The organism is Azohydromonas aeria, assembly GCF_009760915.1.
GTDB classification, from domain to species: Bacteria; Pseudomonadota; Gammaproteobacteria; order Burkholderiales; family Burkholderiaceae_C; genus Azohydromonas; species Azohydromonas aeria.
The window spans coordinates 111,397-160,423 of sequence record NZ_VIDQ01000004.1 but is presented as its reverse complement, the minus strand read 5'-3'; the positions used below and the strand labels follow the sequence as shown (position 1 = coordinate 160,423).

General features: G+C 70.3%; 41 protein-coding genes and 2 riboswitches (1 of these 43 cut by a window edge). Of the genes, 22 read left to right on the top strand and 19 right to left on the bottom strand.

Features of this window, described 5'->3' with window-relative positions; translation table 11 throughout:
• The coding region (locus FJ694_RS04695) for a biotin/lipoyl-containing protein (RefSeq protein WP_310735031.1) at positions 1-275 on the bottom strand (275 nt) is incomplete at its 3' end.
• 39 nt (positions 276-314) lie between these two features.
• Positions 315-3,023 (bottom strand): pyruvate dehydrogenase (acetyl-transferring), homodimeric type, encoded by a 2,709-nt coding sequence (gene aceE / locus FJ694_RS04690; RefSeq protein WP_157264701.1) that lies wholly within the window; start codon positions 3,021-3,023, stop codon positions 315-317.
• Positions 3,024-3,191: 168 nt separating this feature from the next.
• Here aceE and FJ694_RS04685 point away from each other — a divergent pair, with 168 nt between their 5' ends.
• From FJ694_RS04685 to FJ694_RS04670, 4 genes are all read left to right on the top strand, one after another.
• Positions 3,192-5,738 (top strand): PAS domain-containing sensor histidine kinase, encoded by a 2,547-nt coding sequence (locus FJ694_RS04685; protein ID WP_157264699.1) that lies wholly within the window; start codon positions 3,192-3,194, stop codon positions 5,736-5,738.
• Positions 5,735-6,358: a response regulator transcription factor gene (locus FJ694_RS04680; protein WP_157264697.1), complete on the top strand. Its 624-nt coding sequence runs from the start codon at positions 5,735-5,737 to the stop codon at positions 6,356-6,358. The genes FJ694_RS04685 and FJ694_RS04680 overlap by 4 nt, the downstream gene beginning before the upstream one ends.
• A gap of 69 nt (positions 6,359-6,427) precedes the next feature.
• Positions 6,428-7,285, top strand: coding sequence for a bifunctional methylenetetrahydrofolate dehydrogenase/methenyltetrahydrofolate cyclohydrolase FolD (gene folD / locus FJ694_RS04675; protein ID WP_157264695.1), 858 nt, complete (start codon positions 6,428-6,430; stop codon positions 7,283-7,285).
• A gap of 115 nt (positions 7,286-7,400) precedes the next feature.
• Positions 7,401-9,428 (top strand): M3 family metallopeptidase, encoded by a 2,028-nt coding sequence (locus FJ694_RS04670; RefSeq protein ID WP_157264693.1) that lies wholly within the window; start codon positions 7,401-7,403, stop codon positions 9,426-9,428.
• Between the two features lie 304 nt (positions 9,429-9,732).
• On the opposite strand, the gene FJ694_RS04665 is transcribed toward FJ694_RS04670, so the two are convergent.
• From FJ694_RS04665 to FJ694_RS04650, 4 genes are all read right to left on the bottom strand, one after another.
• Entirely contained in the window at positions 9,733-10,722 is a 990-nt protein-coding gene (locus FJ694_RS04665; protein ID WP_157264691.1) for a Bug family tripartite tricarboxylate transporter substrate binding protein, read from the bottom strand.
• Between the two features lie 109 nt (positions 10,723-10,831).
• Positions 10,832-11,818: a 2-hydroxyacid dehydrogenase gene (locus tag FJ694_RS04660; protein WP_157264689.1), complete on the bottom strand. Its 987-nt coding sequence runs from the start codon at positions 11,816-11,818 to the stop codon at positions 10,832-10,834.
• Between the two features lie 53 nt (positions 11,819-11,871).
• Positions 11,872-13,287 carry a sodium:proton antiporter gene (locus FJ694_RS04655; RefSeq protein ID WP_157264687.1) on the bottom strand — a complete coding sequence of 472 codons (1,416 nt, stop codon included), beginning with the start codon at positions 13,285-13,287 and terminating at the stop codon, positions 11,872-11,874.
• Positions 13,288-13,393: 106 nt separating this feature from the next.
• The gene (locus FJ694_RS04650; protein ID WP_157264685.1) at positions 13,394-14,359 is read right to left on the bottom strand and encodes a histone deacetylase family protein; all 966 of its coding nucleotides are present in this window, start codon (positions 14,357-14,359) and stop codon (positions 13,394-13,396) included.
• 197 nt (positions 14,360-14,556) lie between these two features.
• Between FJ694_RS04650 and FJ694_RS04645 the strand changes: the two genes are divergently transcribed.
• A complete protein-coding gene (locus FJ694_RS04645; RefSeq protein WP_157264682.1) occupies positions 14,557-15,111 on the top strand; it encodes a phasin family protein in 555 nt (184 codons plus the stop codon).
• Between the two features lie 188 nt (positions 15,112-15,299).
• On the opposite strand, the gene FJ694_RS04640 is transcribed toward FJ694_RS04645, so the two are convergent.
• A complete protein-coding gene (locus tag FJ694_RS04640) occupies positions 15,300-16,235 on the bottom strand; it encodes a patatin-like phospholipase family protein (protein ID WP_157264680.1) in 936 nt (311 codons plus the stop codon).
• Between the two features lie 374 nt (positions 16,236-16,609).
• On the opposite strand from FJ694_RS04640, the gene FJ694_RS04635 reads away from it, so the two are divergent.
• The 7 genes from FJ694_RS04635 (at position 16,610) to FJ694_RS04605 (ending at position 24,441) form a co-directional block, all read left to right on the top strand.
• The gene (locus tag FJ694_RS04635) at positions 16,610-18,322 is read left to right on the top strand and encodes a nitrite/sulfite reductase (protein ID WP_157264677.1); all 1,713 of its coding nucleotides are present in this window, start codon (positions 16,610-16,612) and stop codon (positions 18,320-18,322) included.
• A 39-nt stretch (positions 18,323-18,361) separates the two neighbouring features.
• Positions 18,362-18,871, top strand: coding sequence for a DUF934 domain-containing protein (locus FJ694_RS04630; RefSeq protein ID WP_157264674.1), 510 nt, complete (start codon positions 18,362-18,364; stop codon positions 18,869-18,871).
• Positions 18,872-18,878: 7 nt separating this feature from the next.
• Positions 18,879-19,607 (top strand): phosphoadenylyl-sulfate reductase, encoded by a 729-nt coding sequence (locus FJ694_RS04625; protein WP_157264671.1) that lies wholly within the window; start codon positions 18,879-18,881, stop codon positions 19,605-19,607.
• Positions 19,608-19,629: 22 nt separating this feature from the next.
• On the top strand, positions 19,630-20,391 hold the full coding sequence (gene cobA, locus FJ694_RS04620) for a uroporphyrinogen-III C-methyltransferase (RefSeq protein WP_157264668.1): 762 nt from the start codon (positions 19,630-19,632) through the stop codon (positions 20,389-20,391).
• A gap of 139 nt (positions 20,392-20,530) precedes the next feature.
• Positions 20,531-20,854 (top strand): ferredoxin FdxA, encoded by a 324-nt coding sequence (gene fdxA, locus FJ694_RS04615; RefSeq protein WP_157264665.1) that lies wholly within the window; start codon positions 20,531-20,533, stop codon positions 20,852-20,854.
• A 13-nt stretch (positions 20,855-20,867) separates the two neighbouring features.
• Positions 20,868-21,974, top strand: coding sequence for an NAD(P)/FAD-dependent oxidoreductase (locus FJ694_RS04610; protein WP_157264662.1), 1,107 nt, complete (start codon positions 20,868-20,870; stop codon positions 21,972-21,974).
• Between the two features lie 307 nt (positions 21,975-22,281).
• The gene (locus FJ694_RS04605; protein WP_157264659.1) at positions 22,282-24,441 is read left to right on the top strand and encodes a TonB-dependent siderophore receptor; all 2,160 of its coding nucleotides are present in this window, start codon (positions 22,282-22,284) and stop codon (positions 24,439-24,441) included.
• Between the two features lie 27 nt (positions 24,442-24,468).
• Here the strand turns inward: FJ694_RS04605 and FJ694_RS04600 are convergent, their stop codons facing one another.
• From FJ694_RS04600 to uvrC, 4 genes are all read right to left on the bottom strand, one after another.
• Positions 24,469-25,317, bottom strand: coding sequence for a DMT family transporter (locus FJ694_RS04600; protein WP_157264721.1), 849 nt, complete (start codon positions 25,315-25,317; stop codon positions 24,469-24,471).
• A 56-nt stretch (positions 25,318-25,373) separates the two neighbouring features.
• Entirely contained in the window at positions 25,374-25,940 is a 567-nt protein-coding gene (gene pgsA / locus FJ694_RS04595) for a CDP-diacylglycerol--glycerol-3-phosphate 3-phosphatidyltransferase (RefSeq protein WP_157264656.1), read from the bottom strand.
• 83 nt (positions 25,941-26,023) lie between these two features.
• The gene (locus tag FJ694_RS04590) at positions 26,024-26,542 is read right to left on the bottom strand and encodes a hypothetical protein (RefSeq protein ID WP_232539893.1); all 519 of its coding nucleotides are present in this window, start codon (positions 26,540-26,542) and stop codon (positions 26,024-26,026) included.
• Positions 26,529-28,586 (bottom strand): excinuclease ABC subunit UvrC, encoded by a 2,058-nt coding sequence (gene uvrC / locus FJ694_RS04585; protein WP_157264653.1) that lies wholly within the window; start codon positions 28,584-28,586, stop codon positions 26,529-26,531. Before uvrC ends, FJ694_RS04590 begins: the two co-directional genes overlap by 14 nt.
• 36 nt (positions 28,587-28,622) lie before the next feature.
• Here uvrC and earP point away from each other — a divergent pair, with 36 nt between their 5' ends.
• The 3 genes from earP (at position 28,623) to mnmC (ending at position 32,384) form a co-directional block, all read left to right on the top strand.
• Positions 28,623-29,660, top strand: a complete 1,038-nt coding sequence (gene earP, locus FJ694_RS04580; RefSeq protein ID WP_157264650.1) for an elongation factor P maturation arginine rhamnosyltransferase EarP — start codon at positions 28,623-28,625, stop codon at positions 29,658-29,660.
• 108 nt (positions 29,661-29,768) lie between these two features.
• A complete protein-coding gene (efp, locus tag FJ694_RS04575) occupies positions 29,769-30,323 on the top strand; it encodes an elongation factor P (RefSeq protein ID WP_157264647.1) in 555 nt (184 codons plus the stop codon).
• A gap of 96 nt (positions 30,324-30,419) precedes the next feature.
• Positions 30,420-32,384 carry a bifunctional tRNA (5-methylaminomethyl-2-thiouridine)(34)-methyltransferase MnmC2/FAD-dependent 5-carboxymethylaminomethyl-2-thiouridine(34) oxidoreductase MnmC1 gene (gene mnmC / locus FJ694_RS04570; protein WP_157264644.1) on the top strand — a complete coding sequence of 655 codons (1,965 nt, stop codon included), beginning with the start codon at positions 30,420-30,422 and terminating at the stop codon, positions 32,382-32,384.
• A 63-nt stretch (positions 32,385-32,447) separates the two neighbouring features.
• Here the strand turns inward: mnmC and rpiA are convergent, their stop codons facing one another.
• The gene (gene rpiA / locus FJ694_RS04565; RefSeq protein ID WP_157264640.1) at positions 32,448-33,107 is read right to left on the bottom strand and encodes a ribose-5-phosphate isomerase RpiA; all 660 of its coding nucleotides are present in this window, start codon (positions 33,105-33,107) and stop codon (positions 32,448-32,450) included.
• Between the two features lie 41 nt (positions 33,108-33,148).
• Here rpiA and FJ694_RS04560 point away from each other — a divergent pair, with 41 nt between their 5' ends.
• On the top strand, positions 33,149-34,186 hold the full coding sequence (locus tag FJ694_RS04560) for a quinone-dependent dihydroorotate dehydrogenase (protein ID WP_157264637.1): 1,038 nt from the start codon (positions 33,149-33,151) through the stop codon (positions 34,184-34,186).
• On the opposite strand, the gene FJ694_RS04555 is transcribed toward FJ694_RS04560, so the two are convergent.
• Together FJ694_RS04555 and FJ694_RS04550 are read right to left on the bottom strand one after the other, a co-directional pair.
• Positions 34,135-35,901: a glycosyltransferase family protein gene (locus tag FJ694_RS04555; protein ID WP_157264634.1), complete on the bottom strand. Its 1,767-nt coding sequence runs from the start codon at positions 35,899-35,901 to the stop codon at positions 34,135-34,137. The two genes, FJ694_RS04560 and FJ694_RS04555, sit on opposite strands and share 52 nt — an antisense overlap.
• A 456-nt stretch (positions 35,902-36,357) precedes the next feature.
• A complete protein-coding gene (locus FJ694_RS04550; protein WP_232539892.1) occupies positions 36,358-38,223 on the bottom strand; it encodes a gamma-glutamyltransferase family protein in 1,866 nt (621 codons plus the stop codon).
• A 75-nt stretch (positions 38,224-38,298) separates the two neighbouring features.
• Here FJ694_RS04550 and FJ694_RS04545 point away from each other — a divergent pair, with 75 nt between their 5' ends.
• Positions 38,299-39,741: a phospholipase D-like domain-containing protein gene (locus FJ694_RS04545; protein WP_157264631.1), complete on the top strand. Its 1,443-nt coding sequence runs from the start codon at positions 38,299-38,301 to the stop codon at positions 39,739-39,741.
• Positions 39,742-39,809: 68 nt separating this feature from the next.
• Here FJ694_RS04545 and FJ694_RS04540 read toward each other — a convergent pair whose 3' ends face one another.
• Positions 39,810-40,448: a 3-oxoacid CoA-transferase subunit B gene (locus tag FJ694_RS04540; protein ID WP_157264628.1), complete on the bottom strand. Its 639-nt coding sequence runs from the start codon at positions 40,446-40,448 to the stop codon at positions 39,810-39,812.
• Between the two features lie 12 nt (positions 40,449-40,460).
• Positions 40,461-41,162: a CoA transferase subunit A gene (locus FJ694_RS04535; RefSeq protein ID WP_157264625.1), complete on the bottom strand. Its 702-nt coding sequence runs from the start codon at positions 41,160-41,162 to the stop codon at positions 40,461-40,463.
• Between the two features lie 98 nt (positions 41,163-41,260).
• Here FJ694_RS04535 and FJ694_RS04530 point away from each other — a divergent pair, with 98 nt between their 5' ends.
• The gene (locus FJ694_RS04530; protein ID WP_198320720.1) at positions 41,261-41,848 is read left to right on the top strand and encodes a LuxR C-terminal-related transcriptional regulator; all 588 of its coding nucleotides are present in this window, start codon (positions 41,261-41,263) and stop codon (positions 41,846-41,848) included.
• Positions 41,849-41,873: 25 nt separating this feature from the next.
• Here FJ694_RS04530 and FJ694_RS04525 read toward each other — a convergent pair whose 3' ends face one another.
• Genes FJ694_RS04525 through FJ694_RS04515 form a run of 3 tightly spaced genes read right to left on the bottom strand, consistent with a single transcriptional unit; the run spans position 41,874 to position 43,765 of the window.
• A complete protein-coding gene (locus tag FJ694_RS04525; RefSeq protein WP_157264622.1) occupies positions 41,874-42,293 on the bottom strand; it encodes an acyl-CoA thioesterase in 420 nt (139 codons plus the stop codon).
• 27 nt (positions 42,294-42,320) lie between these two features.
• On the bottom strand, positions 42,321-42,980 hold the full coding sequence (locus FJ694_RS04520; RefSeq protein WP_198320719.1) for a YceH family protein: 660 nt from the start codon (positions 42,978-42,980) through the stop codon (positions 42,321-42,323).
• Positions 42,980-43,765: an SDR family oxidoreductase gene (locus tag FJ694_RS04515; protein WP_157264620.1), complete on the bottom strand. Its 786-nt coding sequence runs from the start codon at positions 43,763-43,765 to the stop codon at positions 42,980-42,982. The genes FJ694_RS04520 and FJ694_RS04515 overlap by 1 nt, the downstream gene beginning before the upstream one ends.
• Positions 43,766-43,943: 178 nt before the next feature.
• On the opposite strand from FJ694_RS04515, the gene FJ694_RS04510 reads away from it, so the two are divergent.
• The 4 genes from FJ694_RS04510 to gcvP form a co-directional block, all read left to right on the top strand.
• On the top strand, positions 43,944-45,629 hold the full coding sequence (locus FJ694_RS04510) for an electron transfer flavoprotein-ubiquinone oxidoreductase (protein WP_157264617.1): 1,686 nt from the start codon (positions 43,944-43,946) through the stop codon (positions 45,627-45,629).
• Positions 45,630-45,765: 136 nt separating this feature from the next.
• Positions 45,766-45,855: riboswitch (glycine riboswitch) on the top strand.
• 17 nt (positions 45,856-45,872) lie between these two features.
• A riboswitch (glycine riboswitch) is annotated at positions 45,873-45,999 on the top strand.
• 47 nt (positions 46,000-46,046) lie between these two features.
• Positions 46,047-47,207, top strand: a complete 1,161-nt coding sequence (gene gcvT / locus FJ694_RS04505) for a glycine cleavage system aminomethyltransferase GcvT (protein ID WP_157264615.1) — start codon at positions 46,047-46,049, stop codon at positions 47,205-47,207.
• Between the two features lie 88 nt (positions 47,208-47,295).
• Positions 47,296-47,673 carry a glycine cleavage system protein GcvH gene (gcvH, locus tag FJ694_RS04500; protein ID WP_157264613.1) on the top strand — a complete coding sequence of 126 codons (378 nt, stop codon included), beginning with the start codon at positions 47,296-47,298 and terminating at the stop codon, positions 47,671-47,673.
• A gap of 175 nt (positions 47,674-47,848) precedes the next feature.
• Positions 47,849-49,027: the beginning of an aminomethyl-transferring glycine dehydrogenase gene (gene gcvP, locus FJ694_RS04495; RefSeq protein WP_157264611.1), read on the top strand. Its footprint extends 1,710 nt past the window's final position; 1,179 of the gene's 2,889 nt are visible here — the first part of the coding sequence; the start codon lies at positions 47,849-47,851; the stop codon falls past the right edge of the window.

Below are 49,027 nucleotides of genomic sequence, written 5' to 3'. Positions count from 1 at the left end.
GCCGGCGCGGGCGCCGGGGCGGCGGCGCCGGCATCGGCGCCGGTTTCCACGCGCAGCACCAGCGTGCCCTCGCTGACCTTGTCGCCGATCTTGGTCAGCAGCTCCTTGACCACGCCGGCGTGCGACGACGGGATCTCCATGGAGGCCTTGTCGGACTCCACGGTGATGAGGCTCTGCTCTTCCTTGACCGTGTCACCGGGCTTGACCAGCACCTCGATGACCGCGACGTCCTTGAAGTCACCGATGTCCGGGACCATCACATCCACCAATGCCATGGCGAATATCTCCGTTGGTTTTGTTGTGCGGCGCCCGGATCAGGCGTACAGCGGGTTGATCTTGTCGGCCTTGATGCCGTACTTGGCGATGGCGTCGGCCACCGTGCGCGCCGGCACCACGCCCTCGTCGGCCAGGGCCTTGAGCGCGGCCACGACGACGTAGTGGCGGTTGACCTCGAAGTGCTCGCGCAGCTTGAAGCGGAAGTCGCTGCGGCCGAAACCGTCCGTGCCCAGCACCTTGTAGCTGCGGCCGGCCGGGATGAAGGCGCGGATCTGCTCGGCGTAGTTCTTCATGTAGTCGGTCGAGGCCACCACCGGGCCGGCGTGCGCGGCCAGCTGCTCGGTGACGTAGGCCACGCGCGGCGTCTCGGTCGGGTGCAGCAGGTTGAAGCGCTCGGCGTCCTGGCCGTCGCGGGCCAGCTCGTTGAAGCTCGGGCAGCTCCAGACGTTGGCGCCCACGCCCCAGTCGGCCTCCAGCAGCTTCTTGGCTTCCATCGACTCGCGCAGGATCGTGCCGCTGCCCAGCAGGTTGACCGTGACCTTGGCTTCGGCCGGGGCCTCTTCCAGCAGGTACATGCCCTTGATGATCTGCTCCTCGGTGCCGGGCTTGAGGCCGGGCATCGGGTAGTTCTCGTTGAGCAGCGTGATGTAGTAGAAGACGTTGTCCTGCTTCTCGACCATGCGCTTGAGGCCGTGGTGCAGGATCACGCCGACTTCGTGCGCGAAGGTCGGGTCGTAGCTGACGCAGTTGGGGATGGTGCCGGCCAGGATGTGGCTGTGGCCGTCCTCGTGCTGCAGGCCCTCGCCGTTGAGCGTGGTGCGCCCGGAGGTGCCGCCCAGCAGGAAGCCGCGCGCCTGCATGTCGCCGGCGGCCCAGGCCAGGTCGCCGATGCGCTGGAAGCCGAACATCGAGTAGTACACGAAGAACGGCACCATGATGCGGTTGTTCGTCGCGTACGAGGTGGCCGCGGCGATCCACGAGCTCATGCCGCCGGCCTCGTTGATGCCTTCCTGCAGGATCTGGCCGGCCTTGTCCTCCTTGTAGTACATGACCTGGTCCTTATCGACCGGGGTGTACTGCTGGCCAGCGGGGTTGTAGATGCCGATCTGGCGGAACAGGCCTTCCATGCCGAAGGTGCGGGCCTCGTCGACCAGGATGGGCACGGCGCGCGGGCCGACTTCCTTGTCGCGCAGCAGCTGCGTCAGGAAGCGCACGTAGGCCTGCGTGGTGGAGATCTCGCGGCCTTCCGCGGTGGGCTCCAGCACGGCCTTGAAGGTCTCCAGCGGCGGCACCGTCAGCGACTCCTCGGCCTTGGCGCGGCGCGCCGGCAGGTAGCCGCCCAGCGCCTGGCGGCGCTCCTGCAGGTACTTCATCTCCGGCATGTCGTCGGAGGGCTTGTAGAACGGCACCTCCTCCAGCTTGTCGTCGGGGATGGGGATGTTGAAGCGGTCGCGCATGGCCCGGATGTCGTCCTCGGCCAGCTTCTTGGTCTGGTGCGCGGTGTTCTTGCCCTCGCCGATCTTGCCCATGCCGTAGCCCTTGACCGTCTTGATCAGGAGCACCGTGGGCTGGCCGGTGGTGTTCACGGCGCGGTGGTAGGCGGCGTACACCTTCTGCGGGTCGTGGCCGCCGCGCTGCAGGCGCCAGATGTCGTCGTCGCTCATCTTCGACACCATCTCCAGCAGCTTGGGGTGGCGGCCGAAGAAGTGCTTGCGCACGTAGGCGCCGTCGTTGGCCTTCATGGCCTGATAGTCACCGTCGAGGGTGTCCATCATGACCTTCTTGAGGATGCCTTCCTTGTCGCGCGCCAGCAGCGGGTCCCAGGTGCCGCCCCACAGCAGCTTGATCACGTTCCAGCCCGCGCCGCGGAACTCGCCTTCGAGCTCCTGCACGATCTTGCCGTTGCCGCGCACCGGGCCGTCCAGGCGCTGCAGGTTGCAGTTGACGACGAAGATCAGGTTGTCGAGCTTCTCGCGCGCGGCCAGTCCGATGGCGCCCAGGCTCTCGGGCTCGTCCATCTCGCCGTCGCCCAGGAACACCCAGACCTTGCGCTTGGAGGTGTCGGCAATGCCGCGGGCATGCAGGTACTTCAGGAAGCGCGCCTGGTAGATCGCCATCAAGGGCCCCAGGCCCATCGACACCGTCGGGAACTGCCAGAAGTCGGGCATCAGCTTCGGGTGCGGATAGCTCGACAGCCCCTTGCCGTCCACTTCCTGGCGGAAGTTCAGCAGCTGCTCTTCGGTGATGCGGCCTTCGAGGAAGGCGCGGGCATAGATGCCGGGCGCCGAGTGGCCCTGGATGTAGAGCAGGTCGCCGCCGTGCTCAGGCGTGGCGGCATGCCAGAAGTGGTTGAAGCCCGCGCCCAGCATCGTCGCCAGCGAGGCGAAGCTGGAGATGTGGCCGCCCAGGTCGCCGCCGTCGGCGGGGTTGTGGCGGTTGGCGCGCACGACCATGGCCATGGCGTTCCAGCGCATGTAGGCGCGCAGCCGCTCCTCGATCTCGAGGTTGCCCGGGCAACGCTCCTCTTCCTGCGGCTCGATCGTGTTGACGTAGCCGGTGGTGGCGGAGAACGGCATGTCGATGCTGTTCTGGCGCGCGTGCTCCAGCAGCTGCTCCAGCAGGAAGTGGCCGCGCTCGCGGCCCTCGCTCTCGATCACGGCCGACAGGGCGTCGAGCCACTCGCGCGTTTCCTGCGGGTCCTGGTCGTTGGCCGCTGCGCCGATGAACTGTTCAGGCAATGCCGACATGGGAAGTCTCCTCTTTGGGGGTCGGGGTCTCGCAAAAGGTGGCGCAGTGTCGCACAGGCTTTGAAAATTTCAAATAGTGCGTATCGATTTCAGCATGTGAGATACATGCTGCGCCGTGTCATGTCCGGGGTCCGTGTGCCCTCTTCCCGGGGCTTGATAATCCGGGCGATGTCTGTCTCGCCTCCGCCTTCTCCCGTCCGGGCCGCGCCGGCCGTGCGCCAACGCCTGTTCGGCCATTGGTGGCGGAGCCAGTCGCCGGCACGCCAGGACCGTTTCGTGACGGTCGGACCGCTGGTGTCCGTGCTGATGTTCCTGGCGGCGATCATTTCGGCTTTCTGGTATCTCCGGAATGAAGAGATAGAACGCGAAACGGATTCGCTCAAGCGCGACACCGAGATCGCCCAGCAGCAGATCCAGCTGCGCCTGATCGACAGCCAGGAGCAACTGCTGCGCCTTGCGCGCGAGCTGGCCACGCGCACCGTGGACAGCCGCGGCTTCGAAGGCCAGGCGCGCAGCTTCGCCGCGGAGCGCCCGGAGCTCACGCAGCTGCTGTGGCTGGCGCCGCGGCGCCTGGTGCAGGGCCAGTGGCAGGCGCCGGGGCTCGAAGGGATGTCGCGCGACGGCGCGGTGGACCCCTCGCTGCCGATGGAGGGCCGCCGCGGCGAGCCCGAGCGCGCCTTCAGCACCGCGCGCGACCTGCAGGCGCCGGTGTACTCGCGCACCTTCCAGAACGCCGCCGGCGTGCCGGTGTTCCAGGTGCACGTGCCGCTGATCGACCGCAACGGCTTCGTCGGCGCGCTGGTGGCGGAGTACTCGGTGCCGGCGCTGGAGCGGCTGCTGGTGCCGGCGGAAGTAACGCGGCGCCACGCCATCACCGTGGTGGACGAGGCCGGCAACGAGATCGCCGGCAACAGCGTCAGTGCCGGCGCCCAGGGCGCGCGCGCGGCCATCGTGCACGACGTGCCGCTCACGCCCGCGGGCACCGGGCTGGTGCTGCGCGGCGTGGGCTGGCGCACCTCCATCGGCCTGATCAGCAGCACGCTGTTCTGGATGGTGGTGGCGCTGTCGGTGCTGACGGTGTGGATGCTGCTGGGCTCGTGGCGCCACATGCGCCGGCGTACGCAGATCCAGAACGCGCTGATCCAGGAGACGAACTTCCGCCGCGCCATGGAGAACTCCATGCTCACGGGCATGCGCGCGATGGACCTGCAGGGGCGCATCACTTACGTCAACCCGGCCTTCTGCGCAATGACGGGCTTCTCCGAGGCCGACCTCATCGACCGGCGCCCGCCCTACCCGCACTGGCCGCCGGACCGCATCGACGAGAACGCGCGGCTGCTGCGGCAGGAATTGCAGGGCCGCAGCCCCGCGGGCGGCGTCGAGGTCAAGGTCATGCGCAAGGACGGGCAGATGTTCGACGCGCGCATGTACGTCTCGCCGCTGATCGACCCCAAGGGCCAGCAGACGGGCTGGATGACCTCGATGACCAACATCACCGAGGCCAAGCGCATCCGCGACCAGCTCTCGGCCTCGCACGAGCGCTTCACGACCGTGCTGGAGGGCCTGGACGCGGCCGTGTCGGTGCTGTCGGTGGAGCGCAGCGAGCTGCTGTTCGCCAACCGCTCGTACCGGCTGTGGTTCGGCGCCGACGCGCGCGGCCACGCGCTGCTGGCGGGCACGCCGGCGCAGCCGCGCGCGGTCGAGGACTCGGTGGACACCTTCGGCGGGCTGCCGGTGCAGGAGCTCACGCAGGCCGGCTCCGACCCGCGCGAGGTGTTCGTGGAGTCGCTGCAGAAGTGGTTCGACGTGCGCTCGCGCTACCTGCAGTGGACCGACGGGCGGCTGGCGCAGATGCTCATCGCCACCGACATCACCGAGCGGCGCCAGGCCGAGGAGCAGCAGCGGCTGCAGGTGGAGAAGGCCCAGGTGACGAGCCGCCTGGTGACGATGGGCGAGATGGCCAGCTCGGTGGCTCACGAGCTGAACCAGCCGCTCACGGCCATCGCCAACTACTGCAGCGGCATGGTCTCGCGCGTGCAGGCCGACGCCATCAAGAAGGAGGACCTGGTGGCGGCGCTGCAGAAGACGGCGCGCCAGGCCGAGCGCGCCGGGCAGATCATTCACCGCATCCGCGCCTTCGTGAAGAAGAGCGAGCCGCAGCGTCAGGCGGCGCAGGCGCGCGCCATCGTCGAGGACGCGGTGGACCTGGCCGGCATCGAGCTGCGCCGCCGGCACGTGCAGATCCACACCTACGTGGCGCAGCGGCTGCCCACGCTGATGGTGGACCCGATCCTGATCGAGCAGGTCGTGCTCAACCTGCTCAAGAACGCGGCCGAGGCCATCGACATGGCCAAGCTGCCGCCGTCGCGCCGCCACATCGAGCTGCGCGTGGTGCCGCGGCACACGCCCGACGAGGGCGGCGTGATCGAGTTCAGCGTCACCGACAAGGGCCCGGGCATGAAGGAGGAGGTGCTGGCGCGCCTGTTCGAAGCCTTCTTCTCGACCAAGTCGGAAGGGCTGGGCATCGGGCTGTCGCTGTGCCGCTCCATCATCGAGTCGCACCGCGGCCGGATGCGCGCGGAGAACATTTACAATGGAAACGCAGTCGTGGGCTGCCGTTTTTCGTTCACCCTGCCCGTGGAGCCGGGGGCGCGCATCGAACCTGCGGCGCCTGCGGCTGATTCCAACACAACGACCGAGACAACCAGCCCATGAGCCTGATTCCCAAGAAAGGCACCGTGTATGTCGTGGACGACGACGAAGCGGTGCGCGATTCCCTGCAGTGGCTGCTCGAAGGCAAGGATTACCGGGTGAAGTGCTTCGACTCGGCCGAGTCCTTCCTCTCCCGCTTCGACCCGCGCGAGGTCGCCTGCCTGATTGCCGACATCCGCATGGAAGGCATGAGCGGGCTGGAGCTGCAGGACCGGCTGCTGGAGCGGCGCAGCCCGCTGCCGGTGGTCTTCATCACCGGCCACGGCGACGTGCCCATGGCCGTGACGACGATGAAGAAGGGCGCGATGGACTTCATCGAGAAGCCCTTCAAGGAAGAGGAGCTGCTGTCGCTGGTGGAGCGCATGCTCGACCAGGCGCGCAGCACCTTCAGCCAGCACCAGGAGCAGGCCAGCCGCGACGCGCTGCTGTCGCGCCTGACCACGCGCGAGGGCCAGGTGCTGGAGCGCATCGTCGCCGGCCGCCTGAACAAGCAGATCGCCGACGACCTGGGCATCAGCATCAAGACGGTGGAGGCGCACCGCGCCAACATCATGGAAAAGCTCAACGCCAACACCGTGGCCGACCTGCTCAAGATCGCGCTGGGCGCCCACACCAAGGCCTGAGCCTTCACTGACCCCCGAGGGGCCGCGCCACGCGGCCCTTTTTCATTGCCACTTCAGGAGCCCCTCACCATGACCGCGCAGCTGATCGACGGCGTCGCCCTTTCGCGCCAGATCCGCACCGAGCTCGCCCAGCGCGCCGCTTCCCTCACCAGCCGCGGCCACACGCCGGGCCTGGCCGTGATCCTGGTGGGCGACAACCCGGCCTCGCAGGTGTACGTGCGCAACAAGGTCAAGGCCTGCCACGACACCGGGCTGCACTCGGTGCTGGAGCAGTACCCGGCCAGCATGGGCGAGGCCGAGCTGCTGGCGCGCGTGCGCGCGCTCAACGAGGACCCGTCCATCCACGGCATCCTGGTGCAGCTGCCGCTGCCTGCGCACATCGACGCGCACAAGGTCATCGAGACCATCTCGCCGCTCAAGGACGTGGACGGCTTCCACGTCGCCAGCGCCGGCGCGCTGATGGTGGGTCAGCAGGGCTTCAAGCCCTGCACGCCCTACGGCTGCATGCAGATGCTCAAGGCCATCGGCTGCGATCCGCGCGGCAAGCACGCGGTCGTGATCGGGCGCAGCAACATCGTGGGCAAGCCCATGGCGATGCTGCTGCTGCAGGCCAACGCCACCGTCACGGTGTGCCACAGCGCCACGGCGGACCTGGCGCACCACACACGCCAGGCCGACATCGTGGTGGCCGCGGTGGGCCGGCGCAACGTGCTGACGGCCGACATGGTCAAGCCCGGCGCGGTCGTGATCGACGTGGGCATGAACCGCAATGACGAAGGCAAGCTCTGCGGCGACGTGGACTTCGAGGGCGTGCGCGAAGTGGCCTCGTTCATCACCCCGGTGCCGGGCGGGGTCGGCCCGATGACCATCACAATGCTGCTGGTCAACACCGTCGAGGCCGCCGAGCGCGGCGCCGCCGCGGCCTGATCCCTTCGCGGGGAGTCCCGGGCCGGCGCGCCAGGGCGTCATCGGGGCCGCGGCAACTTGTGTTGGCACACTTCGCCACCACCTGCGCGGCTTCAACAGCCTGCCCTTCCCGCCCATGTCCAATCCGCTCCTCGACACGCCCTCTTCCGAGCTCCCGGCCTTCGACCGCATCCGACCCGAGCACGTCGGCCCGGCAGTCGATGAACTGCTGACCCAGGCCGGCGCGGCGCTGGAGCGCGCCGTGGGCCCGGAGGTGCCGCCGGACTACGACGCCATGTCCGCGGTGCTCGACGTGGCCACCGAGCGCCTTGGGCGGTCCTGGGGCGCGGTGGGCCACCTGAACCACGTGGCCGACACGCCCGAATTGCGCGCGGCCTACAACGAGAACCTGCCCAAGGTCACCGAGTTCTACACGCGCCTCGGAGCGGATGAGCGGCTCTACGCCAAGTACAAGGCGATCGCCGCCAGCCCCGCGGCGCAGCAGCTCAACCCGGCGCGGCGCAAGGCGCTGTCCAACGCCATGCGCGACTTCGTGCTTTCCGGCGCCGAGCTGCAGGGCGCGGCCAAGGAGCGCTTCGCCCAGATCCAGGAGCGCGCCGCCGAGCTGTCGCAGAAGTACAGCGAGCACGTGCTCGACGCCACCGACAAGTTCGCGCTCTACGTCACCCAGGAGCAGCTCGCCGGCGTGCCCGAGGACACCCAGGCCGCCGCGCGCGCCGCGGCCCAGGCCGAGGGCAAGGACGGCTACAAGCTCACGCTGCATTTCCCGAGCTACTTCCCGGTGATGCAGTACGGCACGAATCGCGAGCTGCGCCGCCAGCTCTACACGGCCTACGCCACCCGCGCCAGCGAGCAGGGCCCGGCCGAACGCGACAACAGCGCGCTGATGGCCGAGATCCTGCAACTGCGCCAGGAAGAGTCCGAGCTGCTGGGCTACAGGAGCTTCGCCGAGCTGTCGCTGGTGCCCAAGATGGCCGACAGCCCGCAGCAGGTGACGGACTTCCTGCGCGACCTCGCCCGCCGCGCCCGTCCCTTCGCCGAAAAGGATCTGCAGGAGCTGCGCGAATTCGCCGCGCAGGAGCTGGGCCTGCCGGAGCTGCAGGCCTGGGACGTGGCCTTCGCCAGCGAAAAGCTGAAGGAAGCGCGCTACGCCTTCAGCGACCAGGAAGTGAAGCAGTACTTCACCGAGCCGAAGGTGCTGGAGGGGCTGTTCCGCATCATCGAGACGCTGTTCGAGGTGGCGATCCGCCCCGACACCGCGCCGACCTGGAACCCCGACGTGCGCTTCTTCCGCGTCGAGCGTGGCGGCCAGCTGATCGCCCAGTTCTACCTCGACCTCTACGCCCGCTCCGGCAAGCGCCCGGGCGCCTGGATGGACGACGTGCGCGGTCGCTGGCAGCGCCCGGAAGGCGCGCTGCAGACGCCGGTGGCGCACCTGGTATGCAACTTCGCGCCGCCGGTGGGCGGCCGGCCCGCGCTGCTGACGCACGACGACGTCACCACCCTGTTCCACGAGTTCGGCCACGGCCTGCACCACATGCTCACGCAGGTGGCGGATTTGGGCGTGTCGGGCATTTCCGGCGTGGAGTGGGACGCAGTCGAATTGCCCAGCCAGTTCATGGAGAACTTCGCCTGGGAATGGGAAGTGGTGCAGCGCCTGACCGCGCACGCCGACACCGGCGCGCCGCTGCCGCGCGCGCTCTACGACAAGATGCTCGCGGCCAAGAATTTCCAGAGCGGCCTGGCGACGCTGCGGCAGGTGGAATTCGCGCTGTTCGACATGCGCATCCACTCCGAAGCCGGCGCGCCGCAGCGCATCCAGCAGATCCTTGACGAGGTGCGTCAGGAAGTGGCGGTGCTGATTCCGCCGAGTTTCAACCGCTTCCAGCATGCCTTCTCGCACATTTTCGCGGGCGGGTATTCGGCGGGGTATTACAGCTACAAGTGGGCGGAAGTGCTGAGCGCGGACGCGTGGAGCGCGTTCGAGGAGGCGGGTGTCTTTGATACCGAAACCGGACGGCGGCTGCGGCGGGAAATCCTGGAAGCCGGTGGCAGCCGGACGGCGATGGAAAGCTTTAAAGCTTTCCGCGGAAGGGAGCCGCAGATCGATGCGCTGTTGAGGCATCAGGGGATGGCGGGGTAAGCGCCATTCGCTGAAGCAATGGAAAAGCCGGCTCTCGAGCCGGCTTTTTTGTATTTAATGATTTGTCTCTATTAATCTATGATATATCCGCCCAAACCAGAAACTTGACCACCCCCATTACTCTGAGAGCTTATTCCAGCATCATCCGCTTATTTACCAACACAGCATCCAAATAATCCACTCCCCCACATTCACTGGAGCAGCGAAAAGTTTAATTTTGAATAATTGGATGCATCCAATTCTCCAACCTTTTAAGGAGCGGAGCAACACATTATCCAAAGACTCGTATCTTCTCAATGAAGACCTACTCTGGCCTTACCCCCGCCTTCACCAGCAGCCGGCTCCACCGCTCCGTCTCCGCCTGCAGCAGCGCATTAAGGTCGGTGCTCGGAGCCAGGGGTTCGGCCCCCTCCTGCTTCAGCACCTCGCGCAACGCCGCGCTCTCCAGCGCCTTGCCCAGCGCCGCCGACAGCGGCGCGGCCACGTCGGCCGGTGTGCCGCGCGGGACGAGCAACGCGTAAGCCGGCGCGCAGTCGTAGCCCTTGACGCCCGCCTCGGCCAGCGTCGGGGTGTTCGGCAGCGCGGCGCTGCGGCGCGCGCCGGTCACGGCCAGGGCGCGCAGCCGGCCGCCCTCCACCTGGGACAGCGCCTGCGGCAGCGTGCCGAACATCAGGTCCACCTGGCCCGACAGCAGATCGGTCAGCGCCTGCGCCGGCCCCTTGTAGGGCACGTGCTGCAGCTTCACGCCGGCCAGCTCCTGCAGCAGTTCGCCCGCGACGTGGCCGGCGCTGCCCACGCCCGTGGAGGCGTAGGCCAGCCGCGCGGCGCCGAAGCGCGCGTGCAGCAGCAGCTCCGACAGGTTGTGAACCGGGCTGGATGCGGGCACCAGCAGCACGTGCGGCTGGCTGGCGACGGCGCCGAGCGCGACGAAGTCGCTGCCGCGGCCCCCGGCCGGCGCGGTCCGCGTGCCGACCACGGCCTGCAGCGCCAGCGAGCCGCTGTGCGCCAGCAGCAGCGTGTGGCCGTCGGGCGCGGCGCGCGCGACCGACTCCATGCCGACCACGCCGGCCCGCGGCTCCACCACCACCGGCGCGCCAAGCTGCTGGCCCAGCGGCGCGGCCAGGGCGCGCGCAAGCGCCTCGGCGCTGCCGCTGCTGCTCACCACCAGCCGGATCGGCCGCGGCGCAGCGCCGCTGCCGCCCTGCGCCTGCGCGCACAGCCCTGTCAGCGGCAGCACCGCCGCCATCGAGCCCAGCAGCAGCCGGCGCCGCGACGGCTGATATCCCAGCCCCATGCCTTGATCCCGTAGAAACAAGCCCGCAGTCTAGGAAGCCGCACCCGCCGCGCCGTTGTGGCGAATACGCATGCGCCAACGTGGTGCGCCGGCGCGGGAGCGCGCCGCCTCAGCCGCGCGCCAGCACCTGCGGGTTCACCGGCGTGGGCGGCACGCCGCCGGTGAGCGCGGCGATCAGGTTGTCGGCCGCCAGGTCGGCCATGGCGCGGCGCGTGGCGACGCTGGCGCTGGCGATGTGCGGCGTGAGCACCACGTTGCGCAGCGCCAGCAGTTGCGGATGCACCCGCGGCTCGCCCTCGAACACGTCCAGCCCCGCCGCGGCGATGCGGCCGTCGGCGAGCGCCTGCGCCAGCGCCGCGTCGTCCACCACGCCGCCGCGGGCGATGTTGACCAGCGTGGCGGTCGGCTTCATTTGCGCCAGCTCCGCCGCGCCGATGGCGTGATGCGTGTCGGCCGAGTACGGCACCACGATCACGAGGTGGTCCGCCTCGCGCAGCAGCGCTTCCTTGTCCACCCAGCGCGCGCCGAGGGGTGCCTCGGCTTCGGCCGGCAGCCGGCTGCGGTTGTGATAGACGACCTTCATGCCGAAACCCAGCGCGCCGCGCCGGGCGATGCCCTGGCCGATGCGCCCCATGCCCAGGATGCCGAGCGTGGCGCCGTGCAGGTCGGAGCCGGCGAACATGTCGTAGGCCCAGCGGTCCCAGCGCCCTTCGCGCAGGAAGCGCTCGGACTCGGTGATGCGCCGCGCCGTGGCCATCATCAGCGCGAAGCCGAAGTCGGCCGTGGTCTCGGTCAGCACGTCGGGCGTGTTGCTCACCAGCACGCCGCGCGCGGTGCAGGCGGCCACGTCGATGTTGTTGTAGCCCACGGCCATGTTGCACACGGCCTTGAGTTGCGGATGCGCGTCGAGCAGCCTGGCATCGATGCGCTCGCTCAGCGTCACGAAGGCGCCCACCTTGCCCTGCAGCCGCTGCGTCAGCTCCTCGGCCGAGTGGATGTGGTCCTCCGGGTTGTCCTCGACGCTGAAGTGCTGCGCCAGGCGCTGCACGACCTCGGGGAATACCTTGCGTGCCACCAGCACGGCGGGCTTGTCCATGGCTTGTCTCCTGGGAAATCGGTGGTGCCGGCGCCGACGGGCCGCAGCCCGCGTCAGCGGAACCAGATGAAGGTCATGATGACGAAGAGCGGCAGCAGCACCGCGCTCGACCAGAGCATGTAGCCGAAGAAGCTGGGCATGCGGATGCCGCGGTCCTCGGCGATGGCCTTGACCATGAAGTTGGGCGCGTTGCCGATGTAGCTGTTGGCGCCCATGTACACCGAGCCGGCCGAGATCGCCGCCAGCGTGGGCGCCAGCGCGTACATCAGCACCTGCGGGTCGCCGCCAGCCAGGTTGAAGAACACCAGGTACGTCGGCGCGTTGTCCAGGAAGCTGCTGAGCACGCCGGTGAACCAGAAGTAGGCCCAGGGCAGCGGCTGCCCGTCCGGGCCGGTCACGGCCTCGACCACGCCGGCAAAGGGCCCGGCGGCGCCGGCCTTGAGCATGGCCAGCACCGGCAGCATGGTCAGGAAGATGGCGGCGAAGAGCTTGGCCACCTCCTGCATCGGCGCCCAGGAGAACTGGTTCGCCAGCCGTGCCGCCATCGGCGTCAGCGCCAGCGACAGCAGCGTCACCCCCACCAGCCCCACGTCGCGCACCAGGGAGGGCAGCTCGACCTCGGTGCCGGCAACGTCCCAGCTGATGCCCGGCTTCCAGGTGCCGCTGAGCAGCACCAGCCCGACCACCACGGCCAGCAGCAGCAGGTTGATGCCGCCCAGCAGCCCCAGGCGCTCCGTGTCCGGGGTCGGGTCCTGCGGCAGCACGCCTTCCTTGCGGTACCACCAGCTGTCGAGCACGTAGAAGATCGCCAGCAGCGCCCCGACCAGGAACAGCGTCTCGGGCAACAGGTGGCGGAAGGTCCAGGTGAACTCCACGCCGCGCAGGAAGCCCAGGAACAGCGGCGGATCGCCCAGCGGCGTGAGCGAGCCGCCGGCGTTGCTGACGATGAAGATGAAGAACACGACCACGTGCGCGACGTGGCGGCGGTTGTCGTTGGCGCGGATGAGCGGGCGGATCATCAGCATCGAGGCGCCGGTGGTGCCCATGATGCTGGCCAGCACCGCGCCCGCAGCCATGAGCACGCAGTTGGTGCCCGGGCTGCCGTGCAGGTTGCCGCGCAGGTAGATGCCGCCGGCGGTGGTGAACAGCGCCGTCAGCAGGATCACGAAGGGCAGGTATTCGGCCAGCAGCGTGTGCACGAAGGCCGCGCCCGCGGCACCGGCGCCGTACACCGCCGCGAAGGGCAGCAGGAAGGCCAGCGCCCAGCCCAGCGCGATCTTGCCGAAGTGGTGGTGCCAGACGATCGGCACCAGCAGCGGCAGCAGCGCGATGGACAGCAGCATCCCGGCAAAGGGCAGCGCCCACCAGACGGACAGGGCCGCGCCGTCGATCTCGGCGGCGGCAGCGAGCAAGGGCGTGGACAGCAGGGCGGCGCAGGCGGCCCGGCGCAACGTGGCGGCGGCGGTCATGGAATTCTTCTGATGCGGCCGACGCGGGCCGGGGCTCGTGGGGACGAGGATTTTAGGGACGCTCCACCCCGGTTCCGGGGACGGCTTGTTGTGCCGATGTCACGGGTCAGCGCCCGGCTGCGCCGGCATTGCCCGCTTCGTTACGCGCGCGCCACTGCCGCCAGCTCTCCAGCGCCAGCCGCAGCGTGCGGAACTGGATCTCCACCATCTGCGCCATGTCGCGGCCGTAGCCGCCGGCCATGCTCACCGCCACGGGCACGCCGCGCTCGCGGCAGGCGTCGAAGACGCGCCGGTCGCGCTCGGCCATGCCCTCGGCGCTGAGCTTCAGGCGGCCGAGCCGGTCGTTCTCGTGCGGGTCGGCGCCGGCCAGGTAGAAAGCCAGGTCGGGCGGCGTGGCGCCGTGGTGGCGCCACAGCGCCTCCAGCGCGCCATCCAGCGCCTTCAGATAAGGCTCGTCGGTGCAGCCGTCGGGCAGCTCGACGTCGAGATCGCTGGCCTCCTTGCGGAACGGGAAGTTGCGCGCCCCGTGCAGCGACAGCGTGAAGACGGTGTCGTCGTTGCGAAAGATCGACGCGGTGCCGTTGCCCTGGTGCACGTCCAGGTCGATCACGGCCACGCGCAGCGTGGGCCGGCGCGAGCGGCGGTGCGCCTCGGCCTGCATCAGCCGCGCCGCCACGGCCACGTCGTTGAAGACGCAGTAGCCGCTGCCCTTGTGGGCGTAGGCGTGGTGCGTGCCGCCGGCAAGGTTGGCGGCCACGCCCTCGCGCAGCGCGGTGCGCGCCGCGGCGATGGTGGCACCCACCGAGCGCCGGGCGCGCTCGGCCATGCGCTCGGACCACGGGAAGCCGATCTCGCGCTGCTCCGCGGCGCCGAGCGTGCCCTCGGCCACCGCCGTGATGTAGCGCGGCTCGTGCGCCAGCGCGAGCTCGCCGTCGCTGGCGCGCGGCGCCGCCTCCAGCCGGATGCCGGGCTCCCCGTCCAGGCGCTCGCGCAGCAGCGCGTACTTGGGCATCGGGAAGCGGTGCCCTTCGGGCAGCGGCAGCACGAACTGGTCGGCATAGAAGGCTTGCATGCGCCGATTGTGCGCAGCCGGCGTGCGGGCCTCCGGACAGGGCCGCCCAAGGCCGCTGTGGTGCAAACGACAAAAGACCTTGTTGCGGTGCAGCAAAAAGTGCTTGCGCTGGCAGGCGACAAGCCTATACTTGCACCCATGCTGCACTGCAGCAAAAGACTTCCAAGTTCCCCAACCCTCGATCCCGGAGACCGAACATGCTGACCGCCGAACAACTGATCGCCGCTTCCAAGGCCAACGTCGAGACCGCTTTCGGTCTGGCCGGCAAGGCCCTGGAAGGCGTGGAGAAGATGGCCGCCCTGAACCTGGCTTCCGCCAAGTCGGCCCTGAACGACGCCGCCGAGAACACCAAGGCTGCCATGGCCGTGACGAACCCGCAGGAGCTGCTGTCCCTGCAAGCCGGCCTGCTGCAGCCGGCCGCCGAGAAGGCCGTGGCCTACGGCCGCGAGGTGTATGACATCGCCGCCGCCACCAACGCCGAAGTGAGCAAGGTCGTCGAGGCCCAGCTGGCCGACGCCCAGAAGAACATCGCCGCCTTCGTGGACAGCGCCGTCAAGAACGCCCCGGCCGGCTCCGAGAACGCCGTCGCCCTGGTGAAGTCCGCCGTCGCCGCCGCCAGCAACGCCTACGAAAGCGTGCAGAAGGCTGCCAAGCAGGCCGCCGAAGTGGCCGAAGCCAACTTCAACGCCGTGACCACCAGCGCCGTCAAGGCCACCGCCAACGTGGCCGCCAAGGCCAAGAAGGCTGCCTGAATCACAACCTAGGACGCGGCCGGACGCCAGTTCGGCTGACGAGGCGGTGTCAATGCCGCCGCGAAAGGTTGTCTCCTCGGTACCTGGGGAAAGTGGTTTCAGGGTACCTTGAGCCCGGCGCCCGCCGGGCTTTTTCTTTGGGGCCTGCGCATCCGCGCGCACGGCCCCTTCCCTCTACCGGCCGGCCTTCACTGGCTCAGCAGCGCGATGCGCTGGCGCAGCTGCGGCAGCAGCGCCTGGGCGGACTCGCGCCCGGCCTGGATGGCGCGCTTGCGCGCGGTGAAGTCGGCGCTGCTGACACCGTCGAGCCTGGGGCGCAGCACCAGGTCGGCGTCCTTGAGCTCGAAGCTGTTGATGCTGCGGCCCATGATGGAAAAGGTCTGCAGCAGCATGCGCATGGCGTCGCCCGTGGGCTGGCCTTCGGGCGGGCTGGTGATGTCCACCGCCACGATCAGCTCCGCGCCCATCTGGCGCGCGAAGCGCACCGGCACCGGCGACACCAGCCCGCCATCGACGTACTCGCGGTTGCCGATGCGCACCGGCTGGAACACCGCCGGCACGGCGCTGGAGGCGCGCACGGCGGTGGCCGTGTCGCCGCGCTGGAACAGGATCGGCGCGCCGCTGTCGAGGTCGGTGGCGACGATGCCCAGCGGCAGCTTCATCTGCTCGATGGATTTGGCACCGGTGTGCTCGCGCACGTACCGCGCCAGCGCCTCGCCGCGCAGCAGCCCGCGCCCGGGATAGGCCCAGTCGGTGATGGCCGACTCGTCCATCGCCACCGCCAGCTCGCCCAGCTGCTTCCCGTTCAGGCCGCTGGCGTACAGCGCCGCCACCAGCGAGCCGGCCGAGGTGCCCACCACCAGCGACGGCCGGATGCCCGCCTCCTCCAGCACCTGGATCACGCCGATGTGCGCGAAGCCGCGCGCCGCGCCCCCGCCCAGCGCCAGGCCGATGCGCGGCGGATCGCGCGGCACGGCGGGCTTCACGGCCACCAGCGCCGGGGTCACGACCGGCGTGGGAATGGTGCTGGAGACCTGGGGCGGCACGCTCTGGCAGGCGGCCAGCGCGAGCAGCGGCAGCACGGAAAGCAAGTTCCGGCACCGCGAACGGGGGCGTTGATGCATGGGGTTCGATTCTAGAAAAGCTGGCCCGGGCACTGGTTTACCCGGACTTGGGCGGCAGCCTCGCAGGGCTTCTTAGCTTATGCGCTCCATAAGCAAACAACTTTTCTGTTCTTTTGAAATATAAGGACGGCGTTTACATTTCACACCCTGGGCGAGAGCTTGAGCTCGCGCAAGTCAATCACTCCGAAGCGGGAATGGCGATTGGATCGGGTGGCGTTTCGGGCGGGCCTGGGCGAGGACGTTGAGCCGGCCTCGCGCATGTGAAACGCCGCCGGCCCGCGACGCCGTTGCGCCTGGAACTGACCGAGCAGCGGGTGCGCGCACTGCCGCGCACGGGGCCCCGATGACGGCCAGACTGAAAGTGAAGCACTGACATGTACAAGTACACCGATTTCGACCGCCAGTTCGTGCGCGCGCGCGCTGCGCAGTTCCGCGACCAGCTCGAGCGCAACCTGCGCGGCGAGCTTGGCGACGACGAGTTCCGCCCGCTGCGGCTGCAGAACGGCTGGTACATCCAGCGCCACGCGCCCATGGCGCGCATCGCCGTGCCCTACGGCGAGCTCTCCAGCCGCCAGCTGCGCCAGCTCGCGCGCATCGCGCGCGAGTTCGACCGCGACTACGCGCACTTCACGACGCGCCAGAACTGCCAGTTCAACTGGATCCCGCTGCACCAGGCCGCCGACGTGATGGAGCTGCTGGCCGAGGTGGACATGCACGGTATCCAGACCAGCGGCAACTGCATCCGCAACATCACCACCGACGCGCTGGCCGGCATCGCGCCCGACGAGGAGGTCGATCCGCGTCCCTATGCCGAGGTGCTGCGCCAGTGGAGCACGCTGCATCCGGAATTCGCCTTCCTGCCGCGCAAGTTCAAGATCGCCATCACCGGCGCCGCCGAGGATCGCGCTGCCATCCTGTGGCACGACATCGGGCTGCAAGTGGTGAAGAACGAGGCCGGCGAGGTCGGCTTCAAGGTGTTCGTCGGCGGCGGCATGGGCCGCACGCCGGTGGTGGCGGTGGAGATCAACGCCTTCGTGCCGTGGCAGCAGATCCTCGTCTACATCGAGGCCATCGTGCGCGTCTACAACCGCTACGGCCGCCGCGACAACCTCTACAAGGCGCGCATCAAGATCCTGGTGAAGGCCGAGGGGCAGAAGTTCTTCGACGCCGTCAATGAAGAGTTCCGCCAGATCCTGGCCCACGACGCCGAAGGCGCGGCGCACCTGATTCCGCCGCGCGAGCTCGAGCGCGTGGCGGCGAGCTTCGCGCTGCCCGCGGGCGTGCGCCCGGCGCCCAGCGGCTTCCAGCCCGCGCGCCACGGCGACCAGCAGCAGGCCTTCGGCCGCTGGCTGGAGCGCAACGTGCACGCGCACAAGGTCAGCGGCTACCGCGCCGTGACGCTGTCGCTCAAGCGCGTGGGCCAGGCGCCCGGCGACACGACCTCGGCGCAGATGGAAGCGGCCGCCACCATGGCCGACCGCTACTCGCTGGGCGAGCTGCGCGTGACGCACGACCAGAACCTGCTGCTGCCCTGGGTGCGCGAGGCCGACCTGTACGCCGTGTGGCAGGCCGCCAAGGGCGCGGGCTTCGCCGCGCCCAACATCGGGCTGCTCAGCGACATGATCGCCTGCCCGGGCGGCGACTTCTGCGCCCTGGCCAACGCGCGCTCCATCCCCATCGCCGAGGCGCTGCTGGAGCGCTACCAGGACCTCGACGAGCTGTGGGACATCGGCGACATCGACCTGCACATGTCGGGCTGCATCAACTCCTGCGGCCACCACCACAGCGGCCACATCGGCATCCTCGGCGTCGACAAGGACGGCAGCGAGTGGTACCAGATCACGCTGGGCGGCTCCGACGGCTCCACGCTGTCGGGCAAGGCCGTGGCCGGCAAGGTCATCGGCCCGTCCTTCGCGGCCGACGAGGTGCCCGACGTGATCGATGCCATCCTGGAGACCTACCGCCAGCAGCGCGGCGAGGGCGAGCGCTTCATCGACACCGTGCGCCGCGTGGGCCTGGTCCCGTTCAAGGCCGCCGCCGACGCCGTGCGCAGCAGCACCGCGCAGCGCGAGGCCGTGCCCGCCTGAGCCCTTCGAGTCCTTACGCCTTTCGAGTTGCCTTCCGTTATGAAATTCATCGACCCCCATCAGGACCGCTGGCAGCAGGTCAGCGGCGAGGACGGCCCGCAGAGCCACCCGCCCGTGGCGCCGCACCGGCTGCTGACGCTGGAGCAGTGGCACGCGGTGCGCGCCGAATGGCCGCAGGGCGTGGCCGTGGGCGTGATGCTGCCCAACGATGCCGACGTGGAAGACGTGGCCGCCGACCTGCCGCGCCTGGCGCTGGTGGTGCTGCACTTCCCGAAGTGGGTGGACGGCCGCGCCTACTCGCAGGCCCGGCTGCTGCGCGCGCGCTACGGCTTCAAGGGCGAGGTCCGCGCCACCGGCGAGGTGCTGGTGGACATGGTGCCGCTGCTGCAGCGCACCGGCTTCGACGCGGCGCAGCTGCGCGCCGACCAGAAGCCCGAGTTCGCGCGCCGCGCGCTGGGCTTCTTCGGCGGCCATTACCAGGGCGACACCGAGCACCCGCAACCGCTGTTCGCGCGCAACAACCCGCAGCCCTACGCCTCCCGGAGCTGACACCGCCATGAGCGCCATCGAACTCCACGCCCGCCCCAGCGCCGACTTCGAAGCGAAGGTCGCGCGCGCCCTGGACCTGCTGCGCGACGCCGCCGAGCGCTTCCCCGGCCGCGTCGTGCTGGCCAACAGCCTCGGCGCCGAGGACATGGTCATCACCGACCTGATCGGCCGCCATGGCCTGCCCATCGCCCTGGGCACGCTCGACACCGGCGCGCTGCACGCGGAGACGCTGGCGCTGCTGCCGCGCATCCGGGAGCGCTACGGCATCGAGGTCGAGGTCTACCGCCCGGTGCAGGAAGCGGTGATCGAGTTCGTCGGCCGCCACGGCGAGCGCGCCATGTACGAGAGCATGCCGCTGCGCAAGGGCTGCTGCGCGGTGCGCAAGCTGGAGCCGCTGTCGCGCATGCTGGCCGAGCGCGGCGCCTGGATCACCGGCATGCGCCGCGAGCAGTCCGACAACCGCGGCACCGTCCCGTTCGAGGACCAGGACGACCGGGGCCGGGTAAAGCTCAACCCGCTGGCCGACTGGACCTGGGGCGACGTGTGGCACTACATCAAGCTGCACGAAGTGCCCTACAACGCGCTGCACGACCAGTTCTTCCCGAGCATCGGCTGCGCGCCGTGCACCCGCGCCATCTCGCTGGGCGAGCCCTTCCGCGCCGGACGCTGGTGGTGGGAGGACGAGTCGGCCAAGGAATGCGGCCTGCACGTCAAGCAAAGCGCCCTGCCGGCCTGACCGGGGAAGGACGCTGCAGCAGATGGGCCGCGTGGTCTTCATCGGCGCCGGCCCCGGCGCGGCGGACCTGATCACGGTGCGCGGCGCGCAGCGCCTGGGCGCGGCGCAGGTGGTGCTCTTCGACGCCCTGACCGACCCCGCGCTGCGGGCACTGGCGCCGCAGGCGCAGTGGCTCGACGTGGGCAAGCGCGGCTACCGCGACAGCACCGGCCAGGCGCGCATCAACGCGCTGCTGGTCGAGCAGGCGCGGCGGCCGGACGTGGCGCTGGTGGCGCGGCTCAAGGGCGGCGACCCGAGCGTGTTCGGCCGGCTCGAGGAGGAGCTGCTGGCGCTGCGCGCCGCGGGCATCGACTGCGAGGTCGTGCCCGGCGTGACCTCGGCCATGGCGGCCGCGGCCGCGACGCAGCGGCCGCTGACGCGGCGCGGGCGCGGGCGCAACGTCAGCCTGAGCACGGCCATGACGCGCGCGGGCACGCTGCGCGCCAGCCGCAGCGCCGACACGGAAGTGTTCTACATGGCCGGGCACGCGCTGCCGGCGCTGTCGCAGCGGCTGCTCGACGCGGGCTGGCCGTCGGGCGAGGCGGTGAGCGTGGTCTCGGCCGTCGGCACGCCGCAGGAGCGCGCCAGCGCGCACCGCGTGGACACGCTGGCCGAGGCCGCGGCGCTGCACGCGGGCCAGCCCACGATCGTGATCGTGGGCGCGGGCGCGTCGGCGCTGGATGCGGCCGAGGCGACGGACGCGGCGGACGCCATCGGTGCGGCCGAGGCGCCCGAAGCGACATAAGGCGGTGCCCCGTCGCGTTCTTGATGTATCTCAGGTTTCAGTGGAAACCCTCAGGCCTTAAAATCGTCATTTTTCGCCTTTCGCCGCGGCGCCGCCGGTCGTGTGCGCGGCCGGGCTCAACTTCACCACTCCAAACGCCATGACCCACGTCGTCACCGAATCGTGCATCCGCTGCAAATACACCGACTGCGTCGATGTGTGCCCCGTGGACTGCTTCCGGGAAGGCCCGAACTTCCTGACGATCGATCCGGACGAGTGCATCGACTGCGCGGTGTGCATTCCCGAGTGCCCGGTCAACGCTATCCTTCCCGAGGAGGACGTGCCGGGCGACCAGCAGCACTTCATCAAGCTCAACGCCGAGCTGTCCAAGCAGTGGCCCAGCATCACCAAGCGCAAGGCCGCGCTGCCCGATGCCGAGGAGTGGAAGAACCGCACCGGCAAGCTGCCGGAACTGATCAAGTAAGCCCCGCGAGATCATGGAACCCCAACTGAACGAAGAAGTCGCCAAGACGGCGGCGGGCCACGACGGCCCGATCGAAACCGATGCCGTGATCGTGGGCGCGGGCCCCTGCGGCCTGTTCCAGGTGTTCGAGCTCGGACTGCTCGAGATCAAGTGCCACATCATCGACTCGCTGGCCTACCCCGGCGGCCAGTGCATCGAGCTCTACCCCGACAAGCCGATCTACGACATCCCGGCCGTGCCGATGTGCACCGGCAAGGAGCTCACCGACAACCTGCTCAAGCAGATCGAGCCCTTCGGCGCGACCTTCCACCTGGGCCAGGAAGTCACGACGGTGCAGAAGCAGGACGACGGCCGCTTCTACGTCGAGACCAGCAAGGGCACGCGCTTCCTGACCAAGACCATCTTCATCGCCGGCGGCGTGGGCTCGTTCCAGCCGCGCATGCTCAAGGTCGATGGCCTGGACGCCTTCAACGACAAGCAGGTCTTCTACCGCGTCAAGAACCCCGCCCTCTTCGCCGGCAAGAACCTGGTGATCGTCGGCGGCGGCGACTCGGCGCTGGACTGGGCGCTGAACTTCGCGCAGGAGGGCCCGAACAAGGCCGAGAGCGTCATCCTGATCCACCGCCGCGACGGCTTCCGCGCCGCGCCGGCCTCGGTGGCCAAGATGAAGGAGCTGTGCGACGCCTACGAGATGCAGTTCATCGTCGGCCAGGTCACGGGCATCGACGCCAGCGCCGACGGCCAGACACTCAACGGCGTCAAGGTCACCGGCGGTGACGGCGTCACGCGCGTGGTGCCGATGGACATGCTGCTGGTGTTCTTCGGCCTGTCGCCGAAGCTGGGGCCCATCGCCGAGTGGGGCCTGGCGCTGGAGCGCAAGCAGATCGTGGTGGACACGGAGAAGTTCCAGACCAGCATTCCCGGCATCTTCGCCGTGGGCGACGTCAACACCTACCCGGGCAAGAAGAAGCTGATCCTCTCCGGCTTCCACGAGGCCGCGCTGGCCGCCTTCGGTGCCGTGCCCTACATCTTCCCGGAGAAGAAGGTGCACCTGCAGTACACGACCACCAGCCCCAAGCTGCACAAGGTGCTGGGCGTGGAAACGCCGGTGTTCGACTGAGACGCGGCTTCCCGCCCGTACCTCCTGAAAGGCCCGCGCTGCGGGCCTTTTTCATGGGCGCGTCACAAAGCCTTGCCAGGCCTGGCGCGCCTTCGTGGCCCGCAGGCCACAGAGGGCCGCAACGCCGCCGCGATAATCGCGCCCTTCGCTGGGGGTGCTGGGTTCCGCTTCGGAACCCGGCTGAGAAAGTCCCTTTGAACCTGTTGAGGTAATCCTCGCGCAGGGAACGCCGCGGTGGCCGCTCTCCTCGTCGCACGACGCCAGGGCGGCGGCCGTGCCGCCCTGTCGCGGCACCGCCGTAGCACCCATGACCCACCGCTTCACTTCGCGCGCCCTGTTCGCCGCGTCCCCGCTGGCCGCCGCGCTGGCCCTGGCCCTGCCCGCGCTGGCGCAGGACGCCACCGCGCCGTCCGGCGCCGCCAATGCCGCCGACGCCGCGCCGGTCACCGCCACCATCACCGTCACCGGCCGCACGCCGGCGCCGGCCGTGAGCGGCTTCGGCGAGCAGCCGCTGTCCTCCACCCCGATCAGCGCGCGCGTGCTGGGAGAGCGGCAGCTGCTGGATGTCGGCGCGCGCCAGGTGGCGGACCTGGTGCGGCTCGATGCCGGCGTCTCCGACGCCTACAACAGCGAGGGCTACTGGGGCAACGTGAGCATGCGCGGCTACGCGCTGGATGCGCGCTTCAACTACCGCCGCGATGGCCTGCCCATCAGCGGCGAGACAGCCATCGCCCTGGAAAACAAGGCCGGCGTCGAGCTGCTCAAGGGCACCAGCGGCATCCAGGCCGGCGCCAGCGCGCCGGGCGGGCTGCTGAACTACGTCGTGAAGCGCCCGGACCGCACCGTGCGCAGCGCCGTCCTGGGCTGGCGCGAGAACGGCAGCGTGCTGGGCGCGGCGGACCTGTCGCAGCGCTTCGGCGAGGACGAGCGCTACGGCCTGCGCCTGAACGCCGCCGCCGAGCGGCTGCACCCGCAGACCCGCGACCTGCGCGGCGAGCGCCACCTGCTGGCCCTGGCCGGCGACGTGAAGCTCGCGCGCGACACGCTGCTGGAAGCCGAGATCGAGCACGGCCGCCAGTCGCAGCCCAGCGTGCCGGGCTTCAGCCTGCGCGGCCCCGACGTGCCCGATGCGCACGGCATCGATCCGCGCCTGAACCTCAACAACCAACGCTGGACGCAGCCGGTGGTCTTCGAGGCCAACACCGCCTCGCTGCGGCTGACGCACCGGCTCGACGGCGGCTGGAAGCTCGCTGCGCACGCGATGACGCAGCGCCTGCGCACCGACGACCGCCTGGCCTACCCCTTCGGCTGCGGCAACGAGGCGACCTACCTCGCGGACCGCTACTGCAGCGACGGCAGCTTCGACCTCTACGACTACCGCAGCGACAACGAGCGCCGCCGCAGCGACGCGCTGGACCTGCAGGCCTCGGGACAGTTCCAGACGGGTTCGGTCACCCACGCCCTGACCACCGGCATCCTGGTCTCGCGCTTCGAGAGCCGCATCCCGCGCCAGGCCTTCAACTACGCCGGCTCCGGCCAGGACGACGGCAGCGTGCAGGTCGATCCCAACCCCGACCTGACCTTCGACACCGTCAGCCGCAAGGAGCGCACGACCGAGCTTTACCTGCGCGACAACGTGCGCCTGGACGCGCGCAACCAGCTCTGGCTGGGCCTGCGCCACACCCGCATCGAGCGCGACAGCCGCAGCAGCGACGGCACGGTGCTGCCCGGCCACGCGCAGAGCTTCAACACCCCCTGGGTGGCGTTGAGCCATGCGCTGGACGAGCGGCTGATGGCCTACGCCAGCTTCGGCCACGGCATCGAGTCGCGCGCCGTGCCCTTCTTCCCGAGCTACCCGAACCCCGGCTTCGTGCTGCCGGCGCAGCGCAGCCGCCAGGCGGAGGTGGGCCTCAAGGGCAGCAGCCGGCAGGGCCTGCAGTGGAACGTGTCGGCCTTTGCCATCGACCAGCCCTATGCGCGCGATACCGGCGCCAGCTTCACCATCGAGGGCCGCCAGCGCCATCGCGGCCTGGAAGGCCTCGTCGAGCAGCGCGCCGGCGCCTGGCAGTTCGCCGCCGGCGCGATGGCGCTGCGCGCCCGCATCGAGGGCAACGACCTCGACGGCAACCGCCCGCCCAACGTCCCGGCTTACAGCCTGCGCCTGATGGCCGGCCACGACGTCGCCGCCCTGCCCGGGCTGAACCTGCAGGGCTGGGTCGTGCACGAGGGCGACCGCGCCGTGCTGCCCACGGACGGCAGCCCGCGCATCGGCGGCTGGACCCGCGTGGACCTGGGCGCGCGCTACACGCAGCGCGTGGAGAACGGCAGCACGCTCACCTGGCGCGCCGGCGTGGACAACGCCTTCGACCGCCGTGCCTGGCGCGAGTCGCCTTCACTGGCGAACCACGTGTACCTGTACCCGCTGGCGCCGCGCACCTGGCGCGTGTCGCTGCAGGCGGATTTCTGAAGCCGGCGGCAGCGCGGCGGCGCTACCTCAGCGTCCGCCGCCCCGCACCACCAGGCTCACGCCCAGGGCGGTGAGCGCCATGCCGCCCAGCACCGCGGGCGTGAGCGGCTCGCCGAAGAGGCCCCAAGCCAGCAGCGCCGTGCACGGCGGCACCAGGTACATCAGGCTGGTGACGCGGGTGGCGGCGCCGCGCTGGATCAGCAGGTACAGCAGCGAGCTCGCGCCCAGCGTCAGCGCCAGCACCGACCAGGCCATCGCGCCGATGAGCTCCGGGTGCCAGCGCATGCCCTCGGACTCGAGTGCCGCCAGCGGCAGCGACACGGCCAGCGCCGCCGACAGTTGCACCAGGCTGGCGGTGCGCACGTCGCAAGGTTTCACATAGCGCTTCTGGTAGAGCGTGCCGGCGGTGATGGCCAGCAGCGCGCCCACCGAGAGCAGCAGGTTGAAGCCGGTGACCTCGCCGGTGCCGAGCTTGCGCCACACCACCAGCAGCAGGCCCAGCAGGCCGAGCAGCAATCCGGCCCACTGCCGGGCGCTGGCACGCGCCTCCTGGCCGCTGGCCGAGACCCACAGCGCCGTGAGCACCGGCTGCAAGCCCACGATCAGCGCCACCGTGCCGGCAGGGATGCCGGCCTTCACGGCAGCCCACACGCCGCCCAGGTAGCCCGCGTGCATCAGCACGCCGGTGAGCGCCAGGTGCAGCGCCTGCGCGCGGTCGCGCGGAAAGGCCGGGCGGCTCACCGCAATCCACAAGGCGAAGCACAGCACCGACAGCGCATAGCGCCAGGCCAGGAAGGTGAAGGGCGGCGCGTGCGGCATGCCGTAGCGCGCCACCACGAAGCCGGTGCTCCAGATCACCACGAACAGCGCCGGCATGGCGCGCAGCAGCGCGGCGCCGCCGTCGCCGCCGGCCGCCGGCGTGACGCCCTGGCTCAACGGGCGCGGGCGCGGATCTCGGGCAGCGCCTTCTGCAGGTAATAGACCATCGACCAGATGGTCAGCACCGCCGCCAGCCAGATCAGCACTGTGCCCCAGAGGTGCGTGTCGATCACGCCCAGCAGCCGCCCGTCGTAGAGCAGGAAGGGGATGGCGATCATCTGCACCATGGTCTTGAGCTTGCCGACCATGTGCACCGCCACGCTGCGCGAGGCGCCGATCTGCGCCATCCACTCGCGCAGCGCCGAGATGGCGATCTCGCGGCCGATGATGACCAGCGCCACCAGCGCGTCGGCGCGGTCGAGCTGCACCAGGATCAGCAGCGAGGCGCAGACCAGGAATTTATCGGCCACCGGGTCCAGGAAGGCACCGAAGGAAGAGGTTTGATTGAGCCGCCGCGCCAGCCAGCCGTCGGCCCAGTCGGTGAGCGCGAACACGACGAACAGCACCGTGGCCGTGAGGTTCTGCGTCTTCTCGCCCAGCGGCAGCTCGTACACCGCCACGATCAGCGGTATGGCCACGATGCGGGCCCAGGTCAGCAGGGTGGGCAGGTTGAAGAACATGCCGGCATTGTGCCTGCTGCTACACCCCCCTCCCGCCGGCACGCGCCGCGGCGGGAGGGAGTCCCTGTCAGCGCGTCACCGGCTCACTGGTCCAGCGTGCGCGGCTTGAAGTGCCGGTCGCCGTTGAAGAGGAAGACTTCGCTGAACTTCCAGGGCCGCGGCAGGTGGCCCACGTCGCCGAAGGGCGCGGCGCGGTTCACGGCGTCGATGGCCAGCTGCACCGTGTCCTTGGCCTGGCCCGGCACGCGCTGCACGTTGATGCGGCGCACGCTGCCGTCGCGGTTGAGCTCCACCTCCAGCACCGGAATGGCCAGCAGCGGCTCGGGCACCTCGCCGGTGTAGGTCGTCTTCGGGTTGGCCGCCACCATCCGCAGCGCGGCCTGGATGCGGTACGACGTCCAGTCCCCGGGCCGGGCCGGCGCGGGCAGCGCGGCCACGGCCGCGGCCGTGGACGGACTGAGCACCGGGTTCGGCGCGGGCGGCGCCGAGGCGGTTTCGGGCGGCTTGTGCAGCAAGCCGGGCACGCTGCAGGCACTCAACCCCAGGGCAGTCGCGATCAGGGCCCACCAGCGCAGCGGGCGTGGGGTTTCAGTGGAGCGCACGGTAAATCTCCTCCGCCAGATCCTTGGATATGCCTTCGACGCTGGCGAGTTCGTCGATGCTCGCTTGGCCCACGCCGCGCACGCCGCCGAAGCGCTGCAGCAGCCGGGCTCGTTTCTTGGGGCCGACGCCGGGAATGTCCTCCAGCCGGCTGCCGCCAGTGCGCACGCTCGCGCGCCTGGCGCGCATGCCCGTGATGGCAAACCGGTGCGCCTCGTCGCGGATCTGCGCCACCAGCATCAGCGCGGCGGAGTCGGCCCCCAGGTAGACCTTCGGGCGCCCGTCGGCAAAGACCAGCTCCTCCAGCCCGACCTTGCGCCCCTCGCCTTTCTCCACGCCGACGATGAGCGACAAGTCGAGACCCAGTTCCTCGAACACCTCGCGCGCCATGCTGACCTGGCCGCGGCCGCCGTCCACCAGCACCACATCGGGCATGCGCGCCGTGCCGGCGGCCACGCCCTCGGCGAGCTTGCCGTAGCGGCGCGTGAGCACCTGGCGCATGGCGGCGTAGTCGTCGCCGGGCGTGATGCCGGTGATGTTGAAGCGGCGGTACTGCGCGGAGCTCATCTGGTGGTTCTCGAACACCACGCAGCTGGCCTGCGTGGCCTCGCCGGCGGTGTGGCTGATGTCGAAGCACTCGATGCGCACAGTGTCGAGGTCCTGCACCTCCAGCCCCAATGCCTCGGCCAGGGCATGCGTGCGGGCACGCTGCGAGCCCTCTTGCGCCAGCAGCCGCGCCAGCGCCAGCTCCGCGCCCTGCTGCGCCATCTGCAGCCACACCCGGCGCTGCTCGCGCGGCTGGTGCTGCGCGCTCACGCGCGAGCCCGCGTGCTGCGACAGCGCCTCGATCAGCGCCGCGTCCACCGGGTGGCTGAGCACCAGCGAGGGCGGCACGGCGCTGTCGAGGTAGTGCTGTGCGATGAAGGCCTCCAGCACCCTGACTTCGGGCGCCACCGGCGCGGCGGCCGTGCCGGCGCCTTCGCCGGCCTCGCCTTCCTCCACGTCGGACTCGGCCGCGCCGATCGCGGCCGCCTCCTCGACATGCGCCGGGAAATGCGCGCGGTCGCCCAGGTGGCGGCCGCCGCGCACCATGGCCAGGTTCACGCAGGCCCGGCCGCCCTGCACCTTCACGGCCAGGATGTCCACGTCCTTCTCGGCCGAGGACGCGCTGTTGGCCTCCACCGACTGCTGCTGCAGCACGCGCGACAGCGCGGAGATCTGGTTGCGCAGCTCGGCCGCCTTCTCGTACTCGAAGCTCTCGGCGTGGGCCATCATCCTTTGCTGCAGCTGGTCGAGCAGCTGCTGCTGCTCGCCGCGCAGGAAGCGCTCGGCGTTGTGCACGTCGCGGGTGTAGTCGGCGTCGCTGATGAGCCCGACACAGGGCGCCGTGCAGCGCCGGATCTGGTAGAGCAGGCAGGGCCGGCTGCGGTTGGCGAAGACGGTGTCCTCGCAGGTGCGCAGCCGGAACACCTTCTGCAGCAGCTGGATTGACTCCTTCACCGCCCAGGCGCTGGGATAGGGGCCGAAGTAGCGGTGCTTCTTGTCCATCGCGCCGCGGTAGTAGGCGATGCGCGGGAAGCGGTGCGAGACGAGCTGCAGGTACGGGTAGCTCTTGTCGTCGCGAAAGAGGATGTTGAAGCGCGGATTGAGCGCCTTGATGAGGTTGTTCTCCAGCAGCAGCGCCTCGGCCTCGGTGCGCACCACCGTGGTTTCCATGCGGGCGATGCGGCCGACCATCACGCCGATGCGCGTGCCGCCGTGGTCCTTCTGGAAGTAGCTGGAGACGCGCCGCCTGAGGTTCTTCGCCTTGCCGACGTAGAGCACGTTGCCGGCGGCGTCGAAGTAGCGGTAGACGCCGGGCAGCGCGGGCAGCTGCGCCACCTCGGCCAGCAGCGCGGCGCGCCGCGGCGCGGCGGCGGCTTCGCTGCCTTCGCCCGCAGCGCCTTCGGGCGAGGGAACTTCGGGAACGGGAACGACGGTGGCAGGGACCGCGCTGGCCGCGGCACCGGGCGCGGCGGAGGGTTCGGACGTTGGGGGCTGGCTCATGGAGGGCGTGATTCTGAAGGTTCCGATAATCGCGCCATGTTGTGGGACCTGTTCTGCCGCGTGATCGACAACCACGGCGACCTCGGTGTGGCCTGGCGCCTGGCCGCCGACCTGGCCGCGCGCGGCGAGCGCGCGCGGCTGTGGGTGGACGACGCCTCGGCCCTGGCGTGGATGGCTCCGCAAGGCGCGGCGGGCGTGGAAGTGCTGCCGTGGCGCGACGACGGCGCCTTTCCCGAGCCGGGCGAGGTGGTGGTCGAGCTGTTCGGCTGCGATCCGCCCGCCGGTTTCATCCAGCGCATGGCTGCGCAGCCGGTGGCGCCGGCCTGGGTCAACCTGGAGTACCTGAGCGCCGAGAGCTATGTCGAGCGCTCGCACGGGCTGCAGTCGCCACAGTTCTGCGGGCCGGGCGCGGGGCTGGTGAAGTGGTTCTTCTATCCCGGCTTCACGCCAGCCACCGGCGGGCTGCTGCGCGAGGGCGACCTGGCCGCGCGCCGCGCCGCCTTCGACCGCGCCGCGTGGCTGCACGCGCTGGGCGCGCAGTGGCAACCGCACGAGCGCGTGGTGAGCCTGTTCTGCTACCGGCGCCTGGAGTGCCTGTGGCCCTGGCTGGCGCAGCGCCCGACGCTGCTGCTGGCCACGCCGGGCGCGGCGCAGGCCGACCTGCCCGGCGCGCTGCCCGCGGGCGTGCGCGTGCTGCGCCTGCCCTGGCTGACCCAGCACGACTACGACCATCTGCTCTGGGCCGCCGACCTGAACTTCGTGCGCGGCGAGGATTCCTTCGTGCGCGCGCAATGGGCCGGCGCGCCGTTCGTGTGGCAGATCTACGAGCAGCACGACGGCGTGCATGCGCAGAAGCTGCACGCCTTCCTGGACCGTTTCCTCGCCGGCTGCGAGCCTGCCTTCGGCGCGGCCTTGCGCGCCGCCTGGGACGCCTGGAACGGTCTGACAACCGCGCCGCCGGCGCTGCCGGATGAGGCCACCTGGCGGTCGGCCAGCGCGCGCTGGCGCCAAAGCCTGGAACTGCAGCACGATCTGATCACCCGGCTGCAGGGTTTCATCACCGCGAGACGGTAGAATCGCTGGCTTTGCGCAGTGCCGCGTCGTGAGACGCACGGCCTGCTGCGTGACCCAGGCAGCACCGAGCGCTCGATCCGTGCCGCCGCCATTCAACGGAATCTCGCCATGAAACTCGCTCAGGAAATCCGCGCCGGCAACGTCATCATGCAGGGCAAGGACCCGATGGTCGTGCTCAAGACCGAATACAGCCGCGGCGGCCGCGGTGCTGCCACGGTCCGCATCAAGATGAAGAACCTGCTCAACGGCGGCGGCGCCGAGGTCGTCTTCAAGGCCGACGACAAGATGGACCAGATCATCCTGGACAAGAAGGAAGCGACCTACACGTACTTCGCCGATCCGATGTACGTGTTCATGGACGGCGAGTACAACCAGTTCGAGGTCGAGGCCGAGAACATGGGCGATGCCATTTCCTACCTCGAAGACAACATGGCGGTGGAAGTGGTGTTCTACGACGGCAAGGCCATCTCCGTGGAACTGCCCACCACCGTGGTGCGCGAGATCGAGACCGAGCCCGCCGTCAAGGGCGACACCTCCGGCAAGGTCATGAAGCCCGCCCGCCTGGTCGGCACCGGCTTCGAGATCCTGGTGCCGCTGTTCGTCGAGAACGGCGACAAGATCGAAATCGACACCCGTACCCACGAGTACCGCAAGCGCGTCTAAGGCGCGCACGCGCCACGCGTCCGACGCGTGCAGTGAGTCAGGACAAGGGGCACTTCGGTGCCCCTTGCCGTTTCCGGCCCTCATTCCTCTCCCGCAATGAAACGCTCCCCCGTCGTGCCGGCCCGCATCGAGTTCGACGGCGCCGGCGTGCCGCACGCGCCGGACTTCGGCGACGTCTACCACCCCCGCGCCGGCGCGCTGGGGCAGTCGCGCCACGTCTTCCTCCACGGCAATGGCCTGCCCGGGCGCTGGCAGGGCCGGCCGCGCTTCGCGGTGCTGGAGACGGGCTTCGGCCTGGGCAACAATTTCCTCGCGACCTGGGATGCATGGCGCGCGGACCCCGAACGCTGCGCGCGGCTGCACTACGTCGCCATCGACCTGCACCCGCCGCGCCCGGACGACCTCCGCCGCGCCCACGCATCGTCCGCGCTGCCGGCGCTGGCCGCCGCGCTCGTCGCCGCCTGGCCGCCGCTGAGCCCGGACCTGCACACGCTGCACCTGGACGGCGGGCGGGTCGTGCTGCAGTTGGCCTGGGGCGATGCCGAGTCGTGGCTGCCGCAGTTGCTGCTCGAAGCCGACGCCTTCTACCTCGACGGCTTCGCGCCCGCGCGCAACGAGGCGCTGTGGTCGCCGCACGTGTTCAAGGCGCTGGGTCGTCTGGCCGCGCCGGGCGCCACGGCCGCGACCTGGACGATCGCCCGCTCCGTGCGCGACGGGTTGCGCTCGGCCGGCTTCGAAGCCGAGCGCGTCCCGGGCTACCCGCCCAAGCCCGAGATGACGAGCGCGCGCTTCGCACCGGTGTTCGTGCCGCGGCGCGCGGTGGGGCACCCGCTCTCGGCCCGCGTGGCGCCCGGCGCGCCGCGCACGGCCGTGGTCGTCGGCGCGGGCCTGGCCGGCGCCGCCTGCGCCCAGGCCCTGGCTGCCGCGGGCTGGCAGGTCACCGTGCTGGAGCGCCATGCCGAACCCGCAAGCGAAACCTCGGGCAACCGCGGCGGCCTGTTCCACGGCGTGGTCAACGGCCAGGACGGCCCGCATGCCCGCTTCAACCGCGCCGCGGCGCTGCTGGCGCAGCACACCTACGCGCCGCTGATCGCCGCCGGCCACGTTACCGGCCAGCTCGACGGCCTGCTGCGCCTGGCCGGCGCCGACGCCGACCTCGGCGCCATGCAGGCGCTGCTGCGGGCGCAGGGCATCCCGCCCGACGTCGTGCAGCCGCTGGACGCCGCCGCGGCCAGCGCGCTCAGCGCCCTGCCCCTGGCCGAGCCGGCCTGGTTCTACCCCGGCGGCGGCTGGCTGCAGCCCGGCGCGCTGGTGCGCCACTGGCTGGAGCGGCCCGGCATCGCGCTGCGCACCGGCGTGGCGGTGCAGGCGCTGCGCCAGACCGAGGGCGGCTGGTCGCTGCTGGATGCTGGCGGCCAGGAGCTGGCGCAGGCCAGCGCCGTGGTGCTGGCTAATGCGGGACAAGCGTGTACGTTGCTTGAAAGCGTGGGAAACGGCATGCCGCACTGGCCGCTGGGATTGCAGCGCGGACAGGTGAGCCTCATTCCCGCCGACACGCCGGGACTGCGTCGCCCGCGCCTGCCCGTGGCTGGCGGCGGCTACGCGCTGACGCTGGCCGGCGGTGACGTGATCTGCGGCGCCACGGCCCAGCTGCAGGACCCGAACGCGGCGCTGCGCGCCGAGGACCAGGCCTTCAACCTGCAGCGCCTGCGCCGCCTGGGCATCGAGGTGGAGCCGGACCGCGTGCCGCTGGCCGGCCGCGTGGGCTGGCGCACGCTGGCCGACGACCGGCTGCCGGTGGTCGGTGCCGTGCCGCTGCCCGGCGCCGCCGCGCAGCGCGCGCGCGAGCTGCCGCGGCTGCCGGGACTGTTCGTGTGCACCGCGCTGGCCTCGCGCGGCATCGGCTGGGCGCCGCTGCTGGGCGAGCTCGTCGCCGCCTGGGCCGGCGGCGGCCCGTTCCCGCTGGAAGCGGAGCTGGTCGAGGCCGTGGACCCGGCGCGCTTCGGCGTGCGCCGCGCCCGGCGCGCGCAAGCGTCAGGCGCAAGCGACGACGGCGCCTGAAGGCGCCGCCGTGGAGTGAAGGTCGGGCGTGGCCGTTGCGCACGCCGGCGGGGAAACGGCCGCTCAGAACGTCAGCGTCTTCACGCCCTCGGCCGTGCCCAGCAGGCAAACCTGCGCCTTGTGGCGCGCGAAGATGCCCACCGTCACCACGCCGGGCCACTGGTTGATCTCGGTCTCCAGGGCCAGCGGGTCGGTGATGCGCAGGCCGCGCACGTCGAGGATCGGGTTGCCGTTGTCGGTGAGCACGCCCGGGCGCAGCGTGGCCTCGCCGCCCAGCGCCTGGAAGCGCCGCGCCACCTGCGCCGCAGCCATGCCGATGACCTCGACCGGCAGCGGGAAGTGGCCCAGCACGTCCACGAGCTTCGAGGCGTCGGCGATGCAGACGAAACGCTCGGCCAGGTCGGCGACGATCTTCTCGCGCGTCAGCGCCGCGCCGCCGCCCTTGATCATGTAGCCGGCGTGGTCGATCTCGTCGGCGCCGTCCACGTAGACCGGGATGCGCTCGACGCTGGCGGCGTCGAGCACGGGAATGCCGTGCGCCTTGAGCCGCTCGGTACTGCGCTCAGAGCTCGACACCGCGCCGGCGATGCGGTCCTTGATGCCGGCCAGCGCGTCGATGAAGCAATTCACCGTGGAGCCCGTGCCCACGCCCACCACACTGCCGCTCACCACGTGCGCGACAGCGGCCTGGCCCACGAGGGCCTTGAGTTCGTCCTGGTTCATGGGCGCGGATTATCGGCGAGGGCGTTTGCGACAATCCGGGGATGTCCCTGGTCCCCTACGCCCTCACCCGCCCCTTCCTGTTCGGCCTCGATCCGGAGCAGGCCCACGAACTGACCCTCGGCAGCATCGCCCGGCTGCAGAACACGCCCGCGCAGTGCCTGTGGGCGCAGCCCCGCGTCAACGCGCCGGTGACGGTGGCCGGGCTGCGCTTCCCGAACCGGCTGGGCCTGGCCGCCGGGCTCGACAAGAACGGGCGCTGCATCGACGGCCTGGGCGCCATGGGCTTCGGCTTCATCGAGGTCGGCACCGTCACGCCCAAGGGCCAGCCGGGCAACCCCAAGCCGCGCATGTTCCGCATTCCGCAAAAGGATGCGCTGATCAACCGCCTGGGCTTCAACAACGAGGGCCTGCCCTCGTTCCTGGCCAACGTGCAGCGCGCGAAGTCCTTCCGCGCCTCGGGCGGGCTGGTGGGCCTGAACATCGGCAAGAACGCCGCCACGCCGATCGAGAACGCGGTGGACGACTACTTGGCCTGCCTGGACGGCGTGTACCCGCACGCCGACTACGTGACGGTCAACATCTCCAGCCCCAACACCAAGAACCTGCGCGCGCTGCAGAGCGACGAGGCGCTGGACGCGCTGCTGTCGGCGCTGCAGGCGCGGCGCCAGGTGCTGCAGCGCCAGCACGGCCGCGCCGTGCCGATGTTCGTCAAGATCGCGCCCGACCTGGACGAGGCGCAGGTGGGTGTGATCGCCGCGACGCTGCGCGCCAACGGCATCGACGGCGTCATCGCCACCAACACCACGCTGGCGCGCGACGCCGTGCAGGGCCTGCCGCATGCCGGGGAAGCGGGCGGCCTGTCCGGGCGCCCGGTGTTCGAGGCCAGCAATCGCGTCATCGCGCAGCTGCGCGCGGCGCTGGGCAGCGGCTATCCCATCATCGGCGTGGGCGGCGTGCTCAGCGGTGCCGATGCGCGCGCCAAGCTCGCGGCCGGCGCCGACCTGGTGCAGATCTACACCGGGCTGATCTACCGCGGGCCGGAACTGGTGCGCGAGGCGGCCCAGGCGATGGCCGCCTGAGCGCTGCCGGGCAGCGCCACGCCGTCCGCGGCCGACCCGCGCAGGCGCTCGCCGGCGCCGGCCGGCACGGCCGCGCGCTGCGGGTCGGGCGCCGCCGCCGGCGCGCCCTGGACCTGTTTCACGCCGGCGCCGCCGCTCGGCGCGGTGGTGCAGGAGTCGGGGCGGCGGTGATAGACCGCCCACGGGCCGGCGCTGGCCACCAGCCGGATCTCGCAGGGCACGCCCTGGAAGGTCGGGAACATGCGGCTCACGCTGCGGAAGACGAAGTAGTCGTACTGCTCCCCGCGGTGCTTGACCCAGTCGAAGCGGTAGGGCTTCCACTCGAAGGGCGACTGCACCCGTGCCTCGCCGGGCCGGAAGCGCACGATCTGCGGCAGCCACTGCGCGAAGTTGGCATCGACGAAACCACGCTTTTCCGCCTGATACCAGGCCGGGAAATGCAGGTAGGTGTGCGGGTTGTCGGCGGCGCGGCTGTACTTGTCCATGATCAGCGACAGCACGCGTTGCTGCGGCGGTATCACGGACATGACTTCCCGGAAGTCGCGGATCTCGCGGTTGAACTTGAAGTAGCCCCAGGAGCGCGATGCCGTCATGGCCAGCAGGATCGTCGGCACCGCCAGCAGCACCAGCAGCCGCATGCGCTCGTGCCACGCGGGCAGCGGCCCGTCGGCCGGGGCGAACAGCAGGACGTAGAACGGCATCAGGAACAGCGCGAAGCGTTCGTAGATGAAGCCCGTCGTCATCGCGGTATGGGGCGCGACCATGCCGATGACGAGCATCACCGCGAACGGGATGGCACGCCGCAGCGTCAGCCGCAGCCGCATGCCCATCAGGAACGGCGTCAGATAGAACAGCGCGTAGGCCAGGCAGTTGAGCACGTAGCCGGGCATCAACCGGGCGCGCAGCGCCGTGTCCCATTGGTAACGGAAGAAGCGCACGACGCGCCGAGGCGTCCACTCCAGCACGAAGGGCTGCGCTTCCGTCGTCTGGGCCGCAACGTCGCGGGAAAAACGCAGGTAAATCAGCGTCAATATTCCCAGCATCACGAAGGGCAGCAGCCGGACCACCGCCATCCGCCAGCTGGAAATGCCCAGCACCGCATAGCAGAAACCGATGCCGACGCAGGCCACGAACACCAGGCCGTGCGAAAAGAACAGCAGCACGCCGATCAGGGCCAGGACCATGCCGCGGCGAATGCTGCTGTCCTCGACGAAATCCAGCGACTTCAATATGAAGAATATGCCGATGGGCGCGGCCAGCAAAAAGGTGACGAATCCCCACTTGAACGCAAAACCGAAGAATCCGGCCAGCAGCAGCCAGTCCAGGAAGGCCGGCGCCTCGAAGCGGCGGCGCAGCGTCGAGGCGGCCCAGAAGAAGCCCAGCACCGACAGCGACAGCACCAGCTTCACGGCGCTGGCCATCGACATGACCTGCGCGAACAGCCCCATCAGCCCGTAGCCGATCAGGTAGGGCGTGAAGAAATTGAAGGTGACGACCTGGTCCCAGCGCGACTGGCCCTGCAGCAGATCCAGCGCCAGAGCCACCTGGGCCGCGTGCTGCGGCACGTCGCCCAGCGGCGGGTAGTGCGCGATCCACACCGACAGCGCCGCCGCCACGACGTAGAAATACAGCAGGCTGCGTTCGCCGTCGCGTCTCGCGCGGCGCAGCAGGGCCAAGCCGGGCGCCAGCATGGCGTCACGTTGCAGGGCATTCACGTCGGACATCCTTTGCACCCCGGAGTGGCAAATCGGCTTCAGGCCAACCGTTCAAGACGAAAAGTCGAATTGCCCTGCACACCGTCAGCCGGATGCGCCGTCCCAGGAATTCACCTAGAACACCTCGCAGGCCCATGCCATAACGTCAGGACTTCTTCGTTATAGCATTCCAGGCCCTTCGCGAAAATTGCAAAAGCTATTTACAAAAAATATCAGTCCGCCGTCGAAAACGTTTTCAACTGTGTGATTTGAAATTCTTCTACTTCGTTTGCTGCCAACCTTTCCGAAATTGCCGTCCAGGGCTTTTCAAGATGTCAGTCTTGTGTGCCCCTGCTTCCCGAGGCCGTGGTGAAAACCGCCTGTAGGCCGTTTTGGCACCTCGGGTAACCCCTTGTCCGGAGGCATGCCGGCGTCGGGCGGGCATGGTCCTGGCAGGTCCGCGGCGGGGCACGCCCTTCACTCGCCCAGCACCACGCCTTCGCGCCGCGGGTCGGCGGCCCCCACCCAGCCGCCCGACGCGCGCCGCAGTGCCTGGATGCCGCTGTCCAGCGCGGTTTCGTTCACCTCGTGCCCGCGCTCGCGCAGCGCCTGCAGCGTGGCCGGCGCGAAGCGGCCTCGCTCCAGCAGCGTCGGGCCGTTGAAGCTGCCGAAGTTGGGCAGGTCCGTGGCGGCCTGTGGCGCCAGTCCGGCACCCAGCGTGAAGTACAGCGTCTTGGCGGTGTAGTGGATGATCGCCGCCCCGCCGGGCGAGCCCAGCGACATCAGCAGCGCGCCGTCGCGCGCGTCGAACACCAGCGTCGGGCTCATGCTCGAGCGCGGACGCTTGCCCGGCTGCACGCGGTTGGCCACCGGGCGGCCCTGCGCGTCGCGCGGCGCGAAGGAGAAGTCGGTGAGCTCGTTGTTGAGCATGAAGCCGCCGGGCAGCCCGGTGCCGCCGTCGCTCATCAGCCGCGAGCCCCAGACCGCCTCGATGGTGGTCGTCATCGCCACCGCGCGGCCCTGCGCGTCCACGATGCTCACGTGGCTGGTGCCGTGCTCCGGCTGGGCGGCCTGCGGCGCCCAGGCCTGCGGCAGCGGCCCGGGCTCGCCGGGGCGGGCCGCCTTCATGCTCGTCGGCTTGATGAGCGCGGCGCGGCGGCGCAGGTACTCCGGATCGAGCAGCGTGCGCCAGTCGTTGCCCGGCGCGGGCACGTAGTCCGGGTCGGCCACGAAGGCGGCGCGGTCGGCGAAAGCCAGCCGCGCCGCCTCGGTGTAGGCATGCAGCCAGGCCGGCGCGGGCAGGCCCTGCTGCAGCGGCGTCTCGGCGGCGGGCGCAACGGCGGCGGGCAGGCGCTCCAGCAGGCCCAGGATCTGCATCATCGCCAGGTGCCCGGAGGATGGCGGCGGGAAGCCGCACACCCGGTAGCGCGCCTTCCAGGCGGTGCAGATCGGCACGCGCTCCTTGGGCACGTAGCCGTCCAGGTCGGCCAGCGTCATCGAGCCCGGGTTGGTGGCATGGCCCCGCACCCGCGCCACGATGTCGGCCGCCACGGCGCCTTCATAGAACGCGGCCGCGCCGTCGCGCGCGATGGCGCGCAGCACCTGCGCCAGCGCCGGGTTGCGTAGCCGGTGGCCCACCGGCCAGGGCTGGCCGTCGGGCTGCAGCCAGTAGGCCGCGGCCTGCGGGCTGGCGCCCAGGGCCTCGCGCCCTTCCACCAGGTGCCGATGCAGCAGCGGCGTCACCGTGAAACCCTCCTCGCACAGCCGGATGGCGGGCTCGAACAGGTGCATCCAGGGCAGCCGCCCGTGCTGGCGGTGCGCCGCCTCCAGCATCGCCACCACGCCGGGCACGCCCACCGGGCGGCCGCCGGCCACGGCCTGCTGGAAGCTCATGGGCGTGCCGTCGGGCCGCAGGAACAGGTCCTCCGTGGCGGCGCCGGGCGCCATCTCGCGGCCGTCGAAGGCCTGCAGCCGGCGCCCGTCCCAGCTCATCAGGAAGGCGCCGCCGCCGATGCCGCTGGCCTGGGGCTCCACCAGCGTCAGCACCATCTGCACCGCCACGGCGGCGTCCACCGCCGAGCCGCCCTCGCGCAGCATCTGCAGCCCGGCCTGCGAGGCCAGCGGATGCGCCGCGGCCACGGCCATGCGCTTGAAGACCTCGCTGGGCCGAGCCGGCGCCGCGGCGCCGGCCTCGGGCCGCGGCCCCGGGCCGGCACAGCCTGCCAGGGCCGCCAGGACCAGCGCCGACAGCCCGCGGCGGCACGCCATCCTGGCCCGGCACCCGGGCGCCGATCCAGCCCGGGCCACTGCCGGGGCCATCCCCTTCACTGCGGGCTGCTTCATGGGTTTCTCCCGGGTTGTGCATGCCGCTTGCCTCGATGGCGGCATGCAACCGCCGCCCGCAGCAAGGACCCTGCCATGGCGCCGCTGACCTGGCGGCGGCCGGCGCCGCGTGCACCGTGGAGGGCGTGGACGCTGTGGGTCCTGTGCCTGCTGCTGGCCGGCTGCGGGGGGCTGCCGACGATCGTGCCCGACATGGCCATGTCGCGCCGCCCGGTGCAGGTCGAGGGCGCGCGCGGGCCGCTGACGCCGGCACAGAGCCAGGCCGTCCTGGAGCGGCTCAGGAGCCGCGGCAGCCCTTCGGACGTGCTGGAGCGCCATCTCGCGATCGAGGAGGCGCTGGTGGGCTCGCCGCTGGTGGCGGGCAACCGGGTGCAGCTGCTGCAGGACGGGCCGGCCACCTACGAGGCCATGTTCGGCGCCATCCGCGGCGCGCGCGACCACGTCAACGTCGAGTTCTACATCCTGGAAGACGACGAGGTCGGGCAGCGCTTTCGCGAGCTGCTGCTGGAGCGGCTGCGCGCCGGCGTGCACGTCAACCTGCTCTACGACAGCGTGGGCAGCCTGCGCACGCCCAAGGCGTTCTTCGAGCCGCTGCGCGAGGCCGGCGCGCTGGTGCTGGAGTTCAATCCCGTCAATCCGCTCAAGGTGCGCCGCGGCTGGAACGTCAACCAGCGCGACCACCGCAAGCTGGTCGTGGTCGATGGCCGCGTGGCCTTCCTGGGCGGCATCAACATCAGCAGCGTGTATTCCAGTGGCTCGATGCCGGGATCGGGCTCGCGCGGGCGCGCCGTGCGGCGCGAGCAGGAGCGCCAGCGCGACATCGACGCCCTGCCCTGGCGCGACACGCAGGTGCAGATCGAGGGACCGGTGGTGGCCGAGTACCAGCGCCTGTTCATGCAGACCTGGACCGACCAGCACGGGCCCGCCCTGCCCGCGCGCGACTACTTCCCAGCGCAGCAGCCGCAGGGCCGCGAGGTGGTGCGCGCCATCGGCAGCTCACCCGGCGAGCCCTACAGCTTCATCTACGCCACCCTGATCTCCGCCCTGCGCAGCGCGGAGACGGAGGTGCTGATCACGACGGCCTATTTCGTCCCCGACCCGCAGCTGCTCGAAACGCTGCAGGACGCGGCCCGGCGCGGGGTGAAAGTGAAGATCCTGCTGCCCAGCCGCAGCGACAGCGCCTTCGTGCTGGCGGCCGGGCGCGCCTACTACCAGGCGCTGCTGGATGCTGGCGTGGAACTCTGGGAGCGGCACGAGGCGCTGCTGCATGCCAAGACGGCGGTGATCGACGGCGTGTGGTCCACCGTGGGCTCGACCAACCTGGACTGGCGCAGCTTCCTGCACAACCAGGAGCTCAACGCTGTGGTGCTGGGCCCGGCCTTCGGCGCGCAGATGCGCGCGGTGTTCGAGCGCGACCTGGCCTCGTCCCGGCGCATCGACCCGGCCGAGTGGGCGCGCCGGCCGCTGTCGGCCCGGCTCAAGGAGCAGGCGGCGCGGCTGTGGGCGTGGTGGCTGTAAGCCGGCGCCCGGCGTGAAAAAGCCGCCCGCAGGCGGCTCGTGTGTCAGGGGGACAACGCGGCGGCGGCTTACAGCAGCGTCACGCCGGTGCGCTCCTGCACGTACTCGCGCGTGACCTCGGGAGCCAGCTCGACCAGCTTCAGGCCTTCGGGCGTCACGTCCATCACCGCCAGGTCGGTGATGATGCGGTTGACCACGCCCACGCCGGTGAGCGGCAGCGTGCACTTGGGCAGGATCTTGAGGTCGGTGGAGCCGTCCTTCTTGCGCGCCACGTGCTCCATGACCACGATCACGCGCGGCACGCCGGCCACCAGGTCCATGGCGCCGCCCATGCCCTTGACCATCTTGCCGGGGATCATCCAGTTGGCCAGGTCGCCCTTCTCGCTGACCTGCATCGCGCCCAGGATGCTCAGGTTGATCTTGCCGCCGCGGATCATGGCGAAGCTGTCGTGCGAGCCGAAGATGCTGGAGCCGGCGATGGTGGTGACGGTCTGCTTGCCGGCGTTGATGAGGTCGGCGTCCACCTCGTCCTCGGTCGGGAACGGGCCGATGCCCAGCATGCCGTTCTCGCTTTGCAGCCACACCTCCTTGTCGGGCGGCACGAAGTTGGCCACCAGCGTCGGGATGCCGATGCCGAGGTTCACGTAGAAGCCGTCCTGCAGCTCGGTCGCGGCCTTGGCGGCCATCTGGTCTTGGGTCCAGGGCATGTCGTGTCTCCTTCAGGCGGCCGGGCGGGTGGTGCGCTTCTCGATGCGCTTTTCCGGGTTCGGATTGAGCACCAGGCGGTGCACGTAGATGCCCGGCAGGTGCACGGCATCCGGGTCGATGGCGCCGACCTCGACGATCTCCTCCACCTCCACCACGGTGAGCTTGCCGGCCATGGCCACGGCCGGATTGAAATTGCGCGCGGTGCGGCGGAACAGCAGGTTGCCGCTCCTGTCAGCCTTCCAGGCCTTGACCAGCGACACCTCGGGATTGAGCGCGCGCTCCATGATGTAGGTATGCCCGTCGAACTCGCGCGTTTCCTTGCCTTCCGCCACCAGCGTGCCCACGCCGGTGCGGGTGAAGAAGGCCGGGATGCCGGCGCCGCCGGCGCGCAGCTTCTCCGCCAGCGTGCCCTGCGGCGTGAATTCCAGCTCCAGCTCGCCGGCCAGGTATTGGCGCTCGAATTCCTTGTTCTCGCCCACGTAGCTGGAAATCATCTTGCGGATCTGGCGCGTTTCCAGCAGCTGGCCCAGGCCGAAGCCATCGACGCCGGCGTTGTTGGAAATGACGGTCAAATCCTTGACGCCGGTATCGCGCAGGGCCGCGATCAGCGCCTCGGGAATGCCGCACAGGCCGAAGCCGCCGACGGCCAGCAGCTGGCCATCCTTGACGATGCCCTTCAGCGCTTCTGCGGCGCTCGGGTAGAGCTTGTTCATCCAGAGGTCTCCTAACAGGGTGTCCGCAATGTACTACTTACTGCATTAAGTAGTTGTTAAGTAGAATTGCCTAAAGCCGATTCCGGAGTTCCGAGCAAATGCAATTGCCGCTGCCCAATGCACCCGAGCTGGCGCCGCTGGATTACCGCACTGCCTTCGACCTGGCGCCCATCGGGCTGGTGATCTCGCGCAACCGGCTGATGGTGGACTGCAACCGCCAGGTGCTGGCCATGTTCGGCGCCGAGCGCGAGGACCTGGTCGGGCGCTCCTTCGAGATGCTGTATCCGAGCGTGGAGGAGTTCGAGCGCACCGGGCAGCGCATCGTGGCCAGCCTCGACCAGCAGGGCTGGTACGCCGACGAGCGGGTGATGAAGCGCGTGGCCGGCCCGCAGCGCGGCGAGCTGTTCTGGTGCCACGTCTCGGGCCGCGCGCTCGACCCGGCACAGCCGCATGCCGCGGGCATCTGGAGTTTCGAGGACCTCTCCCCACGCCGGCGCCTGGGGCTGGAGCTCACGGCGCGCGAGCGCGAGATTGCCGCGCTGCTCATCGACGGCCTGACCAGCAAGCTCATCGGCCGCAAGCTCAACATCAGCCCGCGCACCGTGGACGTCTACCGCGCGCGCCTGATGCGCAAGTACAACGCCTCGACCACGCCGGAGCTGGTGCACAAGCTGCTGAGCGCCTGAGCGGCGCTTGGCAGCCTTCTTGGCTTCAGTCCACCAGCGCCTTGACCCACGCCGGCAGCGGCACCGAGCGCTTGCTGGCCGAGTCGGCCCACACCACCTTGGCGCCGCCGCTGGCGGCCACCTCGCCGGGCCGGTCCACGCGCTCCAGCGTGGTGTAGGTCTCGAAGCTGCTGCGGCCGGGCCGGGCGACGTAGAGCCGCGCCAGCAGCTCGCCGGGATACTCCAGCTGCTGCAGGAAATTGCAGAAGGCGTTGACGATCACCGGCCCGCTGCCGCCGGGGTCGGGCGGCACGCCGTGCGACTGCAGCCACTCGACGCGGATGATCTCCAGGTAGCGGAAGTACACGGTGTTGTTGACGTGGCCCATGGCATCCATGTCGCCCCAGCGGATCGGGATCCGCATCTCGAACACCAGTTTCTTGTCTTCAGGCAGCTCGAAGCGCATGCGTTCGGAAGGTCGGCAATCAGGTTTTCAGGAATCGGACGAGGCCGTGAGCTTGGCCTCCACGCCCAGCTCGGCCGCCAGGCGCAGCACCAGCGCGCGCAGCTCGGCGACTTCCGCGCGCAGCGCCGCGATCTCGTCGGCCCTTGCCGGCTTCGGCGCGGTCAGCTCCTCGGGCCCGGCCACCGGCAGCGACGGCGCGCCGGTGAGCAGCTGCGCCCAGCGCGCCTCGCGCGCGCCCGGCGCGCGCGCCAGCCGCACCGCGCGCGGCGGCTCCTTCTCGGCCAGCTCCTCCAGGAAGCCTTCCACCGAGGAGGTGTCGGCAAAGCGGTGCAGCCGCTCGCAGTTGGCGCGCAGCTCGGCGGCGGTCTGCGGCCCGCGCAGCAGCAACGTGGCCAGCAGCGCCGCGGCCGCGCCGGGCACGCCCAGGCCGCGCGGGGCATTGTGGTCGTAGCGCGTGACGCGCATGCCGCTGACCTCGTTGACCAGCGACAGCTCGCGCAACCCCTCGATGGCCTCCAGCACGTCGGCCTCGGTCAGGCTCATGACCGGGTCGCGCGCGGTCTTCTGGTTGCAGCCCGCCACCAGCGCGTTGAGCGACAGCGGATAGGTGTCGGGCACCGTAGCCTGTTTCTCCATCAGCACGGCCAGCACGCGCCCCTCGGCGGCCGTGAGCTCGCGCAGTGCCATCACCAGACGCCGAAGCCGTCGTCGGCGGCGATGACGGCGCCGTTGATGAAGTGGCTCTCGTTGGCGCAGAGCATCAGCAGCGTGGAGTCGAGGTCCTGCGGGCGGCCGATGCGCTTGCGCGGCGTCATCTTGACCAGGTCCTGCGCCGTGGCGCGGGTCCACAGGTGGTGGTTCTGCTCGGTGTCGATGTAGCCCGGGCAGATGGCATTGACGTTGATCCCGTAACCGCCCCACTCCAGCGCCATGGCGCGCGTCATGTAGAGCATGGCGGACTTGCTCATGCCGAAGGCGCCGGATTCAGCCTGCACGCGGTGCCCGGCCATGGCCGCGATGTTGACGATGCGCCCGCCGGTGAAGGTGCCCGGCACCGAGCCCTGCGCGCGGCCGATCATGCGCTTGGCCACCTCCTGCGCCACGAAGAAGGCACCGCGCAGGTTGCACTTCATGACGTAGTCATAGTCCTCGGGCGTGACCTCCAGCAGCTTCTGCTGCGCGTTGACGCCGGCGTTGTTGACCAGGATGTCGATGGCGCCCATCTCGGTCTCGGCATGCGCGACCGCGGCGCGGATGCTGTCCGGGTCGGTCACGTCCAGGCCCACCACGTGCGCATCGCCGCCATCGGCCTCGATCTCGGCGCGCAGCGTCTTGAGCTTCTCGACACGGCGCGCCGAGAGCACCACGCCGGCGCCGGCGCGCGCCAGCACGCGAGCGAACTGCGCGCCCAGTCCGCCGGAAGCGCCGGTAACGAAGGCCACGCGGCCCGAAAGGTCGATCTGATAACTCATGACGCGAGAGACTCCTCGACTGCATCCAGGGAAAGGGGCCGGCCAAGATAGCACGCCCGCACGGCCGCCCTGCCGCGGGCGCGGCACGGGCCTGCCCGCCTCGGCAGCACCGCCGTCAGGGTGAGGCGGCCGACTTAAACTGACAGGCTTTGTCCACCCACCAACCACACTTCAATCGATGACGCCGCAGCAACTGCTCGAACAGTACGGCCCGCGCGAGTCCATGGACTACGACGTGGTGATCGTCGGCGCCGGCCCCGCGGGGCTGGCCACCGCCATCCGGCTCAAGCAGCTCGCCGCCGCGGCGAATGCGGAGGTGTCGGTGGTGGTGCTGGAAAAGGGCTCCGAGCCCGGCGCGCACATCCTCTCCGGGGCCATCATGGACCCCATCGCGCTCAGCGAGCTGTTCCCCGACTGGAAGGACAAGGGCGCGCCGCTGAAGCAGCCCGTCACCGAGGACGAGTTCCTGTTCCTGTCCGAGACCGGCCACAAGGCCACCCCGCACGGCCTGCTGCCCGACTGCTTCAAGAACCACGGCAACTACATCGTCAGCCTGGGCGAAGTCACGCGCTGGCTGGCGGAACAGGCCGAAGGCCTGGGCGTGGAAATCTTTCCCGGCTTCGCCGCCGCGGAAGTGCTCTATGCCGAGGACGGCCGCGTGCGCGGCATCGCCACGGGCCACATGGGCCTGGGCAAGGACGGCGAGCCCACCGACAGTTTTCAACTGGGCATGGAGCTGCTGGGCAAGTACACGGTGTTCGCGGAAGGGTCGCGGGGCCACCTCGGAAAGCAGCTCATCGCGCGCTTCAAGCTCGACGAGGGCAGGAACCCGCAGAGCTACGGCATCGGCCTCAAGGAGCTGTGGGAAGTGCCGGCCGCCAATCACAAGCCGGGCCTGGTGGTGCACACCGCCGGCTGGCCGCTGGAGCCCGATACCTACGGCGGCAGCTTCATCTACCACGCGGCGGACAACAAGATTGCCATCGGCTTCGTCGTGGGGCTGGACTACCAGAACCCGTGGCTGAGCCCGTTTGAGGAGTTCCAGCGCTTCAAGACCCACCCGGCCGTGCGCAAGCACCTGGAAGGCGGCAAGCGCATCAGCTACGGCGCGCGCGCCATCACCGCCGGCGGGCTGCTGAGCCTGCCCAGGACGGTGTTTCCGGGCGGCGCGCTGGTGGGCTGCGACGCAGGCTACCTCAACGCCAGCCGCATCAAGGGCAGCCACGCCGCGATCAAGAGCGGCATGCTGTGCGCCGAGGCCGCCTTCGAGGCGCTGCAGGCCGGGCGCAGCGGCGACGAGCTCACGGCGTATCCGCAGGCCTTCGAGAAGAGCTGGCTGTTCGAGGAGCTGAACCAGGCGCGCAACTTCAAGCAGTGGTTCAAGAAGGGCCGCTCCACCGCCACGCTCATGACCGGCATCGAGCAGTGGCTGCTGCCGCGGCTGGGCATGAAGAACCCGCCCTGGACCGTCAACCGCAAGCTGCCCGACCACGTCAGCTTGCGCCCGGCGGCCGAGTTCCCGCGCATCGACTACCCCAAGCCCGACGGCGTGCTCTCCTTCGACAAGCTGTCCTCGGTGTTCATCAGCAACACCAACCACGAGGAAAACCAGCCGGCGCACCTGACGCTGAAGGACGCGACGGTGCCGACGCGCATCAACCTGCCGACCTTCGCCGGGCCCGAGAACCGCTACTGCCCGGCGGGCGTGTACGAGTACGTGGCGGCCGAGGGCGGCGGGGAGCGGCTGCAGATCAACGCCCAGAACTGCGTGCACTGCAAGACCTGCGACATCAAGGACCCGACGCAGAACATCGTCTGGGTCACGCCCGAAGGCGGCGGCGGTCCGAACTACGCGGGGATGTAAGCCCCGCGGCGGCGGCGCGGCCGGCTCCGTGCCTGACCCGGATCGGCCGGCGGCGCTTGCCTGGAATCGTCGGCCTCTTGTCTTTTTGCGGCATGGCGGCTGCGCGCGGGCCGGACTCGCCGGAGCGGCTGCTACACTGCCCGCGCCAGGAGAGAGCCCCCTGAACGCGGGGCCGCCGAAGGCGCAGGGGTCCGCCCCGAACGCTCAGGCAAAAGGACTGGCAAGCGCCCTTCTCAAGAGGGGCGACACCTCACTGGAGAGAGGCCGCGCCCGCACCGGGTATTGCGGCCCACCGAAGGGGCAAGCGCAGTGGCATCCTCGTCAGGAAGCCCTCGCCAATCTCTCAGGTAAAGCGGACAGCGGGGGCACCACGTTCCACCTTCGCCGGTGGCCGTTTGCCCTTGGGAGACCTGACTCATGACCGCTGACACCGCCTCGTCCGCCACCGGCGCCGCCGACGCTTCCACCCCCGTCCTGCAGCGCACGCCGCTGCACGCGCTGCATCTGGAGCTGGGCGCGCGCATGGTGCCCTTTGCCGGCTACGAGATGCCGGTGAGCTATCCCGGCGGCATCCTGGCCGAGCACCGGCACTGCCGCGAGGCGGCGGCGCTGTTCGACGTGTCGCACATGGGCCAGGTGCGGCTGGTGGGCGACGATGCCGCGCTGGCGCTGGAGTCGCTGGTGCCGGTGGACGTGGCCGACCTCGCCGTGGGGCGCCAGCGCTACGGCTTCTTCACCAACACCGCCGGCGGCATCCTGGACGACCTGATGGTCGCGCGCCGCCCGGACGACCTGTTCATGGTCATCAACGCCAGCCGCAAGGACCACGACCTGCAGCTGCTGCGCACCCAGATCGGCCACCGCTGCCAAGTCGTCTCCATGCCCGAGCGCGCGCTGCTGGCGCTGCAGGGCCCGCAGGCGGCGCAGGCGCTGGCGCGGCTGGACGCCGGCGTGGCGGCGCTGACGTTCATGGCCACCGGCACCTTCACGCTGGCCGGCGCCGAATGCTTCGTCAGCCGCAGCGGCTACACCGGCGAGGACGGCTTCGAGATCTCCGTGCCGGCCGAGGGCGCCGAGGCGCTGGCCAAGGCGCTGCTGGCGCTGCCCGAAGTCAAGCCCGCCGGGCTGGGCGCGCGCGACACGCTGCGCCTGGAAGCCGGGCTGTGCCTGTACGGCCACGACATCGACGAGGACACTACGCCGGTCGAGGCCGGCCTGACCTGGGCCATCCAGAAGGTGCGCCGCCCGGGTGGCGCGCGCGCCGGCGGCTATCCCGGCAGCCAGGCCATCGAGGCGCAATTGGCCAACGGCGCGCCGCGCAAGCGTGTGGGCCTGCTCGGCCTGGAGCGCGCGCCGGTGCGCGAGGGTGCGCCGGTGCTCGACGCGCAGGGCCTGCGCGTGGGCAAGGTCACCAGCGGCACGCTGTCGCCGCAGTTGGGGAAACCCATCGCCATGGCTTACGTGGACGCGGCGCACGCGCAGCCCGGCGCCGAGCTGTCGGCCGAGGTGCGCCTGAAGCCGCAGGCCATGCGAGTCGTCGCCATGCCCTTCACGCCGCACCGCTACCACCGCGGCTGAGCCGCCGCGGCGCGGCGCGAGCTGCCATCAATCCAACCCTTTCCCAACCCGGCGCAAGCAGCGCGCCGACCGTCCAGGAGACCCGCCCATGACCACCAAGTACACGACCGAGCACGAGTGGATCAACATCGAGGACCATGACGCCGCCGTGGTCGGCATCACGCACCACGCGCAGGAAGCCCTGGGCGACGTGGTGTTCGTCGATCTGCCCGAAGTCGGCAAGACCTTCGCCAAGGGCGAGGTGTCCGGCGTGGTCGAATCGGTCAAGGCCGCGGCCGACCTCTACATGCCCGTGAGCGGCGAGGTGGTCGAGGTCAACGAGGACCTGCGCAACGACCCCTCGCTGGCCAACACCGACCCGCTGGGCAACGGCTGGTTCTTCAAGGTCCGCATCACCAACATGGCCGAGTTCGACGAGCTCATGGACGGCCCGGCCTACGACGCGCTGCTGAAATCCGAGAAGTAAGCCCTTGAGGCCGGGGCGGCGCCGCGCTGCCCGGGCCTTGGCGCGGCAAGCCGATTGCCGCGCCCTTTCCAGTGATCCCCGGTGATCCCCCGTGATTCCCAGTGACTCTTTCGAGTCCCGCCGGCCGGCTCCCGCCGCGCCCGCGCCGCCACCCTCTCCTTCTGCCCTTCGAACCATGTCCGAATCCTTTCCGCCGCTGGCCGAGCTCGAGAACGCTGCCGAGTTCCACCACCGCCACATCGGCCCGGAGCCGCACGAGCAGGCGCAGATGCTGTCGGTGATCGGCGCCGCCACGCGCCGCGCGCTGGTCGAGGCCGTGATGCCGCGCAACATCGCGCGCAACCAGCCCATGGCGCTGCCCGCGCCCGCCACCGAGGCGCAGGCGCTGCTGGAGCTGCGCGCCATCGCCGCGCGCAACCGGGTGCTCAAGAGCTTCATCGGCCAGGGCTACCACGGCACGCTCACGCCCACCGTCATCCTGCGCAACGTGCTGGAGAACCCGGCCTGGTACACGGCCTACACGCCCTACCAGGCCGAGATCTCGCAGGGGCGCATGGAGGCGCTGCTCAACTTCCAGACGCTGATCACGGACCTGACGGCGCTGGACATCGCCAACGCCTCGATGCTGGACGAGGCCACCGCCGCGGCCGAGGCCATGACGCTGGCGCTGCGCGTGGGCCGCAGCAAGAGCACGCGCTGCTTCGTGGCCGACGACGTGCTGCCGCAGACGCTGCAGGTCATGCGCACGCGCGCGCTGCCGCTGGGCATCGAGATCGTCACCGGCGCGGCCGAGTCGGCGGGCGAGCACGACTGCTTCGCCGCGCTGTTCCAGTACCCCGGCGTCACCGGCCAGGTGCGCGACCTGCAGCCGCTGGCCGATGCGGTGCACGCGCGCGGCGGCCAGGTCATCGTCGCCGCCGACCTGCTGGCGCTGACGCTGCTCAAGGCGCCGGGCGAGCTGGGCGCCGACATTGCCGTGGGCAGCACGCAGCGCCTGGGCATGCCCATGGGCTGCGGCGGCCCGCACGCGGCCTACATGGCCACGCGCGACAGCCACAAGCGCTCGCTGCCCGGGCGGCTGGTGGGTGTCAGCGTGGATTCGTCCGGCTCGCCCGCGCTGCGCCTGGCTTTGCAGACGCGCGAGCAGCACATCCGCCGCGAGAAGGCCACCTCCAACATCTGCACCGCGCAGGTGCTGCCGGCGGTGGTAGCGAGCATGTACGCCGTCTACCACGGCCCCGAGGGCCTGAAGCGCATCGCGCGCCGGGTGGCGGCCTACACCGCGATCCTGGCCGCCGGGCTGAAGCAGCTGGGCTGGACGCTGGCCCATGAAGAGGCCTTCGACACGCTGCAG

Coding starts and splice junctions, on each gene's coding strand:
- FJ694_RS04660 (WP_157264689.1), bottom strand. CDS start 11,818: ATGGACAAGCCCGCCGTGCTGGTGGCACGCAAGGTATTCCCCGAGGTC.
- FJ694_RS04540 (WP_157264628.1), bottom strand. CDS start 40,448: ATGCCCTGGACCCAAGACCAGATGGCCGCCAAGGCCGCGACCGAGCTG.
- FJ694_RS04650 (WP_157264685.1), bottom strand. CDS start 14,359: ATGCAAGCCTTCTATGCCGACCAGTTCGTGCTGCCGCTGCCCGAAGGG.
- FJ694_RS04610 (WP_157264662.1), top strand. CDS start 20,868: ATGGAACCCCAACTGAACGAAGAAGTCGCCAAGACGGCGGCGGGCCAC.
- FJ694_RS04560 (WP_157264637.1), top strand. CDS start 33,149: ATGTCCCTGGTCCCCTACGCCCTCACCCGCCCCTTCCTGTTCGGCCTC.
- FJ694_RS04520 (WP_198320719.1), bottom strand. CDS start 42,980: ATGGCACTGCGCGAGCTCACGGCCGCCGAGGGGCGCGTGCTGGCCGTG.
- cobA (WP_157264668.1), top strand. CDS start 19,630: ATGGGCCGCGTGGTCTTCATCGGCGCCGGCCCCGGCGCGGCGGACCTG.
- FJ694_RS04630 (WP_157264674.1), top strand. CDS start 18,362: ATGAAATTCATCGACCCCCATCAGGACCGCTGGCAGCAGGTCAGCGGC.
- uvrC (WP_157264653.1), bottom strand. CDS start 28,586: ATGAGCCAGCCCCCAACGTCCGAACCCTCCGCCGCGCCCGGTGCCGCG.
- efp (WP_157264647.1), top strand. CDS start 29,769: ATGAAACTCGCTCAGGAAATCCGCGCCGGCAACGTCATCATGCAGGGC.
- FJ694_RS04625 (WP_157264671.1), top strand. CDS start 18,879: ATGAGCGCCATCGAACTCCACGCCCGCCCCAGCGCCGACTTCGAAGCG.
- earP (WP_157264650.1), top strand. CDS start 28,623: ATGTTGTGGGACCTGTTCTGCCGCGTGATCGACAACCACGGCGACCTC.
- FJ694_RS04680 (WP_157264697.1), top strand. CDS start 5,735: ATGAGCCTGATTCCCAAGAAAGGCACCGTGTATGTCGTGGACGACGAC.
- pgsA (WP_157264656.1), bottom strand. CDS start 25,940: ATGTTCTTCAACCTGCCCACCCTGCTGACCTGGGCCCGCATCGTGGCC.
- FJ694_RS04645 (WP_157264682.1), top strand. CDS start 14,557: ATGCTGACCGCCGAACAACTGATCGCCGCTTCCAAGGCCAACGTCGAG.
- fdxA (WP_157264665.1), top strand. CDS start 20,531: ATGACCCACGTCGTCACCGAATCGTGCATCCGCTGCAAATACACCGAC.
- FJ694_RS04635 (WP_157264677.1), top strand. CDS start 16,610: ATGTACAAGTACACCGATTTCGACCGCCAGTTCGTGCGCGCGCGCGCT.
- aceE (WP_157264701.1), bottom strand. CDS start 3,023: ATGTCGGCATTGCCTGAACAGTTCATCGGCGCAGCGGCCAACGACCAG.
- FJ694_RS04550 (WP_232539892.1), bottom strand. CDS start 38,223: ATGAAGCAGCCCGCAGTGAAGGGGATGGCCCCGGCAGTGGCCCGGGCT.
- FJ694_RS04525 (WP_157264622.1), bottom strand. CDS start 42,293: ATGCGCTTCGAGCTGCCTGAAGACAAGAAACTGGTGTTCGAGATGCGG.
- FJ694_RS04670 (WP_157264693.1), top strand. CDS start 7,401: ATGTCCAATCCGCTCCTCGACACGCCCTCTTCCGAGCTCCCGGCCTTC.
- FJ694_RS04510 (WP_157264617.1), top strand. CDS start 43,944: ATGACGCCGCAGCAACTGCTCGAACAGTACGGCCCGCGCGAGTCCATG.
- FJ694_RS04685 (WP_157264699.1), top strand. CDS start 3,192: ATGTCTGTCTCGCCTCCGCCTTCTCCCGTCCGGGCCGCGCCGGCCGTG.
- FJ694_RS04545 (WP_157264631.1), top strand. CDS start 38,299: ATGGCGCCGCTGACCTGGCGGCGGCCGGCGCCGCGTGCACCGTGGAGG.
- gcvT (WP_157264615.1), top strand. CDS start 46,047: ATGACCGCTGACACCGCCTCGTCCGCCACCGGCGCCGCCGACGCTTCC.
- FJ694_RS04640 (WP_157264680.1), bottom strand. CDS start 16,235: ATGCATCAACGCCCCCGTTCGCGGTGCCGGAACTTGCTTTCCGTGCTG.
- FJ694_RS04530 (WP_198320720.1), top strand. CDS start 41,261: ATGCAATTGCCGCTGCCCAATGCACCCGAGCTGGCGCCGCTGGATTAC.
- FJ694_RS04655 (WP_157264687.1), bottom strand. CDS start 13,287: ATGACCGCCGCCGCCACGTTGCGCCGGGCCGCCTGCGCCGCCCTGCTG.
- mnmC (WP_157264644.1), top strand. CDS start 30,420: ATGAAACGCTCCCCCGTCGTGCCGGCCCGCATCGAGTTCGACGGCGCC.
- FJ694_RS04600 (WP_157264721.1), bottom strand. CDS start 25,317: ATGCCGGCGCTGTTCGTGGTGATCTGGAGCACCGGCTTCGTGGTGGCG.
- gcvH (WP_157264613.1), top strand. CDS start 47,296: ATGACCACCAAGTACACGACCGAGCACGAGTGGATCAACATCGAGGAC.
- FJ694_RS04665 (WP_157264691.1), bottom strand. CDS start 10,722: ATGGGGCTGGGATATCAGCCGTCGCGGCGCCGGCTGCTGCTGGGCTCG.
- folD (WP_157264695.1), top strand. CDS start 6,428: ATGACCGCGCAGCTGATCGACGGCGTCGCCCTTTCGCGCCAGATCCGC.
- FJ694_RS04515 (WP_157264620.1), bottom strand. CDS start 43,765: ATGAGTTATCAGATCGACCTTTCGGGCCGCGTGGCCTTCGTTACCGGC.
- FJ694_RS04605 (WP_157264659.1), top strand. CDS start 22,282: ATGACCCACCGCTTCACTTCGCGCGCCCTGTTCGCCGCGTCCCCGCTG.
- rpiA (WP_157264640.1), bottom strand. CDS start 33,107: ATGAACCAGGACGAACTCAAGGCCCTCGTGGGCCAGGCCGCTGTCGCG.
- FJ694_RS04535 (WP_157264625.1), bottom strand. CDS start 41,162: ATGAACAAGCTCTACCCGAGCGCCGCAGAAGCGCTGAAGGGCATCGTC.